This is a genomic window from Emcibacter sp. (assembly GCF_048269205.1).
GTDB lineage: Bacteria > Pseudomonadota > Alphaproteobacteria > Sphingomonadales > Emcibacteraceae > Emcibacter.
This window is the reverse complement of record NZ_JBLXJC010000001.1, coordinates 1,027,375-1,085,045: the sequence shown is the minus strand read 5'-3', so window position 1 is coordinate 1,085,045 and position 57,671 is coordinate 1,027,375. Positions and strand designations below refer to the sequence as shown.

The following is a 57,671-nucleotide window of genomic DNA, read 5'->3' as shown; positions in this document are numbered from 1 at the left end:
CATGCCGACTTCAACACACCGGAGACCAGTCCCTCAGGCAACATTCACGGCATGCCGGTAGCTGTCATGTCCGGGATCGGCCCGGCGGAACTGACCGGTCTGTCCTCGGTAACCCCCATGGTCAAACCCGGCAATATCTATCAGGTGGGCATCCGTTCCGTTGACCGGGCCGAAAAGAAACTGGTCACCGACAGCGGAATCAATGTGTTTGACATGCGCCGAATTGACGAGATCGGCATGCGTATGACCATGCACAGCATTATTGAACAGGTGCGTGACAAGAACGCCCATCTGCATGTGAGCTTTGACGTGGACAGCCTTGATCCAACCATTGCCCCCGGTGTTGGCACCACGATTCCTGGCGGGCTGACCTACCGCGAGGCTCAGCTCTGCATGGAAATGGTTTACGACAGCGGCCTGATGGGATCGCTCGACATCGCCGAAATCAACCCGGCGCTGGATGATAAAAACAAGACCGCGGAACTGGCCGTTGATCTGGCAGCCAGCCTGTTCGGCAACCACATATTGCCGCCCACCAAAGGAAAGACCATATGACCCTGCAACAGGACATAATCAATAAAACAGACCTGCACAGTGCCCAGAACTATCATCCCCTCCCCCTTGTATTGTCCCGGGGAAAGGGAATCTGGGTCTGGGATGTTGACGGCAACAAATACCTGGATTGCCTCAGCGCCTACAGCGCGGTCAACCAGGGCCATTGCCATCCGAAAATCATTAATGCCCTGACCGAGCAGGCTAACCAGCTGACCCTGACGTCACGTGCCTTTCACAATGACAAGATGGGCGATTTCCTGGAAAAACTCTGCGCCATGGCGGAAATGGACATGGCACTGCCCATGAACACCGGCGCCGAAGCCGTGGAAACAGCCATCAAGGCGGTGCGAAAATGGGGTTATGAAGTCAAGGGTGTGCCGGACAACCAGGCGGAAATCATCTTTTTCGAAGGCAACTTCCACGGCCGGACCGTGACCACGGTCAGTGCCTCTTCCGAAGAAGCCTACAAACATCATTTCGGGCCGTTTACACCCGGCTTCAAAATCGTACCCTACGGTGATGCAGATGCCCTCGAGGCAGCAATCACTGACAATACTGTAGCCCTTATCATGGAGCCGATCCAGGGCGAAGCCGGCATCAATGTGCCGCCGGAAGGGTACCTTGCCGCCACGCGCCGCATATGCCGGGATAATAATGTCCTTATGGTCATGGATGAAATCCAGACAGGCCTGGGCCGTACCGGTCAGATGTTCTGTTACCAGCATGAAGAGCACGCCAAACCGGATATGCTGATTGTCGGCAAGGCCCTCTCCGGCGGCGCCTATCCGGTCTCGGCAGTGATCTCTTCCCGCGATATTCTTGGTGTTTTCACCCCTGGCATTCATGGCAGCACCTATGGCGGAAACCCGCTGGGGGCCGCTGTGGGACTTGCCGCCCTGGAAGTGATAGACGAAGAAAATCTCGTTGACCGCTCCCGCCTGCTCGGGGACTATCTGATGCGCAAGCTGGAAGAAATCCCCACAAACAAAGTGGCGGAAATCCGCGGCAAAGGGCTTTTCATCGGCATTGAGCTGCACAAGGAAGTGGGCCTTGCCCGTCCTTATTGCGAGGCATTGATGAAGCGCGGGATCCTGTGCAAGGAGACCCACGACTATGTGATACGCCTGGCCCCCCCGCTGGTGATCGAAAAGGAACAGATTGACTGGCTGGCGGAACAGATTTCTGAAGTTCTTCAGGAAAGCTGAAACCAGACATCTTGTCAAACGGACCAAGACTCCCTAACCTGTCTTAAAAACGCAGGGGGAGTATTTTGGCCCGAAAAAAAAGCAAATTTATCCAGGCCCTGAAATATGCCATGGCGGCCCTTGCTGGCCTGGTTGCCGGGGTATGGATTTTTCTGGAATTGCAGACACCGGACATGGCGGGCCCCTGGCAACCCCAGCTTTCCCGCACCGCCTTTGCGGAAAGCGGCAAAGACTATATCCATCTACACAATGTCCGGGACTTCACCTATCATGCGGATCGCACGCCGGACCGGATACAGTATTTCGATCGCACCTATTATCTCGATGATCTGAAACGGATCTGGTACGGCATTTCCCATTTCGGCCCCATGGGGCTGGCCCATAATTTTCTGAGTTTTGAATTCGAAGGCGGGGAATATCTTTCCCTGTCAGTGGAAACCAGATTGCATCCCGGACAACATTATGGCGCCTTCCGCGGCATGATGCGCCAGTTCAACAAGATCTATGTCTGGGGAACGGAACAGGACATCATCGGCCAGCGCACCCATGTTCGCGGCGAAAATGTGATGCTTTATCCGGTCACACTGACTGATCCCGGTGAAATGAGAGAATATTTCCTCAAGGTCATTGCCGAAACAAATGACCTGCATAACAAACCGGCCTTCTACAACACCCTATTTGACAGCTGTCTGACCAACCTGATCAAAAACACAGCCATCCGGAATTACACTCATGCCATCGACTTCCGGGTGCTGCTGCCGGGTCGCGCCGACCGGCTCGCCTATACCATCGGCCTGATCCCCAACGACATGTCGCTGCAGGACGGTCGCAAGCGCGCCGGCATCAAGCCTGAAGGCCTTCTTCTGGATGACAGTTATTCTGTTAAAATACGGTGCGGATGGTCAGGTTATGGCGGGCTTGATCTCCCACCCTGCACGGAGTCACATTAGGCCTATTTCACCCAGTCGAGGCCCATGTTCCGATAACGCTCGCGGTCCTCGGACCAGTCCTTGCGCACCTTGACAAAAATGAATAGATGGACACGTCGGCCGAGGATTTCCTCGAGCTCCTCGCGCGCCAGTTTGCCAATTTCCTTGAGGCTGCTGCCCCCCTTGCCGATGACAATCTTTTTCTGACTTTCCCGCTCCACATAGATCACCTGTTCGATCCGCACTGAACCGTCTCTCAGGTCTTTCCACTGTTCCGTCTCGATGGTGGTCGCATAGGGCAGTTCCTCATGCAGGCGCAGGAAGAATTTTTCGCGGGTGATTTCGGCAGCCAGCATCCGCTCCGTAATATCCGTCAGCTGATCCTCTGGATACAGCCAGATCCCTTCCGGCAGATAATCGGCGATTTTCTGCTTCAGCTCATCAAGCCCCTGCCCCTTCAGGGCGGAAATCAGTAACGTATCGGTAAATTCACCGATCTCGTTCATTTCCTGGATCAGGGGAAGAAGTTTTTCGCGCTTGAAACCATCCACCTTGTTGATGGCCAGGATCACGTTGCGTTTTTTGTCCTTGAGGCTTTCGGCAATACGGCGGGTGTCCGCGTCAATCCCCCGGGTGGCATCCACCAGCAGAACGATAATATCCGCATCATGAGCCCCCTCCCAGGCGGCCGCCACCATGGCCCGCTCCATGCGCTTCCTGGGCTCGAAGATCCCCGGCGTATCAAGAAAGATCATCTGGTTCAGACCGTCAACAGCCACCCCCAGAATGCGTGTCCTGGTGGTCTGCACCTTGTGGGTGACAATGGCGATTTTGCTGCCAACCAGAGCGTTGAGAAGTGTAGATTTCCCGGCATTGGGTGCGCCGATCAGGGCCACATAGCCGCAATGTGTATTTTGCTTACCTGTCATCGGATCACCTGTTTTCAATCTTCTTCTTCGATGGCTTCGAGCATCCTGGCTGCAGCCGCCTGCTCGGCCTCCCGCTTGGAGCCGCCCTGCCCGACCTGTTCCCCCATGCCATTCAAACGTACCGCAATGGTAAACAGGGGCTCGTGAGCCGGGCCTTCACGCCCCAATGTAACATAATTGGGTGTGGAGATTTTGCGGCTCTGGGCCCATTCCTGCAACCTGGTTTTCGCATCCCTCACAGCAAGTCCGTCCTGGTCGATAAAATCCTTCCAATGGGTCCGGATCAGCTTTCGACACACATCGAGCCCGCCTTCCAGATACATGGCGCCCAGCAGTGCCTCGCAGACGTCCCCCAGGATTGTCGCCCGGCGGCGTCCACCCGTATCCTCGGTACTTTTTGCCATCAGGATATACTCCGCCAGGCCCATTTTTTCCGCAGCCTCGGCGCAGGTCTCCCGGCGTACCAGATTGGTATGACGGCTGGCCATGCCCCCTTCATCAACATGGGGATAACGTTCGTAAATCCATTCAGCAATCAACAGGCCAAGTACCCGGTCACCGACAAATTCCAGACGCTGGTAACTGACCGGCCCTTCGAGACTGGGATGAGTTAGCGCCTGGCGCAGAAGGTCCTCATCCCTGAATTCATACTTCAGTGTCTTGTAGAGGCTGCTGTATTGTCCTTTTGATGAAGTCACTATTCTCACAATCTTATTGTCTTGCCGGCTTGCCCCGGTGTGACATCCCGCTCGCCGGCTGCTGTCGGAATTCTATCTGATTTTGGTGAAAAACCGTTCGCGTCGTTCCTTGGGGAACCATTTCCAGAATTCCCAGAGCTTCGCCTGGTCATCAAAGGAAAGGGTGAGAACTTCGGCGCGGCCGATGATATTTTCACTCGGTATATAGCCAACACCCTCCGATTTGGGAAGCCGGCTGTCCTTGGAATTGTCCCGGTTGTCGCCAATTCCGAAATAATGCCCCTCAGGGATCTTGTAGACAGGCGTGTCATCCGCCCGGCTGCCCGGGAAATACCCCATATCCAGGGTGGTATAGCTTTTTCCATTGGGCAGAGTCTCCCGGTACTGCCCAAAGCGTTCCTCTCGGCCGTTACGAATCCTCACATAATCCTCGAGCCGCTCCCGCTTGACCGGTTTGTCGTTGATGTAGAGGACGCTTTTTTTCATCTGGATACGATCACCGGGAAGCCCGAGAATGCGCTTGATGTAATAAACGCCCGGGTCACGGGGCAGCCTGAAAACAACCACATCTCCGCGCTCAACCGGACTTTCCAAAAAGCGTCCGGAAAACAACGGGGGGCTGAACGGCAAAGAATGATGGCTATAACCATAGGAAAATTTCGATACCAGCAGATAATCCCCGACCATCAGGTTTTTGAGCATCGATTCAGATGGAATGGTGAAAGGCTGATAGACAAAACTGCGAAAAACAATCGCAATCAGAACGGCAAGTGCCACTGTCGATGCAAATTCCAGCCAGCCTTCTTCCTTTTTTATCTCGACAGGCTTTTCGACCCCGACAGGAGACTGCGGCTGGTCCTTTGTATTTTCAGTCATAGATCAAAACATCTCTCTTTGTCAGCAAAACACTGCTGGAATCAAATACCCAATATGCCCTAGGCTTAGCCCATGCCGTCCAAAATCACAAATATTAAAAGCCAAAAGACGGCAGGATTTTATAAAATTCCCGGATATGCAAAATCATCTATGCGCAGAATTAGCCGTAATCAGGACAATGGCCTGGGCCCAGGGATAGTCGTCAGTGATGGTCAGGTCAATTTGTGCCGTCATGCCGTCAGGGACAAGGTCATCAAGGATTTCCCGCGCCCGGCCGGCAAGACGAATATGGGGGCGTCCCCTGTCGTCATTTTCAACCCAGACATCCTGCCAGCTTACCCCGTCCTGAAGGAACCCCGTCCCCAGCGCCTTGGAAAAGGCTTCTTTGGCGGCAAACCGCTTGCCATAAACCGATGCCCGGGTCTGCGGCCTTGCTTCTGCGCGGGCCTTCTCCACCTCGTTAAAGGTGCGCCGGATAAAGCGATCACCATATTTTTCCAGCGATTTTTCGATGCGCCGGATATCCACAAGATCGTTGCCAAGCCCCAGAACACGCATCATGCTTCCCTGTTCCGACTGCCCCGGTCCATAAGAACCCGCATGCGCCTCAGGCTTTCCGGCAGTCCCACAAAAATAGCCTCGCCCACCAGAAAATGGCCGATATTGAATTCGGTAAACTGGGGAATGCGCGCCACGGCCTCCACCGTATCATAGTTCAGGCCGTGACCGGCATGAACCTCCAGATCAAGTTCTTCACACAGGCGCGCCCCCTGACGCAGACGGTCGAGTTCCCGTGCATGATCCGCCCCCTCGGCTTCCACATAAGTTCCGGTATGCAGCTCTACCTTGTCAGCGCCAAGCCGCCGGGACGCCCGGATCTGGTCTTCATCGGGATCAATAAAGAGACTGACGCTGATCCCTGCCGCTTTCAGTTTTTCCACATATGAGCCGAGGTAGTCTTCCGCTCCGGCCACGTCCAGCCCGCCTTCCGTGGTCAATTCCTGGCGCTTTTCAGGTACAATGCAGCTTGACGCCGGCTTGTGACGCAAGGCAATGGCCAGCATTTCCTCTGTCGCCGCCATTTCCAGATTGAGCGGCAAGCTGAGTTCCGCCATCAACCGTTCAATATCATTGTCGGAAATATGACGGCGATCTTCACGCAGATGGGCAGTAATACCGTCAGCTCCCGCCTTGGCAGCCAGAACTGCCGCCCGCACCGGATCCGGGTGCTGACCACCGCGGGCATTGCGGATGGTGGCCACATGATCAATATTGACGCCAAGCCTGATGCGATCCCGATCTACCATATGGATGTTCCTTCCTCTCCAATATCCTCATGGCCGCTGCTGGAAAGTTTCTTCTCCAGCGCCTGCATGCGTTTTTCAAATCTTTTGCGTTTATATTCCGACACAAGCTTGTAAATTGGCCAGTAAAATGTACCCCAGGCAATTGCTCCCAGTACCATTCCGCCAAGCAGCATTGGCAAAAAGACAGAATGGAAATAGGGCGCGACGGGCGCGAGCGCCTTCAGGGGATCCACAAAAAAACCTCCGAATGTGACCTGGTTGGCAGCTTCCATCATGCCGCCCCACATGTTTTCCTGTGCCTCCCAGCCCAGAAGCCAGCTTCCGGTTTCATAGGTTGCCACCCAGATAAAGGGAAAGGTCCAGGGATTGCCGACAATGGTTCCCATGGCGGAGGTCAGGATATTGCCGCGGATAATCCAGGCGAAGGTCGCCGCAAGAATAAAATGAAATCCGACAAAAGGTGTAAAGGACATTGCTGCACCGCTGGCAAACCCGGCAGCAAGAGCATAAGACGTTCCGGGAATGCGCGCCACCCGGTGATGCATATAGCTAAAGGCCCGCCGCCAGCCGAGAGCGGGCCAGAGAAAATCCTGGACCCTGGTCAGAACGCTTTTCTTCTTGCGGCGCAGAAACAGTGCTTTCCCTTTCCTGTATCTTCGGGCCTTTGGCCTTTTGCTATTTCAGACCCCGGCTCCCCGGTTTGACCGCTTCGGTTCCCTGCAGCTCAGGCGGCAATTTATCGGCCTCATAGGCGGGAATATCAAGTCCTGCCAGAGAAACAAGCGGCACACCTACATCCGCCTGGCCGTTACTTCTGTCGATCAGGCAACTGGCAACGACGACGTTACCACCGTATTTGCGGATCACATCTATACATTCGCGAGAGGACAGACCGGTGGTGACGATATCTTCCGCCATCAGAATTCTGGCCCCTTCGGGGATTTCGAACCCCCGGCGCAGGACAAATTCCCCGTCAACCCGCTCGGTAAAGACAGCGGGAACACCAAGCTGGCGGCCCATTTCATAGCCGACAATCACGCCCCCCATAGCCGGTGAGACCACCATATCGATTTCTCCGATGGTGGCGCGGACTTTGGCTGCAAGCGCAGCGCAAAGTTTATCCGCCCGTCTGGCATCCATGAGAACCCGCGCACACTGCAGGTACATGGGGCTGTGCAGTCCGGATGACAGCAGGAAATGCCCTTCCAGCAGGGCGCCGGCTTCCCTGAATGTTTCCAGTACTTCCTCACGATTCATAGATTTTTTCCTCTTGTCTGAAAGACCTTCTAGCTGAACGCACGTTCCACAGTATTGACCCGCTCGCTGGCGCGCAGGGCGGTGATAATGCTGGTCAGATGTTTAACATCTCTGACCTCAATATCAAGCTCAATCCTGAACATGTCCGGCGAACGCTCTGCAAACTTGATGTTGCTCAGGTTGCCGCGCTCCCGGGCAACCACATTCAGCACATTGGCCAAGGCGCCCGGCTCGTGATCCAGCAGCACCTCTATACGGCCCACAAAAAAGCCGGCTTCTTCTCCCGGCGCGGACCAGGACAGGTCCAGCCAGACTTCCGGCATTTCCGAATAGACGTCCAGGGCGTCACAATCGATGGTATGCACCGTGATACCCTTGCCGGTAGTTGAAATACCGACAATCCTGTCGCCAGGCAGCGGGTGGCAGCATTCGGACAGATGTACGGCCAAACCGGGCGTCAGGCCCTTGATGGGAATGGCACCAGTGCTTTTAGCTGCCATATCTGTATTCTCTGCACGCACAAAGGCTGCCGCGCTTTCCCGGCCGTTGAGTTTGATACCCGGGAAGACAGTCTCGAGCACTTTCCTGTCCAGAATCTCCCCCTTGCCGACCTGCTCGAACAGGTCATCCTTGTCGGACAGATTCAGGTTCTTGGCAGCCAGTTCCATGGATTTGTTGTTAAAATCACGGTTTTCATGCTGAAAAGCCCGCTCGAGAATACTCTTGCCCAGCTTGATATATTCATCCCTTTTCTGGTGACGTATAAACCGGCGGATTGCCGACCTGGCCTTGCCGGTCACGACAAATCCGAGCCAGTTGGGAGACGGCTGCTGAGCGTTGGAACGCAGGATCTGCACCTGATCGCCATTGGACAGCCGCGCCCTAAGCTGAACCGGCTTGCCATTGATCTTTGCCCCCACACAGTTATCCCCGAGCCGGGTGTGAACCGCATAGGCAAAATCCACGACCGTCGCCCCCATGGGCAGACTGATCAGTTCACCCTTGGGTGTAAAACAGAACACCTGGTTCTGATACATGGCCAGTTTGGTATGTTCCAGAAACTCTTCCGGATCGGTGGAATGCTCCAGAATTTCGAGAAGGTCCTGCAGCCAGCGGTACTGGGCGCCCTCTTTTTCCGAAGCATGCTGCTTGTATGACCAGTGAGCCGCAACACCCTTTTCCGCCACCGCATCCATGGCCGTCGAACGGATTTGGATTTCGATTTTTTTCTTTTGCGGGCCGATCACCGCCGTATGGATGGACTGGTAGCCGTTGGGTTTCGGCATGGATATATAATCCTTAAGCAGGCCTGGCACCGCATGCCACTTCTGGTGCACAACACCTAGCGCCCGATAACAGGTTTCCGTATCATCCACAATGATCCGGAACGCCAGGATATCGGCCTGATCCTCAAGGCTCACATTGCGGTATGTCATCTTGCGCCAGATAGAAAAGGGTTTCTTTTCACGCCCCTTGACTTCTGCCTCAATGCCTGCCTCCGTCAGCAACCATTCGAGCTCCACAATCACCTGATCGCGGATATCCGCTGTGTTGGCGTGCAGGAAATCCAGCCTGCGGATGATAGACTCATGAGCTTCGGGATAGACATTGGGAAAGGCCAGCGCTTCCAGTTCTTCCTTGATTTCCTGCATGCCGATACGTTCCGCAAGCGGGGCATAAATATCAAGTGTTTCCTTTGAAATCCTGGCGCGCTTTTCAGGTTTACTGATAAAATGCAGCGTCCGCATGTTGTGCAACCGGTCGGCAAGTTTCACCAACAGGACGCGAATGTCATTGGACATGGCCAGCAGAAATTTCCTGAAATTTTCTGCCTGCTTGGAACTTTCCGACATATATTCCAGCTTGGAAAGCTTGGTCACACCGTCCACCATGCGGGCGATTTCCTCCCCGAACAGTTCATCAATCTGTTCGTAGGTGGCCACCGTATCCTCAATGGTATCATGCAGAAGAGCCGTGACAATGGTGTCACAGTCCAGCTGCATGTTGGTCAGAATCCCGGCGACTTCCAGCGGATGGGAAAAATAGGGGTCACCGCTGGCCCGCATCTGCTTGCCGTGGGCCTTCATGGAAAAAACATAGGCGCGGTTCAGGAGATTTTCATCAAGCTCCTTCTCGTAACTTCTCACCCGCTCTACCAGTTCATATTGTCTGATCACTGCCTTTTCCGTCCGTTTTTTCGCTCTTTTTTCAGATATATGACGACATGCACAATCTTGAAAGGTCAAATGTCAAAAAAAGAGGCCCGCCATAATCTACGGCAGGCCCTCTTTATTTTGGTTTAATTCTGCGGAAGACTATTCTTCTTCTTCCCCTGAACCGTCCTTGGCAGCCGCCGTCTCTTCCATGACCTCTTCTGCAATCTTCGAAAGATTTTCAGGGGTCACGTCCTGATTGGCTTCTTCCAGTTTCTTGCCGGCCAAAAGCAGGGAAATATCATCCTCTTCAGGCTCGTCCACTTCAACATGTTTCTGCATGCCGTGAATAATAGCTTCTTCCAGATCATCCGGCTTAACGGTTTCTTCAGCGATTTCCCGCAGGGCGACAACTGGGTTTTTGTCGTTGTCCCGGTCCACAGTCAGGGGAGCACCGGAAGAGATCTGACGGGCGCGCTGGGCCGCCACAAGAACCAGCTCGAACCGGTTCGGTACTTTATCTACGCAATCTTCAACAGTAACGCGTGCCATGCCGCAATTCTCTCCAATAGAATTTTCCTGAAACGAGGCTTATACAACCGACAACTTCCCCTGTAAAGTCCGGAATCCTTTAAATACTGTATATTTCGCACTTATTTTCACCGCTCAAGCTTTCTTATCCTGCCGGTCTCTTTCAGGTCCGCCAGAAGCTGCCTTGCCGTTCTGTCCAGAACCGGATGGCGCCAGTCTGGTGCGATATCCACCAGCGGGACCAACACGAAGGAGCGTTCCTGCAGGCGCGGATGCGGCACCACTGGCCGGTCCGGCGGGTTAATGCGACCGGCTTCCGCCCATTTTTCCATAGACGGCAGGACCTGATCATCATAGGCCAGAAGGTCAAGGTCAATCAAACGGGCTTCCCACCGCCTGTTGCGCACCCGGCCCATTTCAATTTCGATATCGTGTAATAGCGCCAGAAGCTGCTCTGCCCCGAGCGAGGTTTTCACTGAGGCAACCGCATTGACATACCAGGGCTGGTCAGAAACCGGCACCGGCTCGGTTTCATAAAATTCAGACAGCCGGTCCAATTTGACACCGCGACCGGCCAGCATTTCCAGAGCCACCCGAATGTTGTTTTCGGGCGCGCCGTAGTCGGGGGACTCCAGGTTTCCACCAAAACCGATCAGGATCATCACAAAGCCTTTTTATAAACATAATCGGCGCGTACAATAGCCTAACAATCGGTAAGAAAAAACATGAAATATTGGCATGCCAAACTGCTAACCGATTGTGAAGAAATGAACTTCATGCTATACTAATAAACAATTTATATATTTTAGGAATTTACATTATGTATTTCTATCCGAACGAGAAGCTGGCCTTGTTCATTGACGGATCGAATCTATTTGCCACAGCCAAGGCTCTTTCCTTCGATATTGATTACAGACGACTGCGGGAATATTTCGCCACCCGGGGTGTTCTGCTGCGTGCCAATTATTATACGGCGCTGATTGAAGAAGCGGAATATTCTCCATTGCGTCCCCTTGTGGACTGGCTGGACTATAACGGCTATACCCTTGTGACAAAACCCACCAAGGAATTTATCGACAACAGGGGCGAGAAGAAAATCAAGGGCAATATGGACATGGAACTGGCCATCGACATGATGGGCATGGCTGAGCATGTGGACCATATGGTCCTGTTTTCCGGCGATGGCGATTTCCGGCGACTGGTCGAAGCCGTGCAGCGGCGCGGCGTCCGGGTCACCGTGATCAGCAGCACCAAAACCAATCCGCCAATGATCGCCGACGAACTGAGGCGCCAGGCAGACAGTTTTATCGAATTGTCAGAAATGCACGAAGCCTTTGGTCGGCAGGGAAGCGGAAACCATCCATGACAGCACAGGAAATGCCGGCAGGCGAAGCGCCGCGGGACTGTACCCTGTGCCCGCGGCTGGTGGAATTCAGGCAGGAAAACCAGCAGAAATTTCAGGATTACTTTAACGGTGCCGTTCCTTCTTTCGGTGACCGGAACTGCGAACTTCTTGTTGTGGGCCTGGCACCCGGCCTGCACGGAGCCAATCAGACCGGCCGCCCTTTCACTGGTGATTATGCCGGTGACCTGCTCTATCCTACATTGATCAAATTCGGGTTTGCCGAAGGTTCGTACGGCGCCCGTCCCGATGACGGCCTGGTTCTCAAACGGGCCATGATCACCAATGCAGTTCGCTGTGTGCCACCGCAAAATAAACCGACCCCGGCCGAGGAAAAAACCTGCAGGCCGTTTCTGGTGGAACAGATCGACTCCCTGCCCAGGGTAAAGGTGCTGCTGGCGCTTGGCCTTGTGGCCCATAATGCGGTCCTGACAACTTTCGGTGTTAAAAAATCGGCTCACAAATTCGCCCATGGTGCCATTCACCGGCTAAGGGACGACCTCTGCCTGATCGACAGCTATCACTGTTCCCGCTACAACACCAACACCCGGCGGCTGACCACGGAAATGTTCGAAGACGTTTTCCGGCTGATTGCAGCGGAACTGTCCTGAGGCTCGCGGGTTTGTAAATTCCCGTTGCTTTCCCCCTGTGATACACTGACAAAGACAGCCAAATGAGAATTGCCTGAATGCCACGTTCAGGACATATTCAGACTGCATTATTTATCTTGTGTGCAGGTGTAGGGTGAACCTTCGGAAAAGAAAGGCCGACCATGAGTAAGATTGCACGGTTATTGAAAGCATCCACTGTTGTCCTCGGCGTCGCGGCATTCGGACTAGTTCCGACCGCACAGGCCTGGGCCGACGGGCGGCACAGGGACGGGCATCACAAGGAATACAGGCACGACCGTCATAACAGGTATGAAAAACATCACAATCCCCGCTATTATAAGCCCAGGCACTATGGCTATGTGAGCTATCATAGCCGGCGTTATCATCACCCGCGCGCTCATTACAGTGTTCACGGCCATGGCAGTGATGTTGCCATTGGCCTGCTGGCCGGCGGTCTTCTGGTTTACGGCCTGACACAGGCCGCCCAGCAAAATAACCAGAAAGAAGTGATCTATGTCCCCGCAAACCAGCCGCCCCCTGCAGGCGGAAGGGGCTGGGCCGCCTCACCGCCGCCTCAGCAGGTCGCCTACAGTCACGGCAGCTGCCTGCAGGAGCGCGAATATCAGACCACCATCACGGTCGGAAATGAAGCCGTTCCCGCCTACGGCACGGCTTGTCTGCAACCTGACGGCAGCTGGAAATTCGGTCCTGCAAAAGAGGTTCCCGCTTACGCGCGCTAATTTATTCTGAAAAAACAAAAGGCCTAGCCATGCTCCTTGAGCATGCGGGCCTTTTCCCTGCTCCAATCCCGCTCTTTTGAGGCCTGACGCTTGTCATGGGCCTTTTTACCCTTGGCCAGGCCAAGTTTGATCTTGGCCCTGTTGTGATCATCAAAATAGATGGACAGGGGAACCAGGGTCATGCCCTTCCTCTGGATGGCGGCGAAGATTTTATTGATCTGCCGTCTGTGCATAAGCAGTTTTCGCGGGCGACGCGGATCATGATTAAACCGGTTGCCCATGCTGTATTCCTTGATATGGGCATTAACCAGCCAGACTTCGTTGTTTCTCACTTCCGCATAGGATTCCGCGATATTGCACTCCCCCTGGCGGAGGGACTTGACTTCAGTGCCTTTCAGGACGATGCCCGCCTCGAAGTCCTCCTCGATAAAGAAGTTGTGACGGGCCTTTCGGTTTTCAGCGATCACCTGCCGTCCGTCGTTTTCCTTCTTCTTGGACATTGCTAATCCAACAGACCGGCTTTAACCAGTGCCTCGCGCACGGTTTTGCGGGTCGTCTCGCTTACAGGTACCATGGGCAGGCGCATCTCGGCAGAACAGAGCCCCAGCAGTTCGGCCGCATATTTGACCGGACCGGGATTGGCTTCCACAAACATGGCATCATGAAGTACGGTCAGCCTGTCCTGGATTTCCAGGGCTTTTTTATACTCTCCGGCCATGCAGGCATCCTGAAATCTGGCGAGAAGCGCCGGGGCGATGTTGGCCGTTACGGAAATACAGCCGTGTCCGCCATGCGCCATCAGGCCAAGCGCCGTCTGGTCCTCGCCGGAAAGCTGAATGAAATCCGGTCCCATGGCAACCCGCTGCAGCGCCACCCGGGCGATATCGCCGGTTGCGTCCTTGACGCCAACCACCTTGTCCAGCACGTTGAAACAACGAGTCATGGTTTCCACGCTCATGTCGATGACGGATCGGGGGGGAATATTATAGATAATGATCGGAATGTCGCTGGCGTCATTCAGCACTTTGAAATGCTGGAACAGGCCTTCCTGGGTTGGTTTGTTGTAATAGGGCGTAACGACCAGCGCCGCATCGGCGCCGGCTTCACCGGCGAATTTGATCAGTCCGACCGCCTCCGCCGTGCTGTTGGAACCACACCCGGCGATAACCGGCACACGGCCCGCAGCCTCCTCAATACATATTTCGGTAACCCGCCGGTGTTCCTCATGGCTGAGTGTGGGCGATTCACCGGTTGTGCCGCAGGGCACGAGACCGTGGGATCCCTGCTCTATCTGCCAGTTCACAAGCTTTCGAAAAGCAGCCTCATCCACTTTACCGTCACGGAATGGGGTAATCAAAGCGGGGATAGATCCTCGGATCAATTTGCTGGTCATCGAACGTCCTGAAATAGCTGTTAATTTTGAGGCAAAATAGTCTTCCTGCGAAAGAAGCGCAAGAAAGATATTATAGCAGCAGTAAATAGACAAAAAAATGGCGGGACAAGCCCGCCACTTCAGTTCATTGCAAGGGGACGTGCAATCCGTTCAATAATTACTTCATTTTCTTTTTATGCCCGCGGTCATCCGGACCGATCATGCCGTCGTCATTCCGGTCCATACGGTTGAACATGACGGCATGGTGAGCAGTCAGTTCCTCGGCTGTCACCTTGCCGTCTCCGTTGGCATCCATCCGTTCAAATTTCTTGCGCTCGTGAATCTTGCGCATTTCCGCCTTGATGTTTTCCTGCATCACGGTAAATTCCGCAGAAGACAGCGCTCCGTCCCGGTTCTTGTCCGCCTGTTTCAACCGGTCTTCATGAAATTTGGCCACCTCCTGCTTTGTGACATTGCCGTCACCGTCGGCATCCAACAGTTCCCGCATCGCCCCCCGGGGTGCATGCATTCCACTACCCATGCCCGTCCAGCCTGAATGCGGCCCTTTGGGCATGGCCATTACGGCCCCTGCTGCGGTTACAACCAGAATACCGGACATAATTGCCACTGAAACTTTCTTCATCGCTTTTCTCCTTAATCACTCCCGAAATCCACATTACAGTCATGATACGGCAACAAATCGGAAAAACCGTCACGGCAGTGCGATAGAACGCATTCTTTTTGCGACAAGCACCGCAAGGGCGCATAGGAGAGCCATAATCCAGTAAGCCTTTCCCTGCCACAGGTCATAAAAGAAACCGGCAGAGATGGTGGTCATCCCCTGGGCGATGCCGATGGGAAAGGCAGAATAGAGGCCCTGAGCCGTGGAAGAAGCGGAACGGGGAACCCGGTTGGCAATATAATAAATGGCTGCAAGATGGGCCGCACCGTAGGTCAGTCCGTGAATGGTTTGCACCAGGAACAGAAGCGGCAGGGAAAAAGTGCCCCCCATCACCAGCCAGCGCAGGGCGCCGAGAACGGCAATTATGGTAAAAACATACGTCGGGCGATTTCTGGCGATAAGCCCGCTGGCAAAAATAAACACCATAACTTCCGCCAGAACCCCGGTGCCCCAAAGCACGCCGATCATATCGGCGGAAATGCCGTTGTTGCGCCAGTGAATACTGCCCAGGGTATAATAGATCCCGTGACTCATCTGGATCAACGCCACCACAATCATGAACAGGACAAACCTCTGATCCTTCAACAAACGCCTCAGGGGTTTGCGACGATCGACATCCGTTTCCTCCTCATCCTGCACCTGATCCCTGTCGTCGGCCGGAAGCCAGAACGAGGTCAAAAGAGTGCCTGCCAGACAGGCCACTGCCGCCGGAACAACCCAGCCCGGATCATTGCCCTTGATCACAAGTCCGATCAGGAAGGCGCTGAGGATGAAGGTCACTGACCCGGCCGAACGTACCCGGCCGTAATGCATCGCGCATTTTCTGGTCTGGGCGACCGACATGGTCTCCAGAAGCGGCATCAGGGACTGAAAGAAAAGGTTTAGAATGACCGTCACCACCAGGATCTCGCCGAAACCATCCACATAGAGATAGGGTGTGAACAACAGCAACGTCAGCACAAGATTGATCAGAAAGATCAGCTTGACCCGGCCAACGCGGTCGGCAAGCTGGGTGGAAATCAGCGGGATCACCGGTTTCATCAGATAAGGGATGGTCATAACGATACCAATTTCCACTGGCGTTAGTCCCTTGTACTGCAGCCATAACCCCCAGAAAGGCAGCATGACCCCTACATAGAGGAACAAAGAGCCATATACGCTGCCAAGCCGCAGAGACGCTGAACGTCTTTCTTCTTTGCGTTCCAATGGCGAGAGTTGAGACTTATCGGTCACCGTCATCATAAAGCCCTGACACTAAAAAGGAGGTCCTCCAGATCTTCACGATCCATTTCCAGGACCTGTCGGGACAAGTCGAAGGAAAAACCGGCACGAGCCATGGACGCCATTTCCTTTCGCCTTTTATCCTCGTCGGCAGCATTTGCGGAAAACGGACCGAACCTTCGCCGGCGAACATATCCTGCCGCCGCAAATATCTCTGAATCACCCATTTCTTCTGCGATTTCCGAAAGCACCCGCTCCGCCAGGTCACGGGAAACTCCCTTGGCCTGCAGCTTCTGGATGATTTTTGCGCGTGAATTGCCACTACGCAGGAAAGACCGAGCCTTTGAGAGAGCGTAAAGTTCGTCATTAATCAGGGTATGCTTGCGGCAATATTGTATCGTGTCTTCAATCCAGCCGTCATGCTCTGCCGTCAGCGTTCCGTCCTCTCCTCCCGCTGACAGACGTCGTTTTACTTTCTGCCGCAATATGCGGCGCAGGTTCTCTTCCGAACTTGCGTAACGCTCAAGGTATCTGTAGGTTGCATTGCGCAGATACGTCGGTGTTACTTTTTTTGCTTTTCTGCTTGTCCTGGTCATTTCCTGAAGAACCTGTCCATGAACCATAACAATACCCCGAAACAGTATGCCTATCTTCTTTTCCTGGCCCTCGCCTGGGGTACTGCCTTCATGTTCAATAAAATTGCCGTTCAGTCTATTCCGCCAATCACCATTGCCGCAAGCCGAATTTCCCTCGGGGCTCTGATCGTCTGGCTTATTTTGCGTCACCAGAAACTTTCCCTGCCCACCGACCTTAAAAGCTGGTGGAATATCGGTAGCGTTGGCATATTGGGAACCGCCCTGCCCTTTATGCTGGTCAGTTGGGGAGTCAAATATCAGAATGCGGGCACCGCAGCCATCTGTATGTCCCTGGTTCCCCTGAACACATTCATTCTCGCCCATTTCCTGACCCATGATGAAAAGATGACCTGGCCCGGGTTGATCGGCATTTTGTGTGGTTTCACCGGAATTGTGATCCTGTTTATTGATTCAGTAATGTTTAAGTCTGCTGAATTCATCCAGATACTGGGCTTTCTCGCATTCCTGGCAACTGGTTTCTTCTATTCCCTGAGCGGGGTAATGATCCGGAATTTTCACAACAAAAACCCGTTGGTCGCTGCCGCAGTCATGCTGATCTGCTCTTCACTGGCCATCTGGCCGGCAGCTTTGGCCATAGATCAGCCCTGGACGAGCACGCCACAACCGGCCGCACTGGGCTCTGTGGCTTTCCTGGGCGTATTTGCCACCGGCCTGGCAACGATCATCCTTGTCCATCTGACCCATCTTGCTGGTGCCACATTTGTCGCATACAACAATTATATTGTGCCACTGGTCGGCGTTTTTGCCGGGTATTTTTGGCTGGATGAACCACTTCGGGAGACCACTTTCCTTTCGGTATTGTTTGTCCTTGCCGGTATATATCTAACAAAACGCTGGAATACGCACATAAAAAAATATAATTGACAGATAATTCAATATGTTAGTAAACTTTTTTGCAGAAATCACTTGATGTACAAAGTTAAAAATAAGTGGCAAAAAATAAATAAATTTCTTGCGATACCGGACAAGTGAAGGTATCGAGGGTGAAATCAAGTTAACAAAAACATGGCGATGTGCCGTGTTCTTGTTTGAGGAAAAGCTAACCAAGGCTTAGGTAAGTGACAAAAAACGTATATGCTTGAACCTATTCCTACACTAGATCCGACATTGCCAAGGCGCATTGCGGATTTTGACACCCTCCCGGACGCCCTGGATTATGCGGCCAAGGGAGTGAGGGGTCTCAATTTCTATTCTCCAAGAGGCGAACTGGAAAGCAGCATTACCTTTGCTCTGATCCGGGAACGCGCGATGGAGATTGCACGTCGGCTTATTCATTTCGGTATGAAGAAGGGGGATCGTGTCGCCCTGATCGCCGAAACCAGCGAAGATTTTGTCTGCTATTTCATGGGCTGCCAGTATGCCGGAATGCTACCGGTTCCCCTGCCCCTGCCGACCTCGTTCGGCGGTCGTGACGGCTACACAAGCCAGCTTCACCAACAGATGAAAAGCTGCGGCGCCAGGATGGCATTCTCCGCCTCCTATATGCTGCCTCTTCTGGACGAAGCCACTGAAGGACTGAAACTTCGTTTTGTTGGCACGGCAGACACTTTCGAAGCCCAGATTGACAGCAAGAACATCGAGGCAGTCGAACTGCCCAACCCGCAGCCGGATGACCTGGCCTATCTTCAGTATTCTTCCGGAAGCACCCGCTTTCCTCACGGTGTGGCTGTAACTCATCGCTCTCTTATGTCCAACTGTTACGGAATTGGCGCCGAAGGCGTTCAGGTGAATGATGAGGACCGGGTAGTTTCCTGGCTGCCGTTTTATCATGATATGGGTCTTGTCGGCACCCTGCTGTCCCCCATCGCCTGTCAAATGACAACCGATTATCTGGCAACCGAAGCCTTTGCGCGCCGTCCCATGCAGTGGCTCAAACTTATTTCCCGCAACAAGGGCACCATCACCTACAGCCCCACATTCGGTTATGAAATCTGCAGCCGTCGCGCAAACGGCAAGGATACAGAGGGCATGGATCTGTCAAGCTGGCGCGTGGCCGGCATCGGCGGCGATATGATCCGCGCCGATGTGCTGAGAAATTTCCATGAAACGTTCAGTTCACACGGGTTCCGGGAAACCACTTTCCTGCCGAGTTATGGACTTGCGGAATGTACACTTGCGGTCAGCTTCATGACTCTGGATACCGGTGTCGAAATTGATCTGGTCAATGAGAAAGTCCTGACCGGAGAAATCAAGACCCTGGAAAAATACGAAAAAGCCAACGGAAACGGTGCAAATTACCGGGAAGTCGTCAATTGCGGCAAGGCTCTTTCCCAGTATGAACTGGAAGTCCGTGACGAAGACAATAATGCCCTGGGCGAACGCGAAATCGGACGCATCTGTGTTCGCGGCCCGAGCGTCATGGTCGGCTATTTCGATGATGAGGAAGCCACCGAAGCCTGCCTGTCGGAAGATGGCTGGCTGGATACTGGTGATATGGGATATGTGGTGGACGGCTCCGTCTATATTATCGGTCGGATCAAGGACCTGATTATTATCAACGGTAAAAACCACTGGCCCCAGGATATCGAATGGGCCGTGGAGCAGATTGCTGATCTGAGGTCCGGCGACAGCGCCGCCATTTCCATCCCCGGTGACAACAACGAGGAAATCCCCGCTGTTCTTGTACAGTGCCGCACCCGGGACGAAGCAGACCGGTTGGATCTGGAAGACCGGATCAAGAGCAAGGTCAAGGAAATGGTCGGAGCAAGTGCACGGGTCGTGCTTTTGCCGCCGCGTTCCCTGCCCCGGACCTCTTCCGGAAAACTGAGCCGCAGCAAAGCCAGACAGCAGTATCTGGCCGGAAAGCTGGCTTCCTGATCCTGACCGGGAAATCAATATATTCAGCCCCCCGTTGACCCGGATTAAGTTGACCCGGATTGACAGGGGGTTATATTTTATCCGGTACAACATGTAACCACACTCGGAATTTCATGAGCAAAACAGCCGCAGTCACCGGAGCAACCGGATTCGTCGGAAAACATATGGTCCATCAGCTGACCGCCCGGGGCTACCGGGTCAAGGCCCTGGTCCGGCGTCCCCAGCAGCCGATGGAAAATGTGGAATGGATCGAAGGTGATTTCCATAACGAAGCGGCCGTTTCGCAATTTGTCAGCGGTACGGATGTGCTGTTTCACATTGCCGGCGCGATCAAGGCCCGTAATTTTCAGGAATTTGCCACCATCAATCGCGACAGCGTGACAGTCCTGTTGAATGCCCTTCCTCCTGAAGGGCCCGCCCCGCACTTTGTCCTGCTCTCCTCCCTTGCCGCCCGGGAAAGATATCTTTCCCATTATGCGGAAAGCAAGCGCCAGGGAGAAGAAGTTCTGCTGGATCACGCCCCGGCCCATCTGAACTGGACCATCATTCGGGCACCAGCTATTTACGGACCGGGGGACTATGAGATCCTCAAACTGTTCAAATCCCTGAAATGGGGGTTTTCCCTGGTCCCCGGCAGCCGGCACAATCGGACTTCTGTGATTTTTGTGGAGGACCTGGTATCGGCCATGGCCGAATGCACCCGTTGCGAAACGGCTTACTCTAAAATTCTGGACGTTGATGACAGTGCCGAGAACGGCTACTCATTGCAGGAAATATTCAATACGGCCTCGCAGATCATGAACAGGCGGGCGCTGAAACTGACTGCGGGAAGAAAATCGCTGAAGCTTTTTGCCCACACCAATAAGTTTATTTCCAGAATTTTCGGTTATGTACCAATGGTTTCACCGGAAAAGGTAAATGAGCTTTGCCATCCGGACTGGAGATGCCGGGACGAGCATATAAAGAATTTCGTAGCCTGGGAGCCGAAAATCAGGCTTAATAAAGGACTTGAAATATGTTTCCGCTGGTACAGGGAGGAAAATTTATTGTAAACGACCTGATTTTAGATGGATTTACCAATATTTATTATGTAACTTAGCGGGCCTTATTTAAGGCGAAAAACATGACAGACACAAATAGTACGCTAGATCAAATCTGCACCCTGGTTGCCCCCTTCAACAAGAAGGGAATTCCTCTCACCGCCGACACCACATTCAGTACCGACCTGGAACTGGATTCGCTGGCGGTTATGGACCTTTTGGCCGAAATCGAGGACCACTTTGATATTACTGTGCCCCTGAACATCCTGCCGGACCTGGAAAAGGTTGGCCAGGTTGCCGATGCCGTTGATAAAATACTAAGTGAACAATGACAGTTGATCTTTTTGAAAAATTTGATGTAACCCTGAACAATTTCCGGCAGCTGCCGGAAGGGGAAAGTAATCCGTTTACGGTCAGCATGGAGAAAATTCTCTCTCCGACCGAAGCCATCATTAACGGGCGCAAGACGATCCTTGCCGGAACCAACAATTACATGGGCATGACCTTCAATGAGGACGCCGTGGCTGCCGCCAAGGAAGCGCTTCTCAACGAAGGAACAGGCACCACCGGTTCCAGGGTTCTGAACGGCACCTACAACAGCCATACGGCGCTGGAAAAAGAGCTGAAGAAATTCTACGGCACGGAACACGCCATGGTCTTTTCAACCGGCTACCAGGCCAACCTGGGAATCATTGCCACACTGGCCGGACCCAAGGACTATATCCTGATTGATGCGGACAGCCATGCCAGCATCTATGACGGCTGTGCCATGGGCAACGCCACAGTGATACGTTTCGCCCATAATGATCCGGAAAATCTCGACAAGCGGCTAACCCGCCTGCGCAAAACAGATCCGGAAGCGGGCGTTCTGGTCGTGGTTGAAGGTGTCTACAGCATGCTTGGCGACCAGGCACCTCTCAAGGAACTGGCTGCCGTTTCCAAAAAACACGACGCCTATATTCTTGTTGACGAAGCGCATTCCATTGGTGTCTTCGGCGCCACTGGCCGCGGCGTTGCCCAGGCCCAGGGTGTTGAGGACCAGATCGACTTTATCGTCGGCACCTTTTCCAAAAGCGTCGGCACAATCGGCGGATACTGCGTTTCCAACCATCCGAAGTTCGAGGTCCTGCGCCTTGTCTGCCGTCCCTATATGTTCACTGCATCCCTGCCGCCATCAGTGGTCGCCTCGGCCACCAAGGCCCTGCAGATCATCGCTGATACCAACCTTCGGGAAAAGCTGCTGGCCAACAGTATGCGCCTGAACAAAGGACTGGCCAAAATCGGCTTCAACATGGGCACCTCCGGGGAAAGCCCCATTGCCGCAATTATTGTGGACGACCTGCACCAGGCAATCGCTTTCTGGGGTGAAATGATCAAGGAAGGCGTTTATGTCAACCTGGCTCTGCCGCCGGCGACACCGAACAACTACAACCTGATGCGTTGTAGCCTGTCTGCCGCCCACACGGACGAGCAGATTGACTTTATGCTTGAAAAATTCGAGATGGTTGGCCACAAACTGGGTGTCCTGGCCGACAAGGCGCTGGAAACGGCCTGAAACCGTTCGCCGCAGCCCGCTGGAGGTTAAGAGCGAACTACAATTTAAGAAAAGACAGGCGAGCTGTTGAGGAAATCATCAGCTCGCCATCTTTTTCCGCCTCGAAAAAGCTGCCATCCACAACAAAAGGGCCGTTCTGGACGATACGGGCGTGGCCAATTTCCCGCAGCACCTGCCCCGGAAGATCCTTACCCTTGAACCTGCCCCTCAAGAGCTGTTTTCCAACCGAAAATAGCGCATCGGATGTATTCTCAATGCTCAGATAATGAATTTTGCCCTCATGCTCCAGTCGTGGCAGTCGGGCCCCCATCATGATCATGCTCAGGGTAGTGATACAGATCATGTAATATCGCCCGACAACGGCACCGCGCTCGCTCAGAACAACCCGAACAGTTTTCTGCATATCCTTGTCCTTGAGGGCCTTTACCGACGCCTGCCGGATAAAACCGATGGAGAACAGACGCCTGGCGAGGCTCTTGAAAAGGCTGTTGCCGGCAATGGGACAATTGAAGGCCCGTTTATCGCCGGTTACCCCTCCGCAACAGAAATACAGGCCGTAAACCATACCGACGCCATGGGCCCCCTCCACCTTGATGAGTGGCAGGGAGAGTGTATTGTTCAACATTTTTCCCGCCTTGCGACGCTTCAGCAGGCGGGCAAGTTCCCGGTGCGGGCTCTCGGTAAGTGCCCCCATATTTTCGGCAATGATGTTGTTGTCCCCCCCCGGCAGAACGGCAAGCGGCGGTAATTTCCCCTCGAAAGGATTTTTCTCGATCAGATACTCGAAGGCCGCTGAAGCCAGCGCCTGACCGCCAATAATGACGATTGCCTCGGCGTTGGTTTTCCTGAACATCTCCAGGGCCTCGCCGACATGGCTGTGATTTTCCACCTCATAGTGCACAACCCCGGACCCGGAAGATGCCACCTGCCTCAGTTTGTCCATTTCGCCGTTCTCCCCGAATGACGAAGGACTTGATAATATGGCAATTACGCTCAATGAACTGTCCCGCTTTTTTTACTACCCCAACATTATTATTCACATTATGGTCTTTTATTGGCGGTTGTCTCAAGAAAAATACACTAAAGAGCGGTTGTTGAAAATTCTTAAATGGAAAAATTCATTTCCTTGTATATATTTCTAGCATAGACGGCTCGAAGCAGGATAAACAATATCATCCACACCATAATACAGGCTCATGCTTAAAAAGATCGATTACTATATTCTGCGGGAGACAATTGTACCCTTGGTCATGACCTTGGGCATTGCCGCCCTGCTTCTGTTGCTGGAGAAAATGCTCAGCCTTTTTGACTTTGTCATTAACGAGGGCGGCCCCATCGATATCGTCTGGCGCATGCTGGGCAATCTTATGCCCCAATATCTTACTCTTGTCATTCCCCTGGCCATGTTCCTCGGCGTGCTGCTGGCAATCCGCAAACTGGCCCTGAACAGCGAACTGGACGCCCTTCTGGCCAGCGGGCTAAGCCTTAACCGGCTGATTATCCCCTGTATCGGCATTGCCGCCTTTCTGCTGATAGTCAATGTCATTGTCGTGGGTTTTGTCCAGCCCTACAGCCGCTATGCCTATAACGGGCTGTATTTTGACGTCCGCAGCGGCGCACTAGGCGCCTCCATCAAGGCCGGCGAGTTCACGGACCTGGGAGACGGCCTGACCCTGCGGATCGAAGAGAGCCGCAATTCAGGCCGGGAGCTGCTGGATATTTTCGCGCAAAAGGAAAACGAGGACGGACGAGTTCTCGCCATTACTGCCAAGAAAGGCGGATTTTTCATTACTCCCGATGAAAGATACCTGATCCTCAAGCTGTTCAACGGTACAATTATCGAGCTGGATTCCAGCCAGGCCCGCCCGAGGGTTCTGAATTTCGACGAACATGACCTGCCGCTGAATGTTCCCATGTTCGAACAGTTCCGGGAACGCGGAGAAGACGCCCGGGAAATGACCTTTCTGGAGCTCTGGGAACAAAGATACAGCAACAACGATTCATATCTTGCTGCACTTCATGCCCGGACGGCCCGCGCCCTGTCGATCCTGATCGTCCCGTTTCTGGCCTTCCCGCTGGGCCTGGTGGCTAAACGGTCTGGACGAGCGCTGGGCATTACAGTGGGGATTGTGATCCTGCTTGTCTATCACAAGGTTCTGGAATTCGGCCAGGCCTTTGCCGCCGACGGCCTGGTCTCTTCCTGGGTATCCATCTGGCTGCCGACCCTGCTGTTTGTCCTGCTGACGGGCCGGCTTTACTATGTCGGCGCCTACAAGGTGGGCGGCATGCCGCTCAGACGGCTTGAGATCATCTACGAAGTGGTCATGGAAGCTATCGCAAAAATTATCAGCAGAATGAGAACGGCGGACTGAGATGCAGAGAGTACTCAGATATTCAAGCATTATCGGCAGACTGTTCAATCCGGGCAGCCTTGACCTTTACCTGGCCAAAGTATTTATCCTCCGCTACCTGGTCATTCTGGTGGGCCTGATCGCCACCCTGCAAGCCCTTGACCTGCTGGCGAAATCAGATGATATTCTTGCCGGAGACGGCGCCACAATGTCCGACCTCTGGACCTATGTAACTCTGCGTACACCACAGCTGGTTACCCTTTTCTCTCCTTTTGTAGCACTGCTTTCCGCCATTCTTTCCTTTGCCGGACTGAATGTGCACAGTGAAATTATCATTATGAAGACTGCGGGCTGGAATGCGTTCCGGATCGTCCTGCCGCTGACCATGATGTCCATCCTTATCGCCGCGCTTCATTTCGTTTTTAACGAGACTGTCTCGGTCAAGGCCCGGGCAGAGCTGAGAAACTGGGAAGAGCATGAATTTGCCGCCGACTTGCCGCCTGCGCCCGACGTGGTGTATGACAGCTGGGTTGCCGATGGCAATAACCTGATCAAGGCGGAAAGCGCAAGCCGCAACGGCAGCATCCTGCTTCTGGACAAGGTTACGCAGTATGTCCGCAACAAAAATCAGGAGGTCACCGCCCTCATCAAGGCGGACTTTGCCGTCTACAGGGACGGCTCATGGACCCTGTTCGAGGTTAAAAAATTCGACCTAAAAACCCTCGAAGTCACCCCGCTTGAGAATCTGGACTGGAAAACCAGGGTGCCGCCGGAACGCTATATCGCCCTGGCCCTGAAACCAGACCAGGTCAACCTTCAACAATTGCGCCAGGCCATCAAACAACTGAAAAACGAGGGTCATTCCACCAATGACTACGAGACCCAGTTGCATCAAAAATTTGTCCTGCCGCTCAGCACCCTTCTGATGCCTTTGCTGGCGGGCCTGGCCGCATTCGGCCTGCATCGCGGCGGCAATCTTTTCGGTCGTATCCTGATCACCATGGCCATGGGGTTCGGCTATTTCGTCATCAACAATCTTTTTGTTGCCCTGGGCCAGTATGGTGCCGTCCCGCCAATTGTGGCGGCCTGGCTTCCCCTGTTGCTGTTTGGCCTAATCGGCATCAGCTTTATCCTCCTTACCGAAGAATAACCCGCCCAACAGAGACTGAATCATGACTACAGCCGAGAACCCGACCGATCTGGAAATCAAGGAAGTAACCGACGGCAAATTGCTGAAGGATTTCATAAGGGTTCCCTACATGATTTTCAGGGATGATTCTGCCTATATTCCACCCCTTGAAATGGAACGGATGGATATTCTTTCCCGGGATAAAAACCCCTATTTCGAACATGCAGAAGCCGGCTACTGGGTTGCCCGTCGTAATGGCGAAACCGTCGGCCGCATCTCGGCCCAGATGGACCAGCTTGTGCAGAAATACCACGGTGAAAAATCCGGTCATTTCGGTTTCTTTGACTGCATTGACGACCAGAGCGTTGCCGATGCTCTCCTGGATACGGCTGAAAACTGGTTGCGGGAAAAGGGCGCCGTGAAAGTTATCGGCCCCTTCAGCCTGTCCATCAATGAGGAAACCGGCATGCTGGTGAACGGTTTTGACAAGCCGCCCAGCCTGATGATGGCACACAGCCGTCCCTATTATGAAAGCCTGGTACGCAATCACGGTTACGAGAAGGTGAAGGATGTCTGGGCCTACTGGCTGGACATCAGCCAGGAAATCCTGCCCCCGGCCGTTGACAAACTGGTGAAAAGAACCTTTGAAGGCGACAAGATCACCATCCGGCCCATCGACATGAAAAACTATGACCGGGACCTTGCCACCATTCTGGATATTTTCAATGACGCCTGGTCGGACAACTGGGGTTTCATCCCTTTCACCGACAATGAACTCAAACAGGTCGCCAAGGACATGAAACTGCTGATCCGTCCCGATTTCACATATATTGCCGAAATGGAGGGTGAACCCCAGGCCATGATGGTCACCCTGCCGAACCTGAATGAAGTAATCAGGGACCTGAACGGCAAACTTTTCCCCTTCGGTATTTTCAAGCTTCTCTGGCGGCTGAAAATTCACCCCAGCTACAAAACCGTCCGCGTTCCCCTGATGGGAGTCCGCCAAAAATACCAGAACGGCATGATTGGCGGAGCCATGGCCTTTTCCCTTATCGAAACCTGTCGTATTCACGCGGCGGCCGCCGGCTGCACTCATGCAGAACTTGGTTGGGTTCTGGAAGAAAACACCCGGCTGCAGAAAATGCTGGAAACCATCGGCTGCGCCCATTACAAAACATATCGGTTGTTTGGCAGAGAACTGTAGAAACAGACATATAATTGCCATGATCAGCAACTAAAGAGGCTATATTGTCAGGGTCAAAAAATGCTACTCTGAAGGCGCAAAACAGGGCAGAAAAATGTCGGAAAATACCCCCGAAGAACAGGCAGACGAAAACGGCAACTCGCTGGTGCCGAAAAACGGCTTAATGTCTAAAATCAGATATTATTTCCTGACCGGGCTCGTCGTCGCGGCACCGATCGGTATAACCGCCTATCTGGCGTGGGCATTTATTGACACCATTGACCGCAATGTCACGCCTCTGATCCCCAAGGCCTACAATCCGGAAACCTACCTGCCCTTTGGCATTCCGGGTCTCGGGCTCATTGTTGTTATTCTGTTTCTCACCATTCTGGGCGCCCTGACCGCAAATCTGTTTGGCCGCGCCCTGTTGCGGTTTGGTGAAAAGCTCCTGAATCGCATGCCCATCGTGCGGAGTATCTACCATACGCTGAAACAAATTTTCGAGACGGTTGTCGCCCAGAATGCTGAATCCTTCAAGGATGTGGTTTTGGTCGAGTACCCGCGCCGTGGCATCTGGGCTATTGCCTTTGTCACAAGCGAAAACAAAGGCGAAATCCAGCACAAACTGGAAAATGAAATCATCAATGTTTTCCTGCCGACTACGCCCAATCCCACCTCCGGTTTTCTCCTGTTTGTCCCCAAGCGGGATCTGATGTATCTGGATATGAGTCCCGATGAAGGTGTAAAATATGTGATCTCTGCCGGGCTTGTGGACCCCAACAACGGCAAGAACCAGGATCTGCAGAGACGAACACGGCCGGAAAAAGGATCGCGCATCTCCGACTGGAACAATGGAAAGCCGGAAAGCGACGAGGAATTACCCTGACCGCAGGTATCTGATTCCTTCGTCCTGCTCCATCAGGTAAAGCAGCACCCTGAGGGCCTCTCCCCTTTCTGTTTTCAGGTCGGGATCTTTTTCCAGGATCAATCGCGCATCATCCCGGGCAACGGGAATGAGGTCACTGTGGAACTCAAGTGACGCCACTCTGAAGTCGGGCATACCGGACTGACGGGTTCCCAGAAGTTCCCCGGCCCCGCGCAGGCGCAAATCCTCCTCGGCAATGAGAAAACCGTCCTCCGTTTCCCGCATGATCTTCATGCGCGCCCGCGCCGCCTCACTCGCCAGATTGCCGTAAAGCAGCAGACAGACCGACTTTCCACTGCCGCGCCCGACCCGGCCGCGCAGCTGATGCAATTGCGCCAGACCGAAACGTTCCGCATGCTCGATCACCATGACGGTCGCTTCCGGCACATTCACGCCCACCTCGATCACCGTGGTCGCGACCAGCACATCCAGATCACCGGCGGCAAAGGCAGCCATCACCTTGTCTTTCTCCGGTCCCTTCATCTTGCCGTGAACCAGCCCGACACGTCCCGGAAAAATCTGATCCAGCTGTCTGAAACGATCTTCTGCCGCCGCCAGGTCCGACTTTTCGGATTCCTCCACCAACGGACAAATCCAGTAAATGCGCGCACCACCTTCCAATGCCCGGTGCAGGGAACGGACCACCTCGTCCAGGCGGTTATGCGAGATGGTGCGGGTATCCACCGGCTGCCGTCCCGGCGGTTTTTCCGTCAGGCGCGAAACATCCATATCCCCATAGGCGGTCAGTGTCAGGGTGCGCGGAATCGGCGTCGCCGTCATGGCCAGGATATCCATGCCCTGCCCCGGTTTGCCCTTGGCCGCCAGGGCCATGCGCTGTTCCACCCCGAACCGATGCTGTTCATCGATCACCGCCAGAGCCAGATCATGATAGATTACATCTTTCTGAAACAGGGCATGGGTACCCACCAGAATATCGATCTCCCCCGCCGCCAGATCGGCAAGCAATGCTGTCCGGGCCTTGCCCTTGTCCCTGCCGGTCAGCACCTCGATGCGTATATCCAGTGCGACCGCCATTTCCCGCAGACTGTCATAATGCTGCCGGGCCAGGATTTCCGTCGGCGCCAGCAGGGCCGCCTGGGCGCCGCTCTGTACCGCCGCCAGCATGGAGGCCAGCGCCACCACAGTCTTGCCGCTGCCCACATCCCCCTGCAGCAGCCGCATCATTGCGCTGGGGCTTGCCAGATCACCATTGATCTCGGCGATACATTCCTTTTGCGAACCGGTGAGCTCATAAGGCAGGGTTTCGATCAGTTTCCCGACCAGGGGGCCCTCGGTAGTCAGCGCCCGGCCCTTTTTCTTTTTTGCCTCCCTGCGGATCAGGGCAAGCGCCAGCTGGTTGGCCAGAAATTCATCATAGGCCAGCCGGCGGTGGGCTTTGCGGGACGGGTCGAGGTCGGCTGCTGTCTCCGGATAATGCAGGGCGCGCAACGCCTCATGCCAGCCGGGCCAGCCTTCCCGCTGCTTCAATGCCGCATCCATCCACTCGGGAAGCTCTACCGCGCGCTCCAGCGCTGCCCGCACAATGCGCCCCATAACGCGGCCGCTGATCCCGGCAGTAAGCGGATAGACCGGTTCAATGACGGGAATTTCGTCCCGCTTGTCCGGGGCCACTATATAGTCGGGGTGGCTCATCTGCAGCTGACCGTTGAAAATTTCCACCTTGCCACTGATGAGGCGCTTTTCCCCTTCCGGCAATTGTCGGCGGAGATAATCCCCTTTGGCATGGAAGAAGATAAGCTGCATCTGGGCGGTGCCATCATGACACCAGATCCGGTAGGGTCGCCTGGTTCGGGGCGGCGGCGCGTCATGGGCGCCGATCTCCACCTCGACGGTAACCATTTGCTCGTGTCGGACTTCGGAAAGTTGCGGCGAATTGCGCCGGTCAATCACATCAACCGGAAAATGCCAGAACAGGTCCAGCACCCTGTTGCCCACCACCTTGTCCAGCAGTTGGGCGATACGTCCTCCCACACCCGGAAGGCTCACTGTTTCAGCAAAAAAGGGGTAAAGAATCTCCGGGCGCATGGTTTTGTTATTTTATTTTCCTGTCGATATCCTGTAGACAATGATAAACATAGCGGAACCCGACCGGATAGCAAAAGCAGAATCCTGAAACAGACAGAAAAGATCATGAGCCGATTTGACGCTCCGGGCTTTATCGAACCGGAAATTGACAAGAACGAAAGCATTGAAATTCGCAGGAAGCGCCTGAAATTCAGAAGCTGGCATCGCGGCATCAAGGAAGCGGACCTTCTGCTGGGAAACTTTGCCGATGCTCATCTGGATTCCCTCTCCGAAGCTCAACTTGATTTCTATGAAAACCTGCTGCGTGAAGCCGACAGCGACCTTGTAGCCTGGATCACCTCCGACCGGGAGCCGCCGGAGCATCTCAACCATGAAATCATGCAGCTTCTCCGAAGCATCGATTACCTCAAGATTGTAAAGTGAACATTCGAGACCAGTTCATCGACGCCGAAGTCCCCCTTCTGATCGCCAATACGCCGGAAGGCATGGATGCCCTGTTTCTGGCCCAGACCATCCGGGAAACGGACCGCAATCTGTTTCTGCATATTGCCCGGGATGATGGCCGCCTCGCCAATATGGCGGAGTTGATCGCCTGGTTCGCGCCGGAGCTGGAAATCCTGACCTTTCCGGCCTGGGACTGCCTGCCTTATGACCGGGTATCTCCAAACCATGAAATTGTCGCCGAACGGATGATTGCGCTCAGTCGTCTCGCCCGTCTGGAAAATGAACCGACAGGGCGTAAAATACTGGTGCTGACCTCGGTCAATGCGGCAGGACAACGCCTGCCGGAACGACGGATCATGCGGGACAGTTCCTTTCTGATTACTCCGGGCAGCCTTCTGGATATCGACAAGCTTTCCGCTTTCCTGAGCCTGAACGGCTATAGCCGCGCGAGTTCGGTCATGGAACATGGAGATTTTGCCGTACGTGGCGGTCTGGTGGATATTTATCCGCCCGGGTTTGAAGATCCGGTTCGTATCGATCTCTTTGGAGATGAGGTCGACGTGATCCGGGAATTTGACGCACTGAGCCAGCGCTCCGGCGACAAGGTGGACAAGGTAGCCCTTGTTCCCATGAGTGAGGTCTTCCTTGATGAAACCTCAATCCGTCATTTCCGCGCCCGCTACGTCGCTGAATTCGGCACCGTGCTGGATGACGATCCGCTTTATGAGGCGGTTACCGAAGGCCGCAAGCACCAGGGCATGGAGCATTGGCTGCCCCTTTTCCATGAAAAACTGGAAACGCTGTTTGACTATCTGCCCGACTGTCCCGTCACTCTGGATCATCTGGGCGGGGAAGCCCTGGACGATCGCAACAAGGCGATCGAGGACTATTATCAGGCGCGGCAGAATGACTGGAAAAGCCGTCCGGCAGGCAGTCAGACGGCAAGCGTGTATAAACCCCTGCCCCCGGCTCTGCTCTATCTGGATGAGGAAGAGTGGCAAACCTTGAGCGAGGAGCGCTGTATCCATCGCTTTTCCCCCTATGCCTCGCCGCCGGACGTGGACCATATGGACCTGAAGGGAAAGATCGGCCGGGACTTCGCACCGGAACGCAACAACCGGGACATCAATGTCTATGATGCGCTCCGCAAACATGTGGTCTCTCTGGTCAGGGACAACAGAAAAGTCCTGATCGCCAGCTATAGCCTGGGTGCCCGGGACCGCCTGTCCGGGGTACTCAAAGACCATGGCATGGGATGTCACCGGCTTCTGGATGACTGGGCGGAGGTGGAAAAGCTGCCCGAGGACGCCCTGGGGCTGATTATACTGCCGCTGGAACACGGCTTCGAGACGGACAGCCTGGCCATTGTGGCCGAGCAGGACATATTGGGCGACCGGCTGATCCGCAAGGCGCGCCGGTCCCGCAAGGCGGAAAACTTCCTCACCGAGGCCTCGGCATTGACCCCGGGGGATCTGGTTATTCACATGGATCACGGCGTCGGCCGCTACGAAGGCCTCAAGACGCTGGACGTGGGTGGTGCGGCCCATGATTGCGTCATGCTGACTTACCAAGGTGGTGACAAGCTATATGTGCCGGTGGAAAATATCGAGGTCCTGAGCCGCTATTCCTCGGAAGGCTCCGATGCCCAGCTCGACAAGCTCGGCGGCACCGCCTGGCAGGGCAAGAAGGCCCGGCTCAAGAAAAAGCTTCTGGAAATGGCCGACGAACTGATCAAGCTGGCGGCCGAACGCGAACTGCGCAAGGGGTCAGTAATTACCCCGCCGGAGGGGTTGTACGAGGAATTTTGCGCCCGCTTCCCCTATAACGAGACCGATGACCAGTTACGGGCCATCCAGGACGTGATCGATGACCTTGGCTCCGGCCGCCCGATGGACCGGCTGGTCTGTGGCGATGTGGGTTTCGGCAAGACGGAAGTGGCCCTCCGCGCCGCCTTTCTTGCCGCCATGAACGGGTTTCAGGTGGCCATTGTGGCGCCCACAACCCTGCTGGCCCGTCAGCACTACAAAAATTTCACCGACCGCTTCCGCGGCCTGCCTGTCAGGATCGGTCATCTCTCGCGGCTGGTTCCCTCCAAAGACCAGAAACTCACCCGTGAGGAACTTCAGAAGGGTACCTGCGAGATTGTCATCGGCACCCACGCCCTGCTCGGCAAAAATATTCATTTCCGCAACCTAGGCCTGCTTGTCATCGACGAGGAACAGCATTTCGGCGTCTCCCACAAGGAACGTCTCAAGAAACTGCGCCATGATGTGCATGTGCTGACCCTGACCGCCACCCCGATCCCCCGCACCCTGCAGCTGGCCATGAGCGGCATGCGCGGCCTGAGCCTGATTGCCACCCCGCCGGTAGACCGGTTGGCGGTGCGTACCTTTATCCTGCCCATGGACAGCCTGGTGGTACGTGAAGCATTGCTGAGGGAACATTACCGGGGCGGCCAGAGTTTCTATGTCTGCCCGCGCATTGCGGACCTTAAAGAAATTGCCGACTTCCTGAAAGAACATGTACCGGAAGTCAAATTTGTGGTTGCTCACGGCCAGATGCCGCCGGCAGAGATTGAGGATATCATGCATGCCTTTTACGAAGGCAAATATGATGTTCTACTCAGCACCACTATCGTAGAATCCGGGCTCGACATCCCCACCGCCAATACCATGGTGATCCACCGGGCGGACATGTTCGGCCTGTCACAGCTTTATCAGCTGCGTGGCCGGGTAGGTCGGTCCAAGATCAGGGCTTACGCCTATCTCACCCTGCCGCCCCGGCGCATCCCGACCGCCAATGCGGAAAAACGCCTGCAGGTGCTGCAGGCGCTGGATACCCTGGGAGCTGGTTTCACCATTGCCAGCCACGACATGGATATCCGCGGCGCCGGCAATCTTCTGGGCGAAGAACAGTCCGGCCATATCAAGGAAGTGGGACTTGAGCTTTACCAGCAGATGCTGGAAGAAGCCGTGGCCCAGGCCAAAGGCGGCAACGGAGAAGCAGAAGACCTTAGCTGGTCGCCGCAGATCAATGTGGGTGCCGCTGTGCTGATCCCTGAACAATATGTCCCGGACCTGAATCTCCGCATGTCCCTTTACCGGCGTCTTGCGGACTTGACCGACAAGCAGGACATTGATGCTTTCGGTGCGGAACTGATTGACCGTTTCGGCCCCCTGCCCGAAGAAGTTGAACACCTGCTCAAGGTCATTCTGATCAAACATTATTGTCGCGAGGCGGGCATCGAAAAAATCGAAACCGGGCCAAAAGGGGCAATCCTGTCCTTCCGGAACGACAAATTCGCCAATCCGGCAGGTCTTATCGACTTTATTTCCAACCAGACCGCCGTAGCCAAGCTGCGCCCGGATCACCGACTGGTTTATGTCCGTAAATGGGAAAAGATTGAAAGCCGCCTCAAAGGCAGTCTCAATCTGGCCCGGGCGCTGGCCAAAATCGCCACCGAATGATTTCAAAACCCCGCTATGGTTTCCTGAAATTAACCTTATTCTTTAAAAGATTTTTAAATCCCTTGTGAGAATCTGGGTTCAGGAAACGGTTTTTCCGGACAAAGGCAAACCGGCGGCAACGCCGGGACGCAAAACCACCGGTCCCCCAGGAAAATTAAAGGGGACAGCGGAGTTACCGAGGGCACCAGTGATGATAAACGCAATAAATACAAGCCTGTCAGGGCTTCTCGCGTCCACATCGAAACTCAGTGTTGCGGCAAGCAACATTGTCAATTCCCGTACGACATCTACTCCAAAAGGTACGTTTGCTGCGGATTTAACCGCAGCTGCACTTGGCAGCAAGGCCTACACACCCCTTAAACATGGGCAGAGCAGCAACAAACACGGCGGGGTGATGAGCTATAACATCCCGGTCAACCCGGCGAGCCTCACCGCCTATTCCCCTGACGACCCCATGGCCAACGAAGAAGGCTATGTGGCCATTCCCAATGTGAACGATTTCGTTGAAGTGGGTGAAATGATCAAAGCCAGCAACGCCTACAAGGCCAACGCCAAGGTGCTGTCTACCCTTGATGAGACCATGGACGATTTCATGGACCAGTTCGGGAAATAACTATAGTCTCCCCTACGTTACAAGCGCCCTCCCCACTACTGGCCGGAAGCAAATCGGAGATATCCGTTTTTTCCTGACAACAGGAAAAAGCAGTATAAATTCTCAACCCACCCAATTGTTGTATATGCCGAAAGTTCAGGAACTTCTTGCTTATGCAAGGATTTATTTACTATTGTGACCTATGTTAACTATAAATTCCGGGGACGATTATCGGGCATCCGGGAAAATATTAATAAACTGTATTGAGTAAATACATGGCAAGTATAAACGGAAACCTGGACGGGGAGGTTTCGGGCCTGATTCAACTGGCCCATGAAAAGTCCGCTGCCGGGAGAACAGAACTTTTTCAGTCAATTGCCGACCTGCTGGAACGACGTCACCATGACCTTTCCAGTAAAGAGTTGTCGCTTATGTCTGATATTCTGGGCACCCTTTTCCATCATGTGGAAATGGAGGTTCGCAAAAAGCTTGCAGAACGTCTTGCCAATCGCACGGATACATCAGTCGAGCTCATCATTCTGCTGGCCAATGACGAAATCGAGGTGGCGCGGCCTGTCCTGATGCTCAGCAAGCTGCTTGACGACGAAAACCTGATCAAAATCATTCGCCACAAAACCATCCAGCACCAGCTCAGCATCACAGCGCGAAAACATCTGTCTGCTGATGTTTGCCGTGAGCTTGTAACCACCGGCAATGACAAGGTCGTGGTCTCCCTGCTCGCCAACCGTGATGCAAAGATCGACAATGAAACACTGGCCGGGCTTGCGGAACAGGCACGCATTCGCGAAGAAATCCAGGCACCTCTGGTCAAGCGGGAGGACCTGCCGCGCGAGGTTTGCGCCCGCATGTATCAGTGGGTGTCCGACTCCCTGAAGGAAATCATCCTGCAAACCCACTCCATATCCGAAGAGGACATCAACGAGATTTTCAGCGATGCCCTGAACGACATCCAGGATGAAGACAACCAGCGTGCCGGCAGCCTGAGTGCCGAGCAAAATCTGATCGAAAAACTGGAAAAGGCCGGCAAGCTGAGTCCCTCATTCCTGATGAAATCCCTTGGCCAGGGGCAGGTTTCCCTTTTTGAGCTGGGTTTTGCCAGACTGGCTAATATTCCCGTGGATTTCATGGCTTCCATTCTTTACGACCGCGGTGCGGAATCGCTGGCCATTGCCTGCCATGCCATTAACATTGACCGTAGCGTATTTCTCACCATTTATCGCATGACCCGGGAGGCCCGGAACATGGATACCAGGCTTGATCAGGAAGATATCGACCGGGCCTATGACAGGTTCAACAATATGGATCCGCGACGGGCCCAGCTAACCCTGCACAGCTGGGTTGAGGACGCCCGCAAATCCCCACTGTTCTGAAGTTCACCCATTCTTGAATGGATAAATCTGTTTTATGTGTTTATAAATGCATCCATAGATACAAAAAACAGCGTAATGGACTACGGATGATCGATCCTTTTGGACGGCATATTACCTATCTGCGCCTGTCGGTAACCGACCGGTGCGATTTCAGGTGCCAGTATTGCATGGCGGAAAACATGCAGTTCCTGCCCAAGTCCGATGTGCTCAGCCTCGAGGAACTGGAAATCCTCTGCACCGCCTTTATAGCCAGGGGGGTTAAGAAAATCAGGCTCACCGGCGGTGAACCGCTTGTGCGCAAGAATATCATGTCCCTTGTGAACAACCTTGGCCGCTATTTGCAGGACGGTATTCTGGACGAGCTGACACTGACGACCAATGGCAGTCAGCTGGAAAAATATGCCGATGATCTATACCGGGCCGGGATACGCAGAATCAATGTTTCACTGGATACCCTGGACGAGGCAAAATTCCGCCATATCACCCGCTGGGGTCAAATTGATAAAGTCCTCCGCGGCATCCAGGCCGCACAGGAAGTGGGCCTGTCCATCAAAATAAACATGGTCGCGCTCAAGGGGCTCAATGACGACGAAATTGATAGCATGCTGGGCTGGTGTGTCCGCAACGGCATGGATCTGACCCTGATCGAGACAATGCCGCTTGGCGAAATCGATGTGAACCGGCACGACCAATATCTTTCCCTGCAGGACGTCCGGGACGAGCTTTCGGCGAATTGGCAACTGACGGAAAGCGAATACAGGACGGGCGGACCGGCCAGATACCTTGCTGTAGGGGAAACAGGACGCAAGCTCGGCCTGATCACCCCCATGAGTCACAACTTTTGTGACAGCTGTAACCGGCTTCGCGTAACCTGCACCGGTGAACTTTACATGTGCCTGGGCCATGACGACAATATCGATCTGCGCAAGGTGTTGCGAAACCATCAGGGTGACCGGCAGGCTGTCGAGAAAGCCATTCTCGAGGCCCTAACCAGGAAGCCGGAAAGACATTATTTTACTATTGATCCGGAAAATAACCGGCCCACACTGGAACGTCACATGAGCATGACCGGGGGGTAACATGGCGGAAAACAATCTGAAACTTGCGCTGGTCAACAGCGATACGGAACATGCCGTGGAGTCTGCAAAAAAGCTCGGGGAATTCTACAATTTTGTCCCGATAGAGGAAGCAGATGTGATAGTCGCCCTGGGCGGGGACGGCTATATGCTGCATCTGATGCATGACCTTCTGCACAACGATACTCCGATTTTCGGCATGAATTGCGGCACTGTCGGCTTTCTGATGAACAGTTTCGATGTGGGAAATCTGGTGAAACGGATCAGACAGGCGGAATCCTATTGTTTTCATCCCCTCAGGATGTCAGCCGTGACCACTTCAGGCGATACCCACACAGCCCTGGCCATCAACGAGGTGTCCCTGCTCCGGGAGACCCGCCAGACTGCAAAAATCAGGATTTTCGTCGACGACAAGGAACGACTGGATGAGTTGGTCTGTGACGGCGTACTTGTCTCGACACCGGCCGGCAGCACCGCTTACAATCTGTCGGCCCACGGACCGATCATTCCGCTGGGCTCGGACGTGGTGGCCCTCACCCCTATCAGCGCCTTCCGGCCCAGAAGGTGGCGTGGCGCCCTGCTGCCCCAGAAGGCCAAAATACGTTTCCAGATCATTCATCCGGAAAAACGGCCTGTCAGCGCCGTCGCCGATATCCAGGAAGTCCGCGATGTGGCCGAGGTGACCATTGAACAGGACAAATCCATAGAAATCACATTGCTGTTCGACAAGGAACATACGCTGGAAGAACGCATTCTCGCCGAACAGTTTATCAACTGAGGGGAAGGAAGAATAAAGTGACACTGACGGGGAAGGAAAAAATCATCACACCACCCAATATTCTCTTGCAAAAAATGGGGGGAAAAATAACCGGCATAGACTGGGAGGTCATCGAACGGGCCAACCGCTCGGTGGATGGTGTCAAAAAAAACATTGCCGGGAATTTGGTTGCGGACCTGAAAAGACTGGATAAATCCCTTCAGGAATACGTGGAAAACTGTCCCGTTGAAGCCCCGGATGAAACCGGGTTGTATGATGCCGCTTTTGAAACCAAAGGCCTTGCCGGATCAGTCGGCTATGATCTTGTCGGAAAAATCTGCGCCTCCCTTTGCGACATGATGGACAAGTGCCGTCAGGATCATGAGGATTTTGTCCCCGGCCTCAACGCCCATGTGAATGCGATTCAGTTTGTCCTGTCCACCGGCAATACGAGCGAAAGCTCCCCCATTAATCGGGAGCTTCTGGCCGGACTGCAAAAAATAATTGAAAAAACGGCGGCCTAGCGGATCCCGGAAAGATCAGTCATTTTCCGCAATGGGCAGGACCACGGTAAATTCCGACCCTTCATTGACTACGCTGTAGAGTTTGATGTCACCACCCATCTGCTGGGCAAGGTGCCGGGAAATGTGCAGGCCAAGACCGGTCCCCTCTTCCTTGCGGGAATAGATGTTATCCGTTGCCTGATGGAATTTCTCGAACACAAGTTCCTGCTGATTTTCTGGAATACCGATACCTGTATCCCAGACAGTTACCGCCACATGCCCCTGATCCACTTTCTTGACCCGTACGCCGATCTCACCGTACTCTGGGGTGAATTTCACCGCGTTGCTCAGCAGATTCACAAAAATCTGGGTGGCCCGGCGTTCGTCGACATTGACGATATAGTCGCGGCTGATTTTTACATTCCCGGTGTCCAGATATTTGCTGTTGGCCCGGAGAATGGTCAGGTTAAGGGCTTTTTCAATGATCTCGGCCAACGAAGTGGGCATGATGTCCAGGGACAGTTTGCCGCTTTCCAGCACCGCCACGTCAAGAACATCATTGATCAGTTCCAGAAGATGCTTGCCCGCGTTCATGATATCGGTGCTATAGGAGACATATTGCGGATTAAGATCACCGAAAACTTCCATATTCATGGCTTCGGCAAAACCGATAATGGCGTTAAGCGGGGTACGCAGCTCGTGGCTCATGGCTGCGAGGAACTCGCTTTTTGCATTGAGGGAGGCTTCCGCCTGGGCTGACGCCATATCAAGCTGGATATTCTTGTTGGTCAGTTCTTCAAGGGTATTTTCCAGGGATTTTTGAACAGCCACGGTTTCCATACGCGCCTTGTAATTGACGGTCACATCCATACCGGCTCCGCGATACCCCATGAATGTTCCGTTCTCACTATCAAAGAGCGGTACACCGCTGAGATGAATATAGACCTGCTCATCATCCTGGTCCTGCATGACCAGCAGGTAATCCCGGAAGGGTTTGTATTTGTCCATGAAATCGTCACAGATGATTTCATCCCCGTCCAGGTCCTTCTTCAGGATACCAACCTGTTCAAATCTCTTGCCTTTCATCATAAAGGCCGGAAGACCGGTAAGCGAGGTCAGCTGTTCGGACACAAAGGTAATCCTGTAGTCCCTGTCCACTTCCCAGTACCAGTCCGAGGTTGCCCGGGCGAAATCCCGGAACCTCTGCTGCATCAAGAGTTCGTTGCGTTCCTGTTTTTTCTGATCCGTATAGTCCACATAGGTACCGCCGACCGCAATGACCTGTCCCTGATCGTCACAAATGGGGAAATGCCTTGACCTGTAGTAATGCACTTCCTTGTTCACCAGGATCTGTTCCTCGGAAACCATTGTCTGTCGGGTCAGTTGCACCTCGTTGAGGATCGCGATCAGGCTGGAAGGCAAATGCGCCTCTCCTGTTTCCTCGTCATTTGCAGAACAGTTGCTGACAAGTTCGCGGTAACCGTCATTGACGTAAATAAGATCACCATCTACGGAAGCCACATACAATGGGACAGAATCATCGATATTCATTCTGTCTACCAGGGCTCTGACCTGGGCAGGCAGCCGGGAGGACACAGACTTGATTCCAGCCCGCTTGCCCCGGCGCATCCTGTCCAGAGTCTCAAGCGGCACAATAGTCTGACTTAGTGTATTCCCCTTCAAGCCGTTATCCCTTGCCTTTACATAATATTCCGGTTTCCCGTGCATCCACTGTTATCCGTGGTTGGATTATATTGCTTCTTTCATATCCGTCAAAGCATCCTGATACCCCAGATCACGTTGCCAGTGCCGGACCGCAGCCTTTGCATTGGAGATTTTTATATCGCCATACATGCTCAGAATTGATTTCAGCAGACTAGTCGCCCGGGCCTTGCCACCGGAACGGGTCTGCATCACCAACAAAAACAACGAGGTAAATTCTTCCTTGCTCATACCGATGGACTTGGCTATCACGGCCAGGCTTTCGCCTGTCCGCTCGCGGAAAGCCCGCCAGATAATTTTTACATTCAACCCGGCAATCCTCGACAATCCCGCCACCGCCAGGTTTATTTTCTCCTGCCGCATCGCCTGCAAAATGAAAGTGGATGTCAGTTCCCCTTCTTCATCCAGTTTGCGCACCAGCTTCTGCGCCTTGTCCATTACGCCGTCTTCTTCAACGGTCTCCTGCAGGGAATGTTTGGTTGCCATCTCGATAGCGTCATCCAGCAGGGTTTCATCAATCTCGAATTCCCTGATAACACGACGGCGCAGGGCGGCGGATACCCACCAGTACATCCTGTAGGCCAGTGTCGCAGGAAGATCCTGACGGTTGAGAAGCGGTTCCTGGAAACGGTCCAGGTTTTTCGACTCCGCAACGAGATATTCGAGAGAGGCTTCGGAAATTTCGGAATTGTCGTTGTTGATCAGGGCCTCGACCACGTCCTCGTTACCATGCTCAATCAGTGCGTCGGTGACATCCGAGCTGACAAATTCCCTCACCGCAATGGCCAACCGGTGCGCATCTGTACGGTTCCGGATGACTTCGATCAGTTGCTCGTCTTTGAGAAGCTTGTTTTTCTCCAGAATGGGCCGGGCAATTTCGATCTTGTCGTTCGCAAGCATGCCCACCAGGTCGTGGGACAGGTCCATAGACTCCGCCAGCCTTCTGGCGAGTTCCTGACGTACATGCTGTTCAACGTTGAGAATAAGCTTGGAGAGAATGTCATTCATGAGCGCACGTTCGTGCTCATTCAGACGGCCGCCGGGGCTCAAGAACAAGTCAGCGATATTTTCCACAAGCTCACTGCGTGCAGATACCGACTTGTTTGCTGCGAGCCTGATCAGCTCTTCCGCTTTATACCCCTTATCAAGTGCGCCCATAATGGTTCAGCTGCCTACACTTCCTGTGTTTCATTTATCCGACTTTACCTGATCTTTTCGACCGGAATTCTTGTATCTTTTTATTTTATCGTTCAGATCGTTAATAAAGCCTAAAAATCACTGTAAAGAAAACCTAATAAATACCTGTAATTCATTGTTTTCTCACTACACTCAAGTAAAATAAAATATAAGAAATATCTGGCGTTTTAAAGTCACCAGAAAGCTTTTTCACCAGATTTACGGAATATTCCCACGATTTATGTCCGAAAATGGCGAGTTTTTTGCCTGACTTGTGCTAGTTTTTGCACATGAACCAAACATATACCCATAGCTCTCTTGACCAGAACCAGTGCTACCAGGCTTTGCTGAGTCGGGATAAAGGTTACGACGGCAAGTTCTTCACAGCCGTCATGACCACCGGCATTTTCTGTCGACCGGTTTGCCCGGCTAGAACACCAAGGAGGGAAAACTGTTTCTTCATGCCCAGTGCTGCGGCGGCACTTGCCGCCGGCTTCCGGCCCTGCCTCAGGTGTCGCCCGGAAGTATCGCCAAACCTGCCTGCCTGGCAGGGTACGGCAAGCACGGTCAGCAAGGCGCTGCGTCTGATCAACGAGGGTGCCCTGAATGACAGCTCCGTAGAAGATCTGGCTGAACGGGTCGGACTGGGCGGACGGCATCTGCGCCGGCTGTTTGAAAAGCACCTGGGCGCTTCGCCAAAAGAAATCGCCGCCACTCGCCGACTGCTGTTTGCCAAACAGCTGATCACGGAGACCTCTCTACCGCTAACGGAAGTGGCGCTGGCCGCCGGATATCAGAGCCTGCGCAGGTTCAATGATGCCTTTCTGAAATGTTACAAGCGCCCTCCCCGCGATATACGCCGGGCCAGCAAACCCGACAGCGTCCGCGAAGAGGGGCTTCAACTTATCCTGAAATATACACCGCCTTACAACTGGTCGTGGGTTCGAAACTATTTCAAAGGCAGGGCGTTGAAGAATATCGAGCGGATCTCGGATAACGGCTATGAGAGAAGTTTCGAATTCAACGGACGCGGCGGCTATTTCATCATAGAGCATCTGCCCGACCAATCTGCTTTCAAAACAAAAATAGTCTATCCGGATATAACAGCACTGGGCACCATCGTCAGCCGGATCAGACAGATGCTTGATCTGGACTGCAACATCCAGAGCATCAATGACTGCTTGGGAAAAGATGAAAGATTATCCGGCCCGGTCAACAACACTCCCGGCATCAGGATACCGGGTTGCTGGGACCCCTTTGAACTGGCTATCAGGGCAATTCTCGGCCAGCAGGTCAGCGTGGAAGGCGGAACCACCCTGACCTCCAGGCTGGCCCGGAAACTGGGGCGGCCGCTGGCGGGCGGGCCTGCCGGATTACCCCTGCTGTTTCCGCGCGCTGAAGATATTGCCGGGGCGGACCTTTCGGATATCGGCATTCCCGGAAGCCGTCAGGAAGCCCTCAGAAATTTTGCCGCCATGATTGTGGAAAATCCGGATTTTCTGCACAGGCCCAGCCCACTTGACGACCTGATCCAGGGCCTGTGCGCCCTGAAAGGGATCGGCCCCTGGACCGCCAACTATATTGCCATGCGCGGCCTCAGGGAACCGGACGCCTTTCCCGTTACGGATCTGGGTCTGATCAAGGCTCTAGGCCTGCAACAAAATAGCAAAGCCCACCCGGAAATGCTCAGGATTGCCGAAAACTGGCGTCCCTTCCGGGCCTACGCCACCATGTATCTCTGGTCTTCACTTTCGCAGGATTAATAAAATGACGACACTGACCATCGACCATATCGACAGCCCCGTGGGTCTTATCCTTGCTGTCTCCCATGGGAATAAACTCTGCGCCCTCGACTATGAGGGATATGAGGAACGGATGCACCGGCTGCTGAACAAGAGGTTTGGCCCCTGTACGCTGGATCAAAAGACAAACGCACAGCTCAGGGAAAAACTGGACGACTATTTTGCCGGTCGTTTTAGTAGTCTTGACGACATCGAGGTTGAGCTGGGCGGCACACCGTTCCAGCAGAAAACCTGGCAGGCTCTGCGCACCATTCCCGCCGGCGAGACCTGGTCTTACGGACAACTGGCCCGGGTTCTAGGCAATGAGAAAGCGATGCGGGCCGTGGGTACGGCCAACGGACAAAATCCCGTCGCCATTGTGGTGCCCTGTCACCGGGTCATCGGCAGCAACGGCACCCTCACCGGCTATGCCGGCGGCCTTGAAAGAAAGAAAAACCTGCTGGAGCTGGAAGGGGTCAGTCTGACCGGGAAATAACGCGGCGCACATGATCCGAGATTTCCATGAGCAGTTTTTTCCGTACCGAACTCTTTCTGAAATAGAGCGCGATAGTCCGGCTTGGCGCATCACTGGCAAAGGGACGATAGACCACCCCTTCCTGTTCACGTACGGCGAACTCGGGCATCAAAGTCATACCCACATTCGCCGCCACCATCTGACGCAGGGTCTCCAGACTGGTGGCCCGAAACTCGGTATTCTCCCGCGCCCCCACAAGGGTACAAACCTCCAGCGCCTGTGTCCTGAGACAATGCCCCTCTTCCAGGAGGAGCAGGCTTTCATGACGGATGTCATCAAACGAGACTGTTTTTCGGCGGGCGAGATCGTGCCCGGCCGGCAGCGCGAGCAGAAACTTTTCAGTAAACAACACTTCATGGTCCAACTGGTCTTCCTCCACCGGTACCGCCAGCATTGCCGCCTCGATGTCTCCAGCCTTGATTTTTTCGACAAGGACTTCGGTCTTTTCTTCCACCAGATAGAAAGCCAGCTGCGGATAATGATGATGCAGGGCCGGTATAATTTTTGGCAACAGATAGGGGGCCAGGGTAGGAAAAGCGCCGAGCAGGATTTTTCCCGCATAGGGGTCCCGGTAGCCATCGGCGATCTCGCGGATATTTTCCGCCTCCTGTAAGATCATTCGGGCCCGGGCGACAATCTCCCGACCGGCATCGGTAATCATGACCGTCTTGTTGGTGCGTTCGAAAAGAGCCACCCCCAGAAATTCCTCAAGCTTCCTGATCTGCATGCTGAGCGCCGGCTGACTGACGAAACTCGCCTCTGCCGCCCGGCCAAAATGACCGTGATCTGCCACCGCCACAAGATATTCCATATCCCGTAAATTCATGTCATTTTTCCATAAATTTTTCTTATCATTACAGTAAAAACAATCGATTGTACATATGATAATGAAAATCATATCTTCAGTTCATCAGCAGCAAACAAGGAGAACGCAGATGCCGGACAACAGACTTGAAGATATCGACGGTTACCGGCTGTTTTGCTTCCTCCTGTCCCTGGATGCAAATGCCGACAACCGGAAAAGAGCCCGGTGCCTTTGTGAAAATATTTGAATTATATCAGTTACCTAACAAGGAGAATTTAAATGATCAGTGTAGGTCAAAAACTTCCCGAATTTAAAGTGCAGGCCACTGTTTCCAATGACGTGAACAGCGCCTTTACGGAAATTACAGACAAGACATATGCCGGTAAATGGCAGGTGCTCTTCTTCTGGCCGAAAGACTTCACCTTTGTCTGCCCGACGGAAATTGCAGCTTTCGGTGAAATGGATGAAGACTTCCAGGATCGCGACGCCCAGATCCTCGGTGCAAGTATCGACAGTGAATTTGTGCACCTGGCCTGGCGTCAGAACAAGGAGGAACTGAATGACCTCCCCTTCCCGATGCTGGCGGACGTGAAACGTGAGTTGTCAGAAGCTCTTGGCATTATCGACCCGGAAGCAGGTGTCGCCCAGCGCGCCGTATTCATCATCGACCCGGACGGGATCATCCGTTTCGTCATGGTCACCGACATGAATGTAGGCCGCAACCCGAAGGAAGTACTCCGGGTACTGGATGCCCTGCAGACGGACGAACTGTGTCCCTGTAACTGGCAGCAGGGTGAAGAAACCATCACTGTGGAATAATACCCCCTCCCACAGTGGGCGGAGACCTCCTCCCCCGGTCTCCGCCGCTTCTTCTCCCGGACATCAGGGATCAAGATTTTGAAAGGAAGTAATTATGTCAGTACAAAATATCAAATCCCGCATGCCTGACTATGCCAAGGACACCAAACTCAATCTGTCCAGTGTCCTGTCAGAAGAAGGCGCGGAAGGCCTGAACCAGAACCAGATCTACGGCATTGCCCTGGCCAGCGCCTATGCTACAAAAAACCAGGCCGTGATCGAGGCCCTGACCATAGAAGTGGAAGGCAAAATCACGCCCGAAGAAATCAATGCCGCCAAGGCTGCTGCGACCATCATGGGTATGAATAATATCTACTACCGCTTTACCCATATGATCCGCGACAAGGATTATCTGGGCATGCCCGCCAAGCTGCGCATGAATGTAATCGGTCGTCCGGGGATCGAAAAAGTTGATTTCGAGCTTTACTCCCTGGCGGTGAGCGCCGTTAACGGCTGTGGCATGTGTATCGAAGCCCATGTGAACGAAGTCACCAAGGCCGGTATTTCCAAGGTGGGTGTCCAGTCCACAGTCCGGATTGCCGCCGTGATCAATGCGGCCGCCCAGGCCGTGGTCATAGAAGATTACAGCTAACCTTCACCAATTCTCCCTTGAAGCGATAAGCAGACTACCCTGCCGGAAATCCGGCAGGGTTTTTTTATGCTTTGCATGAAACGGTTAAAAACATAGACTGGGAAAGTTGTGAAATCCACCCGGGGGCATCCACGTGACAGACGATCTAAAGGAACCGGAGCAGGCTGAAACGCTTTCTCATCTTCAGCGTAAAAGATTTATCATTGCCCTGATGATCCTGTTCACCGGTGTTTTTCTCTGGGTCATCCAAGGCTATATCATCACCATCATCATGGCGACAATTTTCGCCGCCCTGCTGCAACCCGCCTATGACACACTATTGGAAAAACTTGGACCGGAACGCCGCGGGCTTACTGCTGGCCTCATTCTCTTCCTGGTGATGATCGGGGTCGGCATTCCGGTGATCGGGCTTTTGTCGCTCGCTGCGGCGGAGGGACTGAAAATCTCGCAGGCGGCTGTCGGCTGGATTAATATGCAGGTCAGCCAGAATGGCTCGGTACATGGCCTTCTGCCGGACTGGTTCCCCTTTGCCGAAGAACTTTCCGCCTATAAGTCCACGATCTTTTCGAAATTGGCGGAATGGGCCGGCACCGCCAGCGGGTTCGTCATCAGAATCCTTTCCGCGGCGACACAAGGCACAGCCCAGATGCTGGTCGACCTGTTCATCCTGATCTACGCCATGTTCTTTTTCCTGATCTGGGGGCATGGCACCATGGAGGCAATTTACAAATATCTGCCGCTTGGCGCAAAAGACCGCCAGTTGATCCGCCAGAAGGGCCTGTTCATGTCCCGCGCCATGATTAAAAGTATTCTGATCATAGGTTCCATACAGGGCGTTCTGCTGGGTCTCGCCTTCTGGGTTTGCGGCATCGACGCCCCGGTATTCTGGGGGCTGATCGTGGTTTTGATTTCCGCCATTCCCGGCATCGGCGCCGGTATCATCTGGATTCCCGCGGCTGTCTTTCTTGTGGCCAACGGACAGTATGGTCTGGCGGCCGGACTCACATTCTGGGGCATCCTTATTGTCGGCATGGTGGACAATATCCTCAGGCCCAGGCTGGTGGAACGGGACACAAAAATGCCTGATCTCCTGGTACTGGTAAGTACATTGGGCGGCCTGACCGCTTTCGGTGCGGCCGGGATCATTCTGGGACCGGTTCTGGCCGCGGTGATGATCACCGTCCTGGAAATTTACAGGGACGCCTTCAAGGATATTCTTCCCGATCCCCAGGAAGACCGCTGACCCCTCCGCCCACCCGGGCCGGCAATCTGATGCCATGAATTTTCTTTTGATGAGCGTCATGCAATCGTCATAAAATTGTAAAATATTCCATGCTAATAAATGCCGTTCATACCCATGATATCTAGCCGGGATCCGAAGATGCGTAACATTTCATTTGTCCTCAGTCTGATTTCTCTTTCAGCGTTGGCCGTTTTCGCCCAGGCAGAAGAAGACGCCACACTGAAAACACGTGCGGAAGAATTTCTGAAAGCCTGTGAGGCGGCAAGCCCGGAACACCGGAATTTCATCAACTGCAGTTGCGGCAGGGATTATGTGCTCGACTATCCGAGCCGGCTTGTTGCCGCACGGGAAAAGAAATCCGGCGAATTCCGGGACAGGGCGGAAAGATATAAAGTCAAAATGATCAAGGAAAACGGCGAAGAGATCATGGAGGATGTTGCCCCCTATTGTCCGCTTCTTTCCCGGGTCAAGGCGAAAGAAGACCTGTCAGAAGAAGAAAAGCAACAGTTTATTACCCTGCATGGTTCCCTGAAAAAAAGCACCGGCGCTGCAGCCAGCGCCTACTGCGGCAGCATGGCCCGGGCAGAGAGGGAACTGAAGCTTCCGGACCCGCCGCTGCCCAAACTGCAGTTTTTCTGGCGCAACGCCACCCTGCATAAACCCTGCAAGAATATTGGCGAATATGAAGCGCACCTGCTGAAGGATATCCCGCCGAAGCCAGAAAACACTTCGCTGGAACAAACTGAAATTCCCATAAAGTTCACCAGGGTCATGAGAAGCTATAACGGACATCAGACCCTGAACCTGACCTATGTGGCCACCACGGACCTGGATGCCGCCGCCATCGAGAAACACAGGGATAAGGTATTTCTGAGAAGTCCCGGCAGAGCAATCCGCGGTAATTTCCGTTATGACTGGGAAAACAAAACCGTTATTCGATCAATGGAAATTGAAATGCAGCAGCACATCGAAAAAGCCCTGCAGCAACATGCCCCCGGCCATCATATATATGATCTGAAGCTGAAAGACGTGGTCTGGAGCGACTAGGCCTTCATTTTCTGCGACCAACCGGTTGTTTTTTGCGACAAGCCCTCCTGATCCCCTGACTGACAAGTGATATCATTTGAATCTGATATATCTGTCGGCGGGAGGACAGAAAATGCTCAAGCTTACCATCAATGGCAAGACTGTAACGTTTGACGGCGACGGCGATATGCCGTTGCTCTGGTTTCTCAGGGAACATTTTGGCGCATTGGGCGTGAAGTTCGGCTGCGGCATCGGGGAATGCGGGGCCTGTACGGTTCATGTGAAGGGAAAGGCGCTCCGTTCCTGCAGCCTGCCCATGAGTTCTCTCAGTGACGGCAGCCACATCACCACCATTGAAGGCCTTGCAGAAAAGAACGGTCTTCACCCCGTTCAACAGGCCTGGATCGAACTGGATGTACCCCAGTGCGGCTATTGCCAGGCAGGCCAGATCATGGCGGTCAGCAGTTTTCTGGAAGACCACCCCAATCCTTCGGATCGGGAAATCGATGAAAATATCACAAACATTTGCCGTTGTGGTGCCTACACCCGCATTCGCAAGGCCATTCACCGGGCCGCCGAACTGATGAGGGAGAAAGCCGATGCCTGATTCTCTCACCGTCACCCGGCGCCAGATGCTCGGCTATACTGCGGCCGCCGGATCACTGGTGGTCATGGTTCCTTTTGTCCGCCCTGCCAGGGCCGAGGCCGCAGACCGGCATAATGAGCTTCTGCAGGCCATCATCCATATCAGGCCGGACAATTCGATCCTGATTGAACATCCCGCGCCGGAAATGGGCCAGGGTACAGGCACCGCCGAACCCATGTTGATTGCCGAAGACCTTGATGCCGATTGGAGCAAGGTCGAGGTCAAAATCATGGATCTCATGCTTAAAAAAGATAGCGAAGGCCAGATGGCCTGGAAGTTTTTCCCCCAGGGCGCGGGTGGATCTACCAGCATTTCCCGGGGTTTCGAACCTCTGCGCAAAGCCGGCGCCACCGCCCGGGAGCTTCTGTTGCGGGCCGCAGCGCGGCGCTGGAATGTAAAGCAGGACAGCCTGCGGACAGAAAAGTCATATGTCATCGCCGCCGACAACCGCCGCCTGAGTTACGGGGACCTGGCCGAAGACGCCGCCTCGGTGCTGCTTCCGGAAGATTTCGAGCCTGTACTGAAAAAGTCCGGGGACTGGAAAATTGTCGGCCACGCCAAGCCCCACAAATCGGCATACGACATTGTCACCGGCAAACCGCTCTATTCCATCGATGTCACCTATCCCGGTGTCAAGATTGCCTGCATGGCCCGTTGCCCTTATCTGGACGGCGAAGTCATTTCCTATGACGACAGCGAAACCCTGAAAGTTCCCGGTGTAATCAAGGTTGTGCACCTGCCCCGCCCGGATACGGATAAATATTATACCTATCTTGCCGCCGGTATGGCGGTAATTGCCGAGACTTTCTGGGCGGCAAAAAAAGGCTGCGATCTCCTTGATATAAAGTGGGATAAAGGCCCCTACTCCACCGAATCCACTGAAAGCCTGGATAGGCATTGTGCCGACCTGCTGGAAACGACCGGTCAGATTGTCCGTCATGACGGTAATTTCCCCGAGGCCCTGAAAAAAGCGGACAAGGTGATCAAAAAGCGCTACCGCCTGCCCTATGTCTCTCACGCCCAGCTGGAACCGCAAAATGCCATCGCCCATGTAGAGGAGGATCGTTGCACCCTGATCGGACCGTTTCAGTTCCCCTCCGGCGCCTCCCGCATGGCCAACAGCCTGACCGGTATCGACCGCATGAATATCGAGGTAAAAGTGCCGCGTCTCGGCGGCGGGTTCGGCCGTCGTCTGACCGCAGACCATGCTGCAGAAGCGGTCGCCATCTCCAGGGCAGCCGGCCTACCGGTCAAGATCATATGGACCAGGGAGGACGACCTTTCTCATGATTTTTACCGTCCCGGCGGGCACCATGAAATGATTGCCGGTTTTGACAAAACGGGAAAGCTGATCGCCTGGGCGCATCGGCTGGCAAGTCCGTCCAAATATTATCGCCGTCCGGTGCCCGAAGACAAATGGTGGGAATCCGATCTCTATGTCGATGATTTCCCGGCAGGCCTTGTCGACAATCTGCAGCTTGAATTTTTCTCTGCCAAATCAGGCATGCCGCGAGGCAGTTGGCGGGCCCCTGCCCATACTGCCAATGCCTTTGTGGTCAACAGTTTCCTGGACGAGGTTGCGGAAGAACTCAACGAGGACCCCCTGGACCTGCATCTGAGGCTCCTGGGGCCCGCGCAAGAACTTCCTTACGGCCAGCACGGCGGTCCTGTCTTTGATACGGGACGACTGGCGAATGTGTTGCGCACCGTTGCCGACAAGGCGGGCTGGGGTCGCAAGATGCCGAAAGGCCGGGCGCTGGGTCTGGCCGGCCATTTCACTTTCGGTGGTTATGTGGCACAGATTGCCGATGTGGAGCTTCTGCCGAAAGGTGAATTCAAGGTCCATAAGGTCTGGGCCGCCGTGGATATCGGCATAGTGATCAATCCAAACGGCGTGATCGCCCAGGCGGAAGGCGGTATCAATGACGGCCTGTCCATGGTCCGTCAGCAGGAAATCAGGGTTGAGGACGGCCAGGTGGTAACCGATAATTTCGACAGCTATCACATGATGAGAATCGCCGACAGCGTGCCGGAGACAGACATCACCGTCATCAAAAGCGACAAGCCTCCATCAGGCATGGGTGAAATGGCCCTGCCGCCCCTGTCCGCAGCCGTGGGCAACGCCATACGGGCTGCCGGCGGACCGCGGCTGAGGCATCATCCTTTTATCGGCTCAAGTTATTCAGTCTAGCTTGTCCCGTGCAGAAAGAGCGGTATCGGAAAAGTCGCTGAACAGGCCATCGATGCCCATGCGGAAATAGTGCTCATATTCCTCTTCGGGGCTTTTGAACTGATCCGGCAACTGATCGTTACGAAAAGTATAGGGATGGACCATCAGGCCCAGTCCATGGGCCTTTTTCACCAGTCCGTTGTCCCTGCCTCCCTCATCCAGAAGCATGAATTTCAGCGGCCCTATACCGTCAGCGAAAGTGGCTACATAATCCAGGTCATAGTTAGGGACCATGACCTTCATTTCATCGGGCCAGAGCAACATGATCAGTTTCATGTCCGTTTTTCGGTTCAGCCTTTCGAGGATTTCCGGCTCAAAACTCTGGATGAAGATTTTGTCTTCCCGGCTGTCATAGCCATATTGGTTGAGCATGGCGAGCAGCGGTTCTTCAAAATCAAGACCGATGGATTTGAAATATCCGGGCGCCTTGGTTTCCGGATAGATGCCCACCGTTTTTCCCGTCTCCTGCTTCACTTTTTTCACTAGGCTCAGGATTTCCTCGAAAGTGGGGATTTCAAACTTGCCGTCATACTCATTCGGCCGGCTGTCCCAGACCTGCCGGGCCCGGAGAGTTTTGATCTCCGCCAGGGTAAAGTCCTCCACAAACCATTCCTCACCTTCATGCCGGTCAGGGCCGGTGCGACTGTCTTCACGTTTCCGGTTGGCAAATTCGGGATGGTCGGCAACATCAGTGGTGGTGCCCAGATAACGGTCATGGCGCGCCACCATGACCCCGTCCTTTGTCATCACAAGATCAGGTTCAATATAGTCAGCCCCCATCTCTATGGCGAGGCTGTAGGACGCCAGGGTATGTTCCGGCCGATACCCGCTTGCCCCCCGATGGGCAATGATGACAGGCTTTTCACCGGTCAGGGTCGGTTCGATGTCAGCGGCATGTGACATAACAGGGACACTCCAGAAAACAGACAGAAAGAAACCTACATATTTTAGCACAGTACTGATCCTCCTTGATGCATATTTCCATCTTATGGAGACGGAAAATGACACCTCTGTGAAGGATCAGCCCCATTCAATATGGAAATGCCAGGGGAACGGTCCGTGGCCGGTCTGGATATGGCCTGCCTGCCCGGGAGCGCGGCGCAGGTTTTCCTGTTTCAGCAGGGGCTTGAGAAAGGCGGGCATAGCCGCGTGAGAAATATATTCCCCGAAGCAGCGATGAAGCCCCAGTCCCCAGAGAATATAGTCCTCCGGCGATCGGCTAACGTCAAACTGCTGGGGGGCGTGCACCGCCCAGGGATCGAACATGGCCGACAGGTTGGCCGCAAAAACAAAGGTCCCCCGGGGGATTTTCCGCTGCCTGAGCGTGCCTTCCGCCAGTACATAATCCCGCGCGGCAATGCGAAAGATCACCGGGTTCATGGGATTGAAACGGAAGGCTTCGATCACATATTTCAGCAGCAGGTCGTCATCATCCGCCAGAGCCGCCACCTGCGCCCCGGCCAAGGCCTCTGGCTTGTCCAGAAACACCTCCAGGACCTTTGCCGTGGCATTGGGAATAGTCGGCACCATAGCCGTCAGCATGCCGAGAAAATTATCCCGGATGTTGTGATCGCTCATGGCCGGCATGCCTGCCTCCTGCAGTTTCAGGCATCTGCCGAGTACGTCGTCTTTTGCGGGTGCGGATTTGCGCGCGGCAATCAGCTGATCAAGATAATCCCGCATTTCTGACGCTGCCTGCACGGCAGGCTGCTTGACTTCGGAGGCCTCGGAAAAATCAAAGAAGATATAACGGAACATGGCATGGGTCCAATCAATCATCTTTTCCGGTGAAGGGCCCGGCGCGCCGAAATATTCCCCCACCAGAGACGCCATAACCGGCAGGGTCAATTGCTGCGGCAGGTCCATATGCCCTCCCGCCCCGGCCACGATCCGGTCGGCTTCTCCGGCAATAAAGGGCGTGATGATCCGCGGGATATCATCCCGATTGGCCACCAGGCGAAGGTCGCTAACATTATTGGTGTATTGCGGCGTATCCTGCATGCCGAGGAAAAAATTCCCACCATCGGTCAAAACCGCCATCTTGGGCGCATAGGCAGTTTGAAACACCCCGTCTTCATTGACCACTTCCCGCACATCCTCTGCCGCCGTGACCACCGCCGTACCGGTGTTTTCATAGGCCGTGATCAGCCTTTTCCGGATCACAATTGTCGGGAAAAAGGCCCTGAGCACCATCATGCCGGCATGCTGAACACCGACGGAAGAGACCTTTTCCCCGAAAGTCCCCTTGCCAAATATGAGTTCCTTGATCAACCAGAGCAGGTTCCACAGGCCGTAGAACCAGACATAGATCGCCTTTAAGATATTCCTGACCACGTTATACAGGCAGGACAAAACAGATATTACGGGAGCGATGACAAATTCCATAAATTCCTCCTGCCTTTTATTGTTTATATCGTGGAAATGGCGTTGTTACTGATCATCCTCAGCGCTGTCAGGCTGGGGATGAAGAAATAATCCCCGCCGCGGACTTCCACAAAGCGCGGAATATCGGCACAGATAAAGGGCGGGCGGTCACCATCGGGATCATTCTGAATAACCGCCTGTGTGGTACCGTCGTTGTCCCCCACCAGAATATCCTTGTCATTGCCCTGGATAAAATCATTGCCGTAATTCATCCATTGTTGCTGGACGAACTCGAACTGGCGTTCAATGCTGGCGTTGAGCGACATGAAAATAATACCGTGTTCCCCGTCATCATTCCCCAGTTTGTCAAAGGGCGTAGATTTGCCATAGGGCAAGCCACGGCGCAGAATACGTCGCCGGTTGGTCAACTGCCCCTGGAAACCGAGTGCATCACGGGGATTGGCCCGCCGGACATGGCCGCCGACCGGGCAACGAGCGCCTTCTGTGTCGTTCTTATAATCGAAATCGTTGTTTTTCATGGGATCGTTGAGGATTTCCGGATTCTCGCCAAAAGGCGAGAGCTCTATGGGAGTTCCATCCAGCCAGCGTCCCGCCATCTTGGCCGCGAGCACTTCCCAGCCCTTCACTTCACGGCCATCCGCGTGGCGGTATTTCGACATATCCAGGGTTTTCTCGTATTTTTTTCCCTGGTCTACCAGATACTTGCGGAAAGTCGCCACATTCTGATGCAATTTCCGATAAGCCATAAAAGTGCCATTGCGGCTCAGAAGATGCGGCACCGGCGCCAGCGGCAATTCCTGGGCCTCGTCAGGATATCCCAGAACAAATTCCCCCGCAGCAAGAGGTACCCAGCGGCCATCAGGTAGCTGTTTCCCCCGGCCCGGTATCTGCATCGGTTTCAGATCCATGCCGGAAAAAGCCGGATTGCCGATACCGTCCGTAAAGCCGAAATGCTCCTTGGCGCAGGGATGTCCGTCATAAAACAGGACGTTTCCATCCTGTTCGCCAAGCCACTCCACACCGCCGCTGGCCTCCCACAGGTGTTTCAGGGCTTCATAATGATCATGCAGATATTTCTTTTCCGCCTCGGTAATTTCCGAAAGCTCCTTCAGGGGGGTCACGGTGCGGGCATTGATCGACAGCAGTATATGAACATCGCCTTTCCAGCAGTCATCCCATTTATCCGGCGCACTTGATCCGGTATCCCCCAGAATGTCGGCCCGGGCCTTCATGCCTTCCTGGTAAGCCACCGGGAATGTGCGAATACTGCTCTGGGGCACCCCCAGCGCCTCCAATCCCTTGCAGGTAAAGGAAATATTCGTTGTTGCCTCCGGCTTTTCCCCGTCTTCCCATAGCTCACCAGAGGTGATATGCGGCAAAACCCTTTGCAGAAAATCCCGCCCTCCGGCGGCATCCGTCACCCGAAGCAGAATATATCTGGACAGGGGGAACTTGTAGGCAAGGACCACGTTTCCCTGAATGTCGGTCAGTTCAAGAATATGAGACATTCACTCCCCCTGTCTGGAAAATCTATAGTCTATGGTACCCGCATCAGGTGTAGGCGCCTGACGATAAGCCGCCATAAACTCCTGAAATTTTTTCTGCAGTTCAGCGGCGGGCACCCCCTGGTTCCGGGCGGCAAAACTGCTGAACTCCCGTTGCAACATGAGAGCCCGCAAAACCTCTTCCACTGACATATCGTTGACGGCGGCAAAAAAGAATGTGGTCTTGAGCTGACACCTGATCATATAGCGCTTCCATTCATCGCGCCCCTTTTCCAGTCCGGGAAAGGCCACACAATACTGCCATATCTGCTCTATCTCCGAAGACATATGAAGGAACATGTCATCAAGATAGCATTCAAGATCACCGTCAAAATTGCTGTTAAACCACAGATACTGGGACTTCAGGTGATCTTCCTTCGCCGTTGCCCCCTGGAAATACACATTGTCAATAACCGACAGTCGCGCGAAATGCGTTGAACGCACCCGTGTAAACGGTGACGCCGTACCCCTTGGCATGCTGCCGATATATTCGCGCAGCAACTGTTCCGGCGCCGGGTTATGAAGCTGCCAGCTCTTGATAGGACACAGGATCGTCAAACCGTAAGTATTTCCGCTTATGTTCGGCATCGCCCTCTCCTAATCAGATGCCGGAACCGGCGCGGGGCCGGTCTGGCCCAGATTTTTCTGAACCTTCAAAAGCATACGGTTGTAGTGGCGCTCGAACTCTTCCGGGGTGCAGCTATCCGCTTTCGTGGCGAGAGTTTCCAGCTCTGCCGAAACAGCCCCGGCGGATTTGACATCATTGATGGTCGCACCGGGATAAGCCACATAATAATATTCAGTATCGACCTGGTTGTGCCGGATATATTTCTTGAAACTTGTGCCGGGACGCGAGCCGGGAAACTTGACACTCCAGTTCCAGATCAAATTGAGTCCTGATGGCAGAACATCCGAAAAAGCATCAATATACTGTGACCAGGTGCCGTTAAAATTGCTGTTGAACAGAAGATAGTCATACTGCAGTTCTTCCCGCGGCTGCCCCTCACCCAGCCAGGGAAACTGGTTCTTTTCCACAATCACCCAGCGGGCAAAATGAATAAAGGACAGTTTAACCAGCCGGCTTGCCGTTGCCGGGCGCACACCCACGAACCAGAATACCAGCTTCTGGAGCAACGTCGTCCACGGCTTTATTGGTGTTACCACATTAATGGCATAAGCCTTGCCATTAACATTACTGCTGTTTTCCGCCATCTGTCCCCCTTGTTTTCCGGAGCTTAAACCCCGACCTGATCCACTGCCTCAGGTCAGACAAAAATAACCACTGGCCAACAGCAGAACCAGAGAAGCCACATAAGTCCTGATAAAATAGCCGTTGGTGTCAGAGAAAGAACACTGCACTGTGAAAATAAACAGATACCCCAGAGTGAAAAAAAGGATGACAGCCACAGCAATGGCATAATATAGGAATGCCCATTCACCCATCGAATGCGTGCCCCTGCTAATGAAGTTGGTCTTTATCCTCTAGAAATACAGTATACTTGTACGGACTGGTGCTGAAAATATTACAAATGGACTATCCATGAGTCAGGAGATAGGAAAGCGCACTTCTCAATTTTGCCGGCTGTACCGGCTTGTGCAACAAGGAAAAACCGCTTGATTTCGCTTCCCTGATCCTGTCCTTGTCCGTATCCCCGGTCACAATAAGAGCAGGCACGTCATGGCCTATTTTGGACTGAAGACGGTGAATAACCTTATCACCTGTCACACCATTTCTCAACCGGTAGTCCGAAATGATAAGATCCGGGACAATTCCTTCCATGTCAAGGAACAGCTCCGCCTCATCAGGATTTTCAAAAGCAAATACGCCATGCCCCCACTGACTGATCAACTCTCTCATGCCGGCGCGGGAATATTCCTCATCGTCAATCACCAGAATATTTGCGCTCCGCATGTCCGTCCATGCGGCGATTTCCTGGCCCGGCAGCTCGACTTCTTCCGCCCGCCCCCGCGGCACCAGGACAGAGAATGTAGATCCCCGTCCTTCCTGGGAAACCAGGTTGATTCTGTGTTTCAGAATACGGCATAATCCGTCCACAATTGACAACCCCAGGCCAAGTCCCTTGGCCCGGTCCCTTTCAGGATTGCCAATCTGGAAGAACTCCTTGAAAATATCCTCCCGCTTGTCCTCCGGGATACCTTCCCCGCTGTCGGAAACATGGATGATATAATGACCGTCGGCAGGTTCGCAATAAAGCCGGACAAAGCCTTCATGGGTATAGCGAAGCGCATTTGAAACAAGATTTCTCAGAATACGGTTCAACATCTGCCGATCGGACTTGATCACCACATCCGGACATTCCTCGATCTCCATGTTCACATGTTTGATTTTCTCATGCGTGGCGAAATCGTTTCTTATTTCCTCGAGGACATCGCACAATCTGAAAGAAGTGAAATTGGGCGCCAGAACGCCTGATTCAATTTTTGACAGGTCAAGCAAACTGGTGAAAAGGTCCCTTAGGGATTCCAGAGACTGGTCAATCTTTATTGTCAGTTCCCGCACCTTCTGGGTATTGGCCTCGTTCATCAGAGCCGCCACAAAAAAGCCCATGGCGTTAAGCGGCTGCCTGAGATCATGACTCGCCGCTGCCAGAAAACGGGACTTGGCTTCGCTGTTCCGGTCAGCCTGCTCCCGCGCGGCAATGGCGTTATTCTTCTCGAACTGCAACCGCTGGATCAGATTCTGGTTTTCGAGGGCAAGGTTTATAGA

The 57,671-nt window shown here is 53.8% G+C and carries 57 protein-coding genes and 1 riboswitch (2 of these 58 only partly in view); of the genes, 30 read left to right on the top strand and 27 right to left on the bottom strand.

Features of this window, described 5'->3' with window-relative positions:
- The 3 genes from rocF to ACN0YD_RS05020 form a co-directional block, all read left to right on the top strand.
- A protein-coding gene (rocF, locus tag ACN0YD_RS05030; protein WP_417317555.1) for an arginase crosses the window boundary here: on the top strand, window positions 1-555 show its 3' portion. It extends 378 nt beyond the left edge of the window; the window shows 555 of its 933 coding nt (coding positions 379-933); its start codon lies beyond the left edge, outside the window; its stop codon occupies window positions 553-555.
- Window positions 552-1,760 carry an ornithine--oxo-acid transaminase gene (gene rocD, locus ACN0YD_RS05025; protein WP_417317554.1) on the top strand — a complete coding sequence of 403 codons (1,209 nt, stop codon included), beginning with the start codon at window positions 552-554 and terminating at the stop codon, window positions 1,758-1,760. Before rocF ends, rocD begins: the two co-directional genes overlap by 4 nt.
- A gap of 65 nt (window positions 1,761-1,825) precedes the next feature.
- Complete coding sequence (locus ACN0YD_RS05020; RefSeq protein WP_417317553.1) at window positions 1,826-2,710, top strand: DUF4105 domain-containing protein; 885 nt, start codon at window positions 1,826-1,828, stop codon at window positions 2,708-2,710.
- A 2-nt stretch (window positions 2,711-2,712) separates the two neighbouring features.
- On the opposite strand, the gene era is transcribed toward ACN0YD_RS05020, so the two are convergent.
- From era to folK, 10 genes are all read right to left on the bottom strand, one after another.
- Entirely contained in the window at window positions 2,713-3,618 is a 906-nt protein-coding gene (gene era / locus ACN0YD_RS05015) for a GTPase Era (protein ID WP_417317552.1), read from the bottom strand.
- Between the two features lie 14 nt (window positions 3,619-3,632).
- A complete protein-coding gene (gene rnc / locus ACN0YD_RS05010) occupies window positions 3,633-4,316 on the bottom strand; it encodes a ribonuclease III (protein WP_417317551.1) in 684 nt (227 codons plus the stop codon).
- A gap of 72 nt (window positions 4,317-4,388) precedes the next feature.
- Window positions 4,389-5,192, bottom strand: a complete 804-nt coding sequence (gene lepB, locus ACN0YD_RS05005) for a signal peptidase I (protein WP_417317550.1) — start codon at window positions 5,190-5,192, stop codon at window positions 4,389-4,391.
- Window positions 5,193-5,336: 144 nt separating this feature from the next.
- The gene (gene acpS / locus ACN0YD_RS05000; protein ID WP_417317549.1) at window positions 5,337-5,753 is read right to left on the bottom strand and encodes a holo-ACP synthase; all 417 of its coding nucleotides are present in this window, start codon (window positions 5,751-5,753) and stop codon (window positions 5,337-5,339) included.
- A complete protein-coding gene (locus tag ACN0YD_RS04995; RefSeq protein ID WP_417317548.1) occupies window positions 5,750-6,499 on the bottom strand; it encodes a pyridoxine 5'-phosphate synthase in 750 nt (249 codons plus the stop codon). The genes acpS and ACN0YD_RS04995 overlap by 4 nt, the downstream gene beginning before the upstream one ends.
- Entirely contained in the window at window positions 6,493-7,104 is a 612-nt protein-coding gene (locus ACN0YD_RS04990; protein WP_417318847.1) for a DUF2062 domain-containing protein, read from the bottom strand. Before ACN0YD_RS04990 ends, ACN0YD_RS04995 begins: the two co-directional genes overlap by 7 nt.
- 70 nt (window positions 7,105-7,174) lie before the next feature.
- Entirely contained in the window at window positions 7,175-7,756 is a 582-nt protein-coding gene (pyrE, locus tag ACN0YD_RS04985; protein ID WP_417317547.1) for an orotate phosphoribosyltransferase, read from the bottom strand.
- A 29-nt stretch (window positions 7,757-7,785) separates the two neighbouring features.
- Window positions 7,786-9,933 (bottom strand): RelA/SpoT family protein, encoded by a 2,148-nt coding sequence (locus ACN0YD_RS04980; RefSeq protein WP_417317546.1) that lies wholly within the window; start codon window positions 9,931-9,933, stop codon window positions 7,786-7,788.
- 138 nt (window positions 9,934-10,071) lie between these two features.
- On the bottom strand, window positions 10,072-10,461 hold the full coding sequence (gene rpoZ, locus ACN0YD_RS04975) for a DNA-directed RNA polymerase subunit omega (protein ID WP_417317545.1): 390 nt from the start codon (window positions 10,459-10,461) through the stop codon (window positions 10,072-10,074).
- A 107-nt stretch (window positions 10,462-10,568) separates the two neighbouring features.
- Window positions 10,569-11,102 (bottom strand): 2-amino-4-hydroxy-6-hydroxymethyldihydropteridine diphosphokinase, encoded by a 534-nt coding sequence (folK, locus tag ACN0YD_RS04970; RefSeq protein ID WP_417317544.1) that lies wholly within the window; start codon window positions 11,100-11,102, stop codon window positions 10,569-10,571.
- A 158-nt stretch (window positions 11,103-11,260) separates the two neighbouring features.
- Here folK and ACN0YD_RS04965 point away from each other — a divergent pair, with 158 nt between their 5' ends.
- The 3 genes from ACN0YD_RS04965 (at window position 11,261) to ACN0YD_RS04955 (ending at window position 13,193) form a co-directional block, all read left to right on the top strand.
- Window positions 11,261-11,806: an NYN domain-containing protein gene (locus tag ACN0YD_RS04965; protein ID WP_417317543.1), complete on the top strand. Its 546-nt coding sequence runs from the start codon at window positions 11,261-11,263 to the stop codon at window positions 11,804-11,806.
- A complete protein-coding gene (locus ACN0YD_RS04960; RefSeq protein WP_417317542.1) occupies window positions 11,803-12,453 on the top strand; it encodes a uracil-DNA glycosylase in 651 nt (216 codons plus the stop codon). The genes ACN0YD_RS04965 and ACN0YD_RS04960 overlap by 4 nt, the downstream gene beginning before the upstream one ends.
- Before the next feature lie 161 nt (window positions 12,454-12,614).
- On the top strand, window positions 12,615-13,193 hold the full coding sequence (locus tag ACN0YD_RS04955) for a hypothetical protein (protein WP_417317541.1): 579 nt from the start codon (window positions 12,615-12,617) through the stop codon (window positions 13,191-13,193).
- A 23-nt stretch (window positions 13,194-13,216) separates the two neighbouring features.
- On the opposite strand, the gene smpB is transcribed toward ACN0YD_RS04955, so the two are convergent.
- The 5 genes from smpB to ACN0YD_RS04930 all read right to left on the bottom strand — a co-directional run bounded on the left by smpB (window position 13,217) and on the right by ACN0YD_RS04930 (window position 17,064).
- The gene (gene smpB / locus ACN0YD_RS04950; RefSeq protein ID WP_417317540.1) at window positions 13,217-13,693 is read right to left on the bottom strand and encodes an SsrA-binding protein SmpB; all 477 of its coding nucleotides are present in this window, start codon (window positions 13,691-13,693) and stop codon (window positions 13,217-13,219) included.
- 2 nt (window positions 13,694-13,695) lie between these two features.
- Window positions 13,696-14,586: a 4-hydroxy-tetrahydrodipicolinate synthase gene (gene dapA / locus ACN0YD_RS04945; protein WP_417317539.1), complete on the bottom strand. Its 891-nt coding sequence runs from the start codon at window positions 14,584-14,586 to the stop codon at window positions 13,696-13,698.
- Between the two features lie 157 nt (window positions 14,587-14,743).
- Window positions 14,744-15,208: an EF-hand domain-containing protein gene (locus ACN0YD_RS04940; RefSeq protein WP_417317538.1), complete on the bottom strand. Its 465-nt coding sequence runs from the start codon at window positions 15,206-15,208 to the stop codon at window positions 14,744-14,746.
- A 69-nt stretch (window positions 15,209-15,277) separates the two neighbouring features.
- Entirely contained in the window at window positions 15,278-16,489 is a 1,212-nt protein-coding gene (locus tag ACN0YD_RS04935; RefSeq protein WP_417317537.1) for a 3-phenylpropionate MFS transporter, read from the bottom strand.
- Window positions 16,486-17,064 (bottom strand): regulatory protein RecX, encoded by a 579-nt coding sequence (locus ACN0YD_RS04930; RefSeq protein WP_417317536.1) that lies wholly within the window; start codon window positions 17,062-17,064, stop codon window positions 16,486-16,488. Before ACN0YD_RS04930 ends, ACN0YD_RS04935 begins: the two co-directional genes overlap by 4 nt.
- Before the next feature lie 18 nt (window positions 17,065-17,082).
- Here ACN0YD_RS04930 and ACN0YD_RS04925 point away from each other — a divergent pair, with 18 nt between their 5' ends.
- From ACN0YD_RS04925 to spt, 5 genes are all read left to right on the top strand, one after another.
- Window positions 17,083-17,988, top strand: coding sequence for a DMT family transporter (locus ACN0YD_RS04925; RefSeq protein ID WP_417317535.1), 906 nt, complete (start codon window positions 17,083-17,085; stop codon window positions 17,986-17,988).
- 210 nt (window positions 17,989-18,198) lie between these two features.
- Entirely contained in the window at window positions 18,199-19,941 is a 1,743-nt protein-coding gene (locus ACN0YD_RS04920) for a fatty acyl-AMP ligase (RefSeq protein WP_417317534.1), read from the top strand.
- Between the two features lie 113 nt (window positions 19,942-20,054).
- Window positions 20,055-20,993, top strand: a complete 939-nt coding sequence (locus ACN0YD_RS04915) for an NAD-dependent epimerase/dehydratase family protein (RefSeq protein WP_417317533.1) — start codon at window positions 20,055-20,057, stop codon at window positions 20,991-20,993.
- Window positions 20,994-21,064: 71 nt separating this feature from the next.
- A complete protein-coding gene (locus ACN0YD_RS04910) occupies window positions 21,065-21,313 on the top strand; it encodes an acyl carrier protein (protein WP_417317532.1) in 249 nt (82 codons plus the stop codon).
- Complete coding sequence (gene spt / locus ACN0YD_RS04905; protein WP_417317531.1) at window positions 21,310-22,536, top strand: serine palmitoyltransferase; 1,227 nt, start codon at window positions 21,310-21,312, stop codon at window positions 22,534-22,536. Before ACN0YD_RS04910 ends, spt begins: the two co-directional genes overlap by 4 nt.
- Window positions 22,537-22,573: 37 nt before the next feature.
- Here the strand turns inward: spt and ACN0YD_RS04900 are convergent, their stop codons facing one another.
- Window positions 22,574-23,479, bottom strand: a complete 906-nt coding sequence (locus tag ACN0YD_RS04900) for a diacylglycerol kinase family protein (RefSeq protein WP_417317530.1) — start codon at window positions 23,477-23,479, stop codon at window positions 22,574-22,576.
- Window positions 23,480-23,732: 253 nt separating this feature from the next.
- On the opposite strand from ACN0YD_RS04900, the gene lptF reads away from it, so the two are divergent.
- The 4 genes from lptF (at window position 23,733) to ACN0YD_RS04880 (ending at window position 28,085) form a co-directional block, all read left to right on the top strand.
- Window positions 23,733-24,908 (top strand): LPS export ABC transporter permease LptF, encoded by a 1,176-nt coding sequence (lptF, locus tag ACN0YD_RS04895; protein WP_417317529.1) that lies wholly within the window; start codon window positions 23,733-23,735, stop codon window positions 24,906-24,908.
- A 1-nt stretch (window position 24,909) separates the two neighbouring features.
- On the top strand, window positions 24,910-26,037 hold the full coding sequence (gene lptG, locus ACN0YD_RS04890; RefSeq protein WP_417317528.1) for an LPS export ABC transporter permease LptG: 1,128 nt from the start codon (window positions 24,910-24,912) through the stop codon (window positions 26,035-26,037).
- Window positions 26,038-26,059: 22 nt separating this feature from the next.
- Window positions 26,060-27,220, top strand: a complete 1,161-nt coding sequence (locus ACN0YD_RS04885; protein WP_417317527.1) for a hypothetical protein — start codon at window positions 26,060-26,062, stop codon at window positions 27,218-27,220.
- Window positions 27,221-27,314: 94 nt separating this feature from the next.
- On the top strand, window positions 27,315-28,085 hold the full coding sequence (locus ACN0YD_RS04880; protein ID WP_417317526.1) for a DUF502 domain-containing protein: 771 nt from the start codon (window positions 27,315-27,317) through the stop codon (window positions 28,083-28,085).
- Here ACN0YD_RS04880 and recG read toward each other — a convergent pair.
- On the bottom strand, window positions 28,077-30,170 hold the full coding sequence (recG, locus tag ACN0YD_RS04875; RefSeq protein ID WP_417317525.1) for an ATP-dependent DNA helicase RecG: 2,094 nt from the start codon (window positions 30,168-30,170) through the stop codon (window positions 28,077-28,079). The two genes, ACN0YD_RS04880 and recG, sit on opposite strands and share 9 nt — an antisense overlap.
- A 105-nt stretch (window positions 30,171-30,275) precedes the next feature.
- On the opposite strand from recG, the gene ACN0YD_RS04870 reads away from it, so the two are divergent.
- From ACN0YD_RS04870 to ACN0YD_RS04840, 7 genes are all read left to right on the top strand, one after another.
- Window positions 30,276-30,593 carry a succinate dehydrogenase assembly factor 2 gene (locus ACN0YD_RS04870; protein ID WP_417317524.1) on the top strand — a complete coding sequence of 106 codons (318 nt, stop codon included), beginning with the start codon at window positions 30,276-30,278 and terminating at the stop codon, window positions 30,591-30,593.
- Window positions 30,594-30,595: 2 nt separating this feature from the next.
- Window positions 30,596-34,081 (top strand): transcription-repair coupling factor, encoded by a 3,486-nt coding sequence (gene mfd / locus ACN0YD_RS04865; RefSeq protein WP_417318845.1) that lies wholly within the window; start codon window positions 30,596-30,598, stop codon window positions 34,079-34,081.
- A gap of 93 nt (window positions 34,082-34,174) precedes the next feature.
- Window positions 34,175-34,261: riboswitch (cyclic di-GMP riboswitch) on the top strand.
- 10 nt (window positions 34,262-34,271) lie between these two features.
- The gene (locus tag ACN0YD_RS04860; RefSeq protein ID WP_417317523.1) at window positions 34,272-34,694 is read left to right on the top strand and encodes a flagellar basal body rod protein FlgC; all 423 of its coding nucleotides are present in this window, start codon (window positions 34,272-34,274) and stop codon (window positions 34,692-34,694) included.
- A gap of 254 nt (window positions 34,695-34,948) precedes the next feature.
- The gene (locus ACN0YD_RS04855; protein ID WP_417317522.1) at window positions 34,949-36,064 is read left to right on the top strand and encodes a DUF2336 domain-containing protein; all 1,116 of its coding nucleotides are present in this window, start codon (window positions 34,949-34,951) and stop codon (window positions 36,062-36,064) included.
- Window positions 36,065-36,150: 86 nt separating this feature from the next.
- Window positions 36,151-37,143, top strand: a complete 993-nt coding sequence (gene moaA, locus ACN0YD_RS04850; protein WP_417317521.1) for a GTP 3',8-cyclase MoaA — start codon at window positions 36,151-36,153, stop codon at window positions 37,141-37,143.
- 1 nt (window position 37,144) lies between these two features.
- Window positions 37,145-37,918 (top strand): NAD kinase, encoded by a 774-nt coding sequence (locus ACN0YD_RS04845; protein WP_417317520.1) that lies wholly within the window; start codon window positions 37,145-37,147, stop codon window positions 37,916-37,918.
- 17 nt (window positions 37,919-37,935) lie between these two features.
- Entirely contained in the window at window positions 37,936-38,421 is a 486-nt protein-coding gene (locus tag ACN0YD_RS04840; RefSeq protein ID WP_417317519.1) for a hypothetical protein, read from the top strand.
- Between the two features lie 15 nt (window positions 38,422-38,436).
- Here the strand turns inward: ACN0YD_RS04840 and ACN0YD_RS04835 are convergent, their stop codons facing one another.
- Entirely contained in the window at window positions 38,437-40,128 is a 1,692-nt protein-coding gene (locus ACN0YD_RS04835; RefSeq protein WP_417317518.1) for an ATP-binding protein, read from the bottom strand.
- A 21-nt stretch (window positions 40,129-40,149) separates the two neighbouring features.
- Complete coding sequence (locus ACN0YD_RS04830) at window positions 40,150-41,280, bottom strand: DUF2336 domain-containing protein (RefSeq protein ID WP_417317517.1); 1,131 nt, start codon at window positions 41,278-41,280, stop codon at window positions 40,150-40,152.
- A gap of 308 nt (window positions 41,281-41,588) precedes the next feature.
- Here ACN0YD_RS04830 and ACN0YD_RS04825 point away from each other — a divergent pair, with 308 nt between their 5' ends.
- Both ACN0YD_RS04825 and ACN0YD_RS04820 read left to right on the top strand, forming a co-directional pair.
- Entirely contained in the window at window positions 41,589-43,061 is a 1,473-nt protein-coding gene (locus tag ACN0YD_RS04825) for a DNA-3-methyladenine glycosylase 2 family protein (RefSeq protein ID WP_417317516.1), read from the top strand.
- Between the two features lie 4 nt (window positions 43,062-43,065).
- Window positions 43,066-43,575: a methylated-DNA--[protein]-cysteine S-methyltransferase gene (locus ACN0YD_RS04820; protein WP_417317515.1), complete on the top strand. Its 510-nt coding sequence runs from the start codon at window positions 43,066-43,068 to the stop codon at window positions 43,573-43,575.
- On the opposite strand, the gene ACN0YD_RS04815 is transcribed toward ACN0YD_RS04820, so the two are convergent.
- On the bottom strand, window positions 43,556-44,440 hold the full coding sequence (locus ACN0YD_RS04815) for a LysR substrate-binding domain-containing protein (RefSeq protein ID WP_417317514.1): 885 nt from the start codon (window positions 44,438-44,440) through the stop codon (window positions 43,556-43,558). The genes ACN0YD_RS04820 and ACN0YD_RS04815 overlap by 20 nt on opposite strands.
- Window positions 44,441-44,698: 258 nt before the next feature.
- Between ACN0YD_RS04815 and ACN0YD_RS04810 the strand changes: the two genes are divergently transcribed.
- The 6 genes from ACN0YD_RS04810 (at window position 44,699) to ACN0YD_RS04785 (ending at window position 50,975) form a co-directional block, all read left to right on the top strand.
- On the top strand, window positions 44,699-45,238 hold the full coding sequence (locus ACN0YD_RS04810) for a peroxiredoxin (protein WP_417317513.1): 540 nt from the start codon (window positions 44,699-44,701) through the stop codon (window positions 45,236-45,238).
- Window positions 45,239-45,332: 94 nt separating this feature from the next.
- A complete protein-coding gene (locus tag ACN0YD_RS04805; protein WP_417317512.1) occupies window positions 45,333-45,869 on the top strand; it encodes a carboxymuconolactone decarboxylase family protein in 537 nt (178 codons plus the stop codon).
- Between the two features lie 133 nt (window positions 45,870-46,002).
- Window positions 46,003-47,112, top strand: a complete 1,110-nt coding sequence (locus ACN0YD_RS04800) for an AI-2E family transporter (RefSeq protein ID WP_417317511.1) — start codon at window positions 46,003-46,005, stop codon at window positions 47,110-47,112.
- 138 nt (window positions 47,113-47,250) lie between these two features.
- Window positions 47,251-48,159, top strand: a complete 909-nt coding sequence (locus tag ACN0YD_RS04795) for a hypothetical protein (protein WP_417317510.1) — start codon at window positions 47,251-47,253, stop codon at window positions 48,157-48,159.
- A 112-nt stretch (window positions 48,160-48,271) separates the two neighbouring features.
- Window positions 48,272-48,745, top strand: coding sequence for a (2Fe-2S)-binding protein (locus ACN0YD_RS04790; RefSeq protein WP_417317509.1), 474 nt, complete (start codon window positions 48,272-48,274; stop codon window positions 48,743-48,745).
- Window positions 48,738-50,975, top strand: coding sequence for a molybdopterin cofactor-binding domain-containing protein (locus ACN0YD_RS04785; protein WP_417317508.1), 2,238 nt, complete (start codon window positions 48,738-48,740; stop codon window positions 50,973-50,975). The genes ACN0YD_RS04790 and ACN0YD_RS04785 overlap by 8 nt, the downstream gene beginning before the upstream one ends.
- Here ACN0YD_RS04785 and ACN0YD_RS04780 read toward each other — a convergent pair.
- The 7 genes from ACN0YD_RS04780 to ACN0YD_RS04750 all read right to left on the bottom strand — a co-directional run.
- Window positions 50,967-51,917: a glycerophosphodiester phosphodiesterase family protein gene (locus ACN0YD_RS04780; protein WP_417317507.1), complete on the bottom strand. Its 951-nt coding sequence runs from the start codon at window positions 51,915-51,917 to the stop codon at window positions 50,967-50,969. The two genes, ACN0YD_RS04785 and ACN0YD_RS04780, sit on opposite strands and share 9 nt — an antisense overlap.
- A gap of 117 nt (window positions 51,918-52,034) precedes the next feature.
- Window positions 52,035-53,399, bottom strand: coding sequence for a cytochrome P450 (locus ACN0YD_RS04775; RefSeq protein WP_417317506.1), 1,365 nt, complete (start codon window positions 53,397-53,399; stop codon window positions 52,035-52,037).
- 23 nt (window positions 53,400-53,422) lie between these two features.
- Window positions 53,423-54,907, bottom strand: coding sequence for a Dyp-type peroxidase (locus tag ACN0YD_RS04770; protein WP_417317505.1), 1,485 nt, complete (start codon window positions 54,905-54,907; stop codon window positions 53,423-53,425).
- Window positions 54,908-55,531 carry a hypothetical protein gene (locus ACN0YD_RS04765; RefSeq protein ID WP_417317504.1) on the bottom strand — a complete coding sequence of 208 codons (624 nt, stop codon included), beginning with the start codon at window positions 55,529-55,531 and terminating at the stop codon, window positions 54,908-54,910.
- A gap of 9 nt (window positions 55,532-55,540) precedes the next feature.
- Window positions 55,541-56,155: a hypothetical protein gene (locus ACN0YD_RS04760; RefSeq protein ID WP_417317503.1), complete on the bottom strand. Its 615-nt coding sequence runs from the start codon at window positions 56,153-56,155 to the stop codon at window positions 55,541-55,543.
- A gap of 48 nt (window positions 56,156-56,203) precedes the next feature.
- A complete protein-coding gene (locus tag ACN0YD_RS04755) occupies window positions 56,204-56,386 on the bottom strand; it encodes a hypothetical protein (RefSeq protein ID WP_417317502.1) in 183 nt (60 codons plus the stop codon).
- A 91-nt stretch (window positions 56,387-56,477) separates the two neighbouring features.
- A protein-coding gene (locus ACN0YD_RS04750) for a hybrid sensor histidine kinase/response regulator (protein WP_417317501.1) crosses the window boundary here: on the bottom strand, window positions 56,478-57,671 show its 3' portion. 567 nt of this gene lie beyond the right edge of the window; 1,194 of the gene's 1,761 nt are visible here — the last part of the coding sequence; the start codon falls outside the window, past its right edge — the gene reads right to left on this strand; its stop codon occupies window positions 56,478-56,480.

Coding starts and splice junctions, on each gene's coding strand:
- recG (WP_417317525.1), bottom strand. CDS start 30,170: ATGCGCCCGGAGATTCTTTACCCCTTTTTTGCTGAAACAGTGAGCCTT.
- ACN0YD_RS04940 (WP_417317538.1), bottom strand. CDS start 15,208: ATGAAGAAAGTTTCAGTGGCAATTATGTCCGGTATTCTGGTTGTAACC.
- ACN0YD_RS04915 (WP_417317533.1), top strand. CDS start 20,055: ATGAGCAAAACAGCCGCAGTCACCGGAGCAACCGGATTCGTCGGAAAA.
- pyrE (WP_417317547.1), bottom strand. CDS start 7,756: ATGAATCGTGAGGAAGTACTGGAAACATTCAGGGAAGCCGGCGCCCTG.
- ACN0YD_RS04780 (WP_417317507.1), bottom strand. CDS start 51,917: ATGTCACATGCCGCTGACATCGAACCGACCCTGACCGGTGAAAAGCCT.
- ACN0YD_RS04775 (WP_417317506.1), bottom strand. CDS start 53,399: ATGGAATTTGTCATCGCTCCCGTAATATCTGTTTTGTCCTGCCTGTAT.
- ACN0YD_RS04960 (WP_417317542.1), top strand. CDS start 11,803: ATGACAGCACAGGAAATGCCGGCAGGCGAAGCGCCGCGGGACTGTACC.
- ACN0YD_RS04920 (WP_417317534.1), top strand. CDS start 18,199: ATGCTTGAACCTATTCCTACACTAGATCCGACATTGCCAAGGCGCATT.
- smpB (WP_417317540.1), bottom strand. CDS start 13,693: ATGTCCAAGAAGAAGGAAAACGACGGACGGCAGGTGATCGCTGAAAAC.
- ACN0YD_RS04995 (WP_417317548.1), bottom strand. CDS start 6,499: ATGGTAGATCGGGATCGCATCAGGCTTGGCGTCAATATTGATCATGTG.
- ACN0YD_RS04885 (WP_417317527.1), top strand. CDS start 26,060: ATGACTACAGCCGAGAACCCGACCGATCTGGAAATCAAGGAAGTAACC.
- ACN0YD_RS04935 (WP_417317537.1), bottom strand. CDS start 16,489: ATGATGACGGTGACCGATAAGTCTCAACTCTCGCCATTGGAACGCAAA.
- acpS (WP_417317549.1), bottom strand. CDS start 5,753: ATGATGCGTGTTCTGGGGCTTGGCAACGATCTTGTGGATATCCGGCGC.
- ACN0YD_RS04755 (WP_417317502.1), bottom strand. CDS start 56,386: ATGGGTGAATGGGCATTCCTATATTATGCCATTGCTGTGGCTGTCATC.
- ACN0YD_RS04810 (WP_417317513.1), top strand. CDS start 44,699: ATGATCAGTGTAGGTCAAAAACTTCCCGAATTTAAAGTGCAGGCCACT.
- ACN0YD_RS04790 (WP_417317509.1), top strand. CDS start 48,272: ATGCTCAAGCTTACCATCAATGGCAAGACTGTAACGTTTGACGGCGAC.
- ACN0YD_RS04825 (WP_417317516.1), top strand. CDS start 41,589: ATGAACCAAACATATACCCATAGCTCTCTTGACCAGAACCAGTGCTAC.
- ACN0YD_RS04870 (WP_417317524.1), top strand. CDS start 30,276: ATGAGCCGATTTGACGCTCCGGGCTTTATCGAACCGGAAATTGACAAG.
- ACN0YD_RS04845 (WP_417317520.1), top strand. CDS start 37,145: ATGGCGGAAAACAATCTGAAACTTGCGCTGGTCAACAGCGATACGGAA.
- lepB (WP_417317550.1), bottom strand. CDS start 5,192: ATGACTGAAAATACAAAGGACCAGCCGCAGTCTCCTGTCGGGGTCGAA.
- dapA (WP_417317539.1), bottom strand. CDS start 14,586: ATGACCAGCAAATTGATCCGAGGATCTATCCCCGCTTTGATTACCCCA.
- ACN0YD_RS04900 (WP_417317530.1), bottom strand. CDS start 23,479: ATGGACAAACTGAGGCAGGTGGCATCTTCCGGGTCCGGGGTTGTGCAC.
- ACN0YD_RS04925 (WP_417317535.1), top strand. CDS start 17,083: ATGAACCATAACAATACCCCGAAACAGTATGCCTATCTTCTTTTCCTG.
- lptG (WP_417317528.1), top strand. CDS start 24,910: ATGCAGAGAGTACTCAGATATTCAAGCATTATCGGCAGACTGTTCAAT.
- ACN0YD_RS04815 (WP_417317514.1), bottom strand. CDS start 44,440: ATGAATTTACGGGATATGGAATATCTTGTGGCGGTGGCAGATCACGGT.
- ACN0YD_RS04930 (WP_417317536.1), bottom strand. CDS start 17,064: ATGACCAGGACAAGCAGAAAAGCAAAAAAAGTAACACCGACGTATCTG.
- ACN0YD_RS04880 (WP_417317526.1), top strand. CDS start 27,315: ATGTCGGAAAATACCCCCGAAGAACAGGCAGACGAAAACGGCAACTCG.
- ACN0YD_RS04805 (WP_417317512.1), top strand. CDS start 45,333: ATGTCAGTACAAAATATCAAATCCCGCATGCCTGACTATGCCAAGGAC.
- ACN0YD_RS04760 (WP_417317503.1), bottom strand. CDS start 56,155: ATGGCGGAAAACAGCAGTAATGTTAATGGCAAGGCTTATGCCATTAAT.
- ACN0YD_RS04965 (WP_417317543.1), top strand. CDS start 11,261: ATGTATTTCTATCCGAACGAGAAGCTGGCCTTGTTCATTGACGGATCG.
- ACN0YD_RS04860 (WP_417317523.1), top strand. CDS start 34,272: ATGATAAACGCAATAAATACAAGCCTGTCAGGGCTTCTCGCGTCCACA.
- rpoZ (WP_417317545.1), bottom strand. CDS start 10,461: ATGGCACGCGTTACTGTTGAAGATTGCGTAGATAAAGTACCGAACCGG.
- ACN0YD_RS04955 (WP_417317541.1), top strand. CDS start 12,615: ATGAGTAAGATTGCACGGTTATTGAAAGCATCCACTGTTGTCCTCGGC.
- ACN0YD_RS04770 (WP_417317505.1), bottom strand. CDS start 54,907: ATGTCTCATATTCTTGAACTGACCGACATTCAGGGAAACGTGGTCCTT.
- ACN0YD_RS04765 (WP_417317504.1), bottom strand. CDS start 55,531: ATGCCGAACATAAGCGGAAATACTTACGGTTTGACGATCCTGTGTCCT.
- ACN0YD_RS04855 (WP_417317522.1), top strand. CDS start 34,949: ATGGCAAGTATAAACGGAAACCTGGACGGGGAGGTTTCGGGCCTGATT.
- rocD (WP_417317554.1), top strand. CDS start 552: ATGACCCTGCAACAGGACATAATCAATAAAACAGACCTGCACAGTGCC.
- ACN0YD_RS04795 (WP_417317510.1), top strand. CDS start 47,251: ATGCGTAACATTTCATTTGTCCTCAGTCTGATTTCTCTTTCAGCGTTG.
- ACN0YD_RS04910 (WP_417317532.1), top strand. CDS start 21,065: ATGACAGACACAAATAGTACGCTAGATCAAATCTGCACCCTGGTTGCC.
- folK (WP_417317544.1), bottom strand. CDS start 11,102: ATGATCCTGATCGGTTTTGGTGGAAACCTGGAGTCCCCCGACTACGGC.
- ACN0YD_RS04785 (WP_417317508.1), top strand. CDS start 48,738: ATGCCTGATTCTCTCACCGTCACCCGGCGCCAGATGCTCGGCTATACT.
- era (WP_417317552.1), bottom strand. CDS start 3,618: ATGACAGGTAAGCAAAATACACATTGCGGCTATGTGGCCCTGATCGGC.
- lptF (WP_417317529.1), top strand. CDS start 23,733: ATGCTTAAAAAGATCGATTACTATATTCTGCGGGAGACAATTGTACCC.
- ACN0YD_RS04820 (WP_417317515.1), top strand. CDS start 43,066: ATGACGACACTGACCATCGACCATATCGACAGCCCCGTGGGTCTTATC.
- ACN0YD_RS04835 (WP_417317518.1), bottom strand. CDS start 40,128: ATGCACGGGAAACCGGAATATTATGTAAAGGCAAGGGATAACGGCTTG.
- ACN0YD_RS04830 (WP_417317517.1), bottom strand. CDS start 41,280: ATGGGCGCACTTGATAAGGGGTATAAAGCGGAAGAGCTGATCAGGCTC.
- spt (WP_417317531.1), top strand. CDS start 21,310: ATGACAGTTGATCTTTTTGAAAAATTTGATGTAACCCTGAACAATTTC.
- moaA (WP_417317521.1), top strand. CDS start 36,151: ATGATCGATCCTTTTGGACGGCATATTACCTATCTGCGCCTGTCGGTA.